This is a genomic window from Paenibacillus sp. FSL K6-1318 (assembly GCF_037976905.1).
Classification (GTDB): domain Bacteria; phylum Bacillota; class Bacilli; order Paenibacillales; family Paenibacillaceae; genus Paenibacillus; species Paenibacillus amylolyticus_A.
On sequence record NZ_CP150270.1, the window covers coordinates 2,160,930 to 2,218,600 of the forward strand.

Sequence of the window (57,671 nt, forward strand, 5' to 3'; positions counted from 1 at the left end):
GGCCAGAAATCCGAGCGAAATTCCTAATTCTTTGGTTAATTTCATCGATTCACCTACTTGGAAATGTGAGATATGGATTTGCAAATATTGGGTACAGGCAGTAAAGTGTGATCAGGAAAATCATCACATTTTATTTCCTTTTTTCATTTTGTGGTTTTAACCAGGTAATTATGCATGATATCTCATATGGGAGGTAAGAGCGAATGAATATGAACGAACGAATTGCAGCGTGGAATGAGGAAGCACAGGAGTGCACTTGCGGTCATCAACACCGAGTGGTGGATATGCTGATTCATCTGGAAGCTGGGGCCATTCAGAGGTTACCAGGTTATTTGTCTGAGAGAGAATACGATCGGGTGACGGTTGTTTATGATCGACATACATTACGGGCCGCTGGATCTGATGTCCTGAGCAGTATACGGGAAGCGGGAATTCATGTAGATGAGATCGCTCTGCCGGAGAATCGTACGGGTGATATCGTTGCTGACGAAGCAGCTATTGTACAGGTCATGTTGGGTGTGAATCTGGAAAGTCAGGCTGTGATCGCCGTGGGTTCAGGTACCATCCATGACTTGGTGCGATTTGTATGTTCCAAAATGAACAAGCCATTTCTGTCCATACCGACAGCGGCTTCAGTGGATGGGTTTACCTCTGCAGGTGCGCCCTTAATTGTAAGCGGAGTCAAACAGACCTTTCAGGCTGTTCCGCCCGAGGCCATCTTTGCCGATATGAATATCCTGGAGCAAGCTCCCCAAGTCATGACGGCTGCCGGATTCGGAGACATGCTTGGCAAATATACTTCCCTTGCAGACTGGATTGTTTCTCGTGATCTGGGCGGGGAGCCGTTCTGTCCGGTCGCTTATCGGATGACAGAAGAAGCGCTGAACAGCTGTATAGACCATGTGCAAGCGATTGCTGAAGGACGAGCTGAGGGAGTAGCTGTATTAATGGATGCACTGATCGTTTCCGGCATCTCCATGCTGATCATTGACCATTCCCGTCCGGCATCCGGAGGTGAGCACCATCTGTCCCACATCTTGGAGATGGATCTGATGCAAGCGGGTGACAGACCGGTTCTGCATGGTGCCAAAGTTGGCGTAGCTTGTGCATTACTTACTGTAAAATATAAAGAACTTGCACAGACATCGGGTGAACCTGTGTTTGGAATATATGACCATTTGCCGGATGCTGCTCAGCTTATCGAATGGTTGGAACAAGTAGGTGGACCTGTGACTATTGAACAATTGGGTGTAACCCCGGAGATGGTGGAGCATGCGTTCACAATAGCGCATACCCTTCGCCCTCGTTATACCGGATTGAAATATATCAATGAAGTGTTGAACACGAGGTAAGGGTGGCTTTTCATGAAGAACGATCTTCTTGCGTTGTATAAGCTTGGCTTGTAGAGGGCTGTAATGGCTCTGGTTGGAAGCAGAAGGCAGAAAAGGGGAGATTATCTGACATTACCGACAGGAGAGCCAGGAGAGTGCTTCAGGTTCGGGAGAGAAGGGATACCGTTTATTTAAAAAGGCTCTGGCCTCCTTAAGGGAGAGCAGAGCCTTTTGGCTGTTCGCTTATTTAGTTGTTGCGACGATCTTTCAAGATGACATCTGCGAACAAAATAGTTTTCGGGATGCGGAAAAATTGCTCCGCTTGTTCCTGAAACGCAGCAGAAGGCAGCGTTCCCTGATGCAGCCATTTGCGGAAAGTGCCGGGATGAACCCCGATCCAGTGGCTGACATCTGTCACCGACAAATCATGGACCATACACAAGCCTGTCAAAATACGGTTACTAACCGGAGAACGGGTCACTGTACGCTTCATGAAGCGAGATGACTCGGGTTGACATATGACAGGGCTATTGCGGACCACTTCTTCATTGAAGAGAATATGACGCGGGTAGCCGAGTAATTGGCAAGTCTTGTCCAAATTGGTACTGCCGGGTATCCGTCCTTCGTACACCCACGCACTGACACTGCGTGAAGAGATGGAGAGGTCTTCAGCGAGCTGGGACAACTTGATATCATTGGCCATCAGCACGGCAAGAAGAACACGATTGCGGATTTGACAGCGTGTCGGTTTGCGGAATCGTTTAACACGGACGCCTTTTCCCAAGTATTTACGGTTGATCAGAGACCACGCCTGGATGGAATGTTGTTCTGGTTGATTAGGCATATTTCCTCCGATTTTTTTTAACCAAATACTACAATAAACAACGGGGTACTTTCAAGTGCCGGGTTTACCGGTTACAAATGCGTCAATGCGTCAATTCACGATAAAGAGGGAACTACGAACTAGACCATGCGCAATTCACATCCTAGTATATTCCTAGATTACAATGTTTCACTAAAAATGAGGGAACAATTTGAACAGGAATAAAAATAATATAGTCCTAATTACTCATTTATAGGTCTAAAGAACTTTTATCTGTTTTTTGTTGATATGATGCGGTTTATTTCCCTGAATTCCCCAAAAACATGTGATTTTCGTTGCCCGGTTGCAAAGAGGATGTGCACAAATCTGAAATGATAAATCCGCAAGTTCAGCATGACATGTGACCTGTCAAATCTCTTACTCTTACATATATTGTAGGGTACTCAAGTGTAAGGGAGAGGTGAGGAACGTGAATCTATCTGTGAATACCTTTGCTGCCATCTCGGGAGCATTTGTTACGTTTGCTTTTGGCGGGTGGGATCAACTGCTGAGCCTGCTCGCGGTCGCGATGGCTGTGGATTATATCACAGGTTTGGCAGCGGCGGTTAGAACGGGGACCGGATTGAATAGCAACATTGGGTTCTGGGGGATTGCTCGCAAAGGGCTCATGCTGACCGTTGTCTTGCTTGCCCACCGAATTGACCTGCTTATGGGAACCGATATTATCAAAGGTGGAGCCATTTATTTCTATCTGGTGAATGAACTGATCTCGATCACCGAGAATTATGCCAAAATCGGACTTCCATTGCCAGGAAAGCTCAGACAGGCCATTGCCGTGTTGAAGAAGCAGGAAGATCAGGAGTATCTGACAAATCGGGAATGGTCCAAACCGCAGCCGACCACGGACAGCATCAAGCCACAGTCTGAAACAGGACAAACTTCGCAGAATGAATCCACAAAACAGACGGAGGAAGGATCTCAAGAGAAATCCGAACCGAAAGGAAACGGTTCGGATTAGTTTTTCATCTCAAGAGAACGTTTCCAAGTATCCTTTCGTAATAGAGAACGTTATGATATATTTTGGATACACGAAAATTCATTCATTTCTACTATTATACTAAACGAGGTGCTTGCTCAGATGATAAAACATATTGTCCTGTTCAAAATGAAAGATCGCTCAGCAGAAAGTATTGAAGCTGCTGCCCAGGTGCTTCGCAATCTGGATGGTAAAATTGATGTTCTGATTTCACTTGAAATCGGGATTGATGTGCTCCGCTCGGAAAGATCATTCGACATTTCACTCACAGCGGAATTTGCGTCACTGGAGGATCTTCAGGCGTATCAGGTGCACCCGCTTCATCAGGAAGTAATCAAGTACATGAACGAAGTCAGAGAACAGTCGATTGCAGTGGACTACGAAATCTAATCTGTCATTCACACTACGTTGAGATAAAGGGGACTCTGCATGAGCGATTTAAGAGACGTTATGGAATTTCTATATATTTTTATTGTGTTTCTGATCGCTTGTCCTGTGATGATATTCTGGCTTAAGCGAAGAGGGAAACGTAACCGATAACTCACTGAACGGGAAGTGAACGAATGTATTATGTGAACAGAGAACAGATTGCCCGCCGGCTTGCTGCTGTACCGGAAGTGGCCGAAGGGCTTCGCCGGGTAGCTCAGGCCTGGGATGGCAGTCTCATGCTGGGGATGGTACAGGAACGTTGTCTTCACCTGGCGATTGAGATTGTTACCGATGTGGGGAGTTATCTGATTGACGGCTTCATCATGAGAGATGCGAGCAGCTATGATGATATTATTCAGATTAATTATGAAGAAAAGGTTTTTGATAATGCGACCTATGAGGTAGTGCGTCAGCTTGTCACGTTACGTAAGCCGCTGGTGCAGGATTATTACAGTTGGGAGCGGTCTGAGCTTCATCCGCTTAGCGTAGAGTTACCGGGTATACTTGAACATTTTACTACTCAGGTTAGCGACTACGTGGAAAAAGAACTTAGTCCTTTCAATGCGGCACAGCCCGAGGGACAGCGTAAGGAATGAGGGAAATCGCATGACAAATGAATCAAAAGAATTCAATGAAGTAAATACTGAAAGCAAAGATGCAAATGAAACACCTTCCGGATTCCATCCGGTATATATGGTTGAACTCTTGTTCCGGGAACGTCCGGAGGTGGATCGCCTGCGATTGCAGGAAGCGATGATTCGTCACACAGGACAAGTCAGACTGGATGTGAAGCAAGGTGGCGCAGAACAGGACCATGAAATGCTGGTTTTCTATCATCTGAACCACAAGGTATCTTTCCAGGAAGGAGATATCCCTGCACAGACCTGTATGCTTCCTGTCAACGAAATTGCAGATCGTGCACGCTTTGGCGGGGCTTTGCAGCAAGCCTGGCATTGGCCGGAGGCAGGACAAGCTGTAGAAGCTGCGCGTTACTCCATTCGGATACATGACATGTTCACAGCAGCCATGCCTCGTAAACAGCGCCTGGAGCTGTTCCAGAAGACTGTACTGGCAATCATGGAGAGCTTGACCTGTGATGCGCTGTATTGGTATGGCAGTGATAAGCTGGTTGAACCGGAAGCATATGCGCAAGCTCAGGAACGAGAGGAACATCTGTATGCGGCCATGAACGTTCGAATGTATCAGGCTGGAGGTACGGAGGAACAGCGTGAGTTGGTCATGGACACAGTAGGACTGTCTGCGCTGGGTGTACCTGATGTACAGTGTCACTTCGTCGGTCTTGATCCGGATACGGTGGCCCAGACATTACTGGGTGCAGCGTATTACATATTTGATCAGGGGGATGTTCTGCAGGATGGACAGACACTGGGTTCTTCCGGCGGACGTCGCTGGCGTTGTGAGCATCAGGCGGCACTGATTGCACCAGGACGCTATGTCGTTGATTTGCACCCTGGGGATGAGCATGCAGCGGCTGATCTGGAGCCGGCTCGCCAGACCTGAGTTTATGCGAAATGCTGAAAAATAAGGGTGCAAAGAGCACGTTCAGATTATTTTTAACATCTGGAGTGTCAAGTCAAGCCTGTGCTGCTTATAATGCATCAACAGAGTAGGCATTCGCCCGGATGGGTGAGCGACAGGCTGTTGCTTCTGATCCGGTACTTAAACGACAGTAAAGGGAGAGATGTGACGTGAAGGATTCTAACAAAAGTTTGTTGTGGGGAGCTCTGATCGGCTCCGTGGTAGGTTCAGTAACGGCATTGTTGCTGGCACCGAAATCAGGACGCGAACTTCGTCAGGATATTACAGAGGGTGCTCGTCAGGTATCGGAGAAGGGTCAGGAACTGGCTGGCAAAGTGGGAGAACAAAGTTCGCAGATCGTATCCAAGGTCAAAGAGACTGCGGATGTTGTGATTCAGGATATTCAATCCTGGCGCAACTGCGCTGAAGGAAAAGAAATTCGCATTTCGGCAGCCATTACAGAACCTAATACGGACAATGCAGCAGATGAGTCCGGAATCGACATTGTAGCGAAGCTTCCTGTGGATGAGTCCAAGGACGACAACTAAGCAAAGCTTGGGATTGCAGGCTTTCCTCGATTTAGAGGAGAGCCTGCTTTGTTGTGTGCCCATGCGGAGATGGCACAGTGCGCGGGATTTTATTTGAACCCTGCGATGAAATCGGGTAAGATGTAGGTACCTTTTTGCCAGAATGTTCATACGGTAGGAAGAAAGCTTTGGAAACAATCGTTTTGAGAACCAATTCAATGAAGAAGGAAGCGGTGTGTTCGTGCAGCAAGCAATCGCTATATTAGACTCCGGTGTGGGGGGATTGACCGTCGCCAAGGAAGTGATGCGTCAGCTCCCGCGGGAAAAGATCATTTATTTTGGGGATACTGCCCGGACACCGTACGGACCCCGTTCGTCCGAACAAGTGAAACAATTTACGGAACAAATCGTTGATTTCTTGATCCAATTCGATCCGAAGGTTATCGTTATCGCCTGTAACACAGCGACAGCAGCCGCGCTGGATTATATCCGTGCCAAGGTGAATGTGCCTGTGATCGGTGTTATACATCCGGGAGCACGGGCTGCTATAACAGCGACACGTACAGGACGCATTGGTGTGATCGGTACCGTAGGTACCATTGGCAGTGGGGCTTATACCTCGGCACTCAAGCAATTGTCCCCCTATATCGATGTGGTCAGTCAGGCTTGTCCGGCGCTGGTGCCGTTGGTGGAGCAAGGTGAATTTCGTTCCGAGCACACGACACATACGGTGGAGCAATCATTGGATGAGATCAAACAACAGCCAATAGATTGTCTTATTCTGGGTTGTACGCACTATCCTTTTCTCATGGACACCATTCAGGATGTTATGGGACAGGAAGTGAAGCTAATCAGTTCGGCAGATGAAACGGCACGGGAAATCAGTACGATTTTATATGATAAACGAAAGCTGGCCAGTGGGGATGAGACCCCGGTGCATCAATTTTTCTGCACTGGCGACCCACGCATGTTCCAGAATATCACCCGTAGATGGTTGGGAGAGCAGATCTCGAAGACCCCTGTGGTTTGGCAGGTTACGCAATTACCATAGTTATACGCAAAAGTACGCATGAATAGGACTTATAATTAATGTACATTGGCTGTACGACATCCCGGAACTGTGACGTTCCGGGATTTTTTGTCATGATTCTGCATCGACAGGCAATGAGCATGATTCATGTCACATGACGGACAACCCGGCCTGCATACATATGTTACAGACACGAAAATGGGGAGAACCGGACAGGAGAACGGTCTTTTCCTGTGGAAAGGAGAACAACATGGAGCAGCAGTGGATTATCGTTCAGCGGGGAGATACGCTGCCGAGAATTGCGTCAGCACATCATATGACGAAAGAGTTACTCGCTGCACTGAACCCGGAAGCGGCCTCTCAGCCTTACCTTCTGGCAGGTCAGATGCTGCGTATTGTCCCCGGGACAGGTCGCAGATATGCTGTACCGTCTGGAGAAAGTGTAGTGGGGACTGCAGCGCGCTTTGGTCTGGACGAAGAGATGTTGCGCCAGGCTAATCCCGAAATCGCCAATATTGCCGACTGGGTTGGGCGCTGTATTCATATTCCGGCTTCGAATGGAAAAACTATTGTAAAGATTCAGGGAGAGTACGGTTATCGAGAATTAATCAGGGATATAGACAAACTTGAGAATCAATATCCTTTTATCGAGACCGGTTCAATCGGAACAAGTGTCATGGGCAAGTCACTGCCTTATTTGCGTATCGGGCAAGGACAGAGACATATTCATGTTAACGCTTCCGTTCATGCTAATGAGTGGCTGACAACGGCAGTTCTGATGAAATTTATTGAAGAATATGCCCAGTCATATAGCACGCATAAGGCATGGCATCAATTCCAGACAGAACGCTGGATGCAAGAAACGACACTCTGGGCAGTGCCGATGGTTAATCCGGACGGGGTCGAACTGGTTCAGGAAGGTGTGGTCAACAAGCATCCACATGCACAGCAATTGTTAGCTTGGAATGCCGGCAGATCACATTTCACACATTGGAAGGCCAACATCAGAGGCGTGGATCTGAATGATCAATTTCCCGCCCATTGGGATGAAGAGGCAGCGAGAAGAGGCGTAACCTCACCTGGCCCCCGGGATTATGCAGGAACAGCTCCATTGACAGAACCGGAGGCACAGGCACTTGCGCAGTGGACGCAGCAGCACACATTCGCCGCGGTTGTCTCTCTGCATAGTCAGGGACAGGAGATTTATTGGAATTACCGTGATCTCGAACCCAGAGAGAGTGCACCGCTGTCGCGCAGACTTTCCAAAGCTTCGGGCTACAAGGCAGTGAAGCTCGGCGGCAGTGATGCCGGATACAAAGACTGGTTTATCCAAGATTTTGGTAAACCGGGCTTCACGGTGGAAGTTGGATTGGGTGTTAATCCGCTTCCCGTAGAACAGTTTGATGATATCTGTATAGAAGTCGGCATGTTGCTGGCTGAACTGTTATCCAATGGGTAATGGAGTTAGGGTTTGGTTATGAAGGTGTGAAACTTAACGGTAGATCATTCGTATAACAGGAACGGACGCTATGAGCGACGTTCCGTTTTTATTTTTTTGAAATCACATACTATGTCATTCGTTCTGAATGGTTTTTGAACGGGTAATGGTGGATGTGCCGTTTCGGCGACATATATTTATTATACGGAGGGATTCAAAATGAAGTGGAGAAGACTGCTATCGTTCAAACGATGGACACAAGTTTTCAAAAGGCTCCCCCGGCTGCTCCGGGCTCCGCAGATTCCTTTGGGAGAAAAGCTGTTGTTTATTATTCCGGCGCTGTTATACTGGGTACTTCCTGACGTCATGCCGTTTATGCCCATTGATGATATCGGGGTCACTTTGATTCTGATGAACTGGTTTGTAAGCCGGGCAGAACGTAAATATCCTGTGCTTCAGGAGGGGGCACCTTCTTAATTTGCGGCCAAATGGATCATTTTAACATTGAAATCACATCAATGTTATTGCGAAGAGCGGTAACTTTCTTTACAATAGATGCTGTAGTTTAAGAATGCTGAAATTGTTGAAACCAGCAATTACAATATAGGAGATGAAGAGAATGAACTGCAAAATTACGCGTAATGCTGCTAAAGTATTGAAGCTTGAATTGGACAAGCCGGAGAACGAAGGAAAAAAACTGCGCGTTGTCATCACCCATGCACATGGTGACCATGCTCACTACGGCCTGGATATCGACACACCAAAAGAAAATGATACGGTTGTATCTACCGATAAAGAGATTGATGTCATTCTTGCGAATGATCAGCCTTTGTTGAACGGTGTTAAAATTGATTACCTCTACTTCCCGGAAGAGGGCTTCGTTATTACGAATCCATCTCAAGGTAATCACGGCGACCACTAAGGGCGCGAAGAAGGGGAAATCATGGCTAACGATATCCGCGTATGCGAAAAGTGTAATCATGTCCGACTGAAATCGATTGTGCCCAAGTTGCAAAAAATGGCTCCAGATACGGAGATCAAGATTGGGTGCAAATCCTATTGCGGCCCTTGCGCGAAACGTGCGTTTGTCTTTATCAACGGTCGGTATATCAGTGCGCCGACAGAAGAAGAAGTGCTCGCCAAAGTCGCAAAGTTCGTGAAGTAATAGGATATAACAAGGTGAGTGAACGAAAAGTTCAAACATCCGCAAGGAGGGGCGATGTGCCTCTCCTTTTTTTGCGCTTGAATAACAGTGAACACAAGCTGCGTTAGAATACAGTGCCCTTAATCATTTCATAAATTTCGAAGATATCTTCTCTAATTTCAATGGCAATGACCGTGGTATCCTTTTTCAGAAAATGTATATGTCCCATTCGTTCTTCCTCCAGTTCGACCCAACCTGTATCCGCTAGCTTCTGAAAATAATCCAATGGCGGGTAGAGTCCTTGCTCCCCTCCAATATGTTTCAATTCATATATCACGCCTTCTTTAATGTTTCGATTGCCTGAATCGGTTATGATTTTAATGAGCTTTGCATTGGTTGGAACCGGGATGTCTGGGTTCATGGATGACGCTGTATATCCTTCTATCACGTATGTTGCAGGACGGCAGCCTTGTAACCAAATGAGGAAGGGCAACATACAGAGAATTATTATTATTTTTTTCAATTGAATTCCTCCTGACCGGGGATGAGTACTTAATAAACGCAGCAAGACAGGTTAAGGTTACGACAAAAACACAAAAGAGGAATAAGGAAGACTTGTGTTATCCATCCTAAAGAGGTAACAGGAACATGATCATCCCAAGGAGGAATACTCATGCCGAAGCGTTATGATTCCAGTTTGCAGGCTGATACCACTGTATCTCAGGCGCAAAATGCGGTGAACAAGCTTCATTATGCTGTATCTCAGGCCATGTCTCATCCGACGGCACAGACCATTGTACAGGCGGAACGACGTCTGGCACATACGGAGCAGGCGATGCGACAAGCAGAGCTTTCACTCGGAGGGCAAGGTGTTGAGCTGGCAGAAGAGATGTTCATCGAGGAGAAGAGACGATTGAATTCCATCCAGAGTCAGCACGGTCAAGGGAATCAATAACGTTCCTGTTCACACCAGAACCCGCAGGGCAGCGATGCTTTGCGGGTTCTTCATGTCTTTTGCAACGACTCTCGATTGATGGGTCTACTCCGACAGTATGTCGAATGGTCGCTTAAAATTCTGTGAGAAGGTTAATAGAACAAGAGCAGGCAAAATTCCATACGGGAGGTACAGAATGACAAAACATATTACAGATTGTACGATTCTGAACAACGGAGTAACGATGCCATGGCTAGGATTTGGAACTTATAAAGCAAAAGGTAAGGAAGTGCAACAGGCGGTCGAGACGGCTTTGGAGGTAGGATATCGCAGTATTGATACCGCGTCCATCTATGGCAATGAGGAAGAAGTGGGACAAGCTATTGCAAGCAGTGGTGTTGCCCGTAACGAACTGTTTGTGACGACCAAGCTTTGGAACGAGGATCAGGGATTTGATTCAACGTTGAGAGCATTTGAAGCCAGTCAGAAAGCACTTGGATTGAATGTGATTGATCTTTACTTAATTCACTGGCCTGGCAGAGACCAGTATAAGGAGACGTGGAGAGCATTCGAACGTCTATATAGCGAAGGAAGCATTCGTGCGATTGGTGTGAGTAACTTTCAAGTACACCATTTGCAAGATATCATAGATGAAGGCGGAACGGTGCCTGCGGTGAATCAGGTAGAGCTGCATCCGGGTCTGATCCAGCAGGAACTTCAGGATTTCTGCGGGGCACAGGGAATTCAGCTGGAGGCATGGAGTCCTATTATGAAGGGCAAGCTGAACCAAGAGTCGACACTTAAGGCGCTGGCCCAGAAATATGGGAAAACACCGGCGCAGATTATTCTGCGTTGGGACATTCAAAATCAGATTGTGACGATTCCGAAGTCGGTTACGCCGGAGCGGATTCGTGAGAACGCAGATATCTTTGACTTTGAATTGTCACCGGATGAGTTGAAGTTGATTGATGCACTGGATTCGGATAAGCGGACTGGACCACATCCGGATCAGCTATTTTGGGATTAAGTGGGTAGTCGCTAAGTGGTGTGTAGCATATAAAAAAAGCAGCAGGATCAGGGGATACTCCCCGATCCTGCTGCTTTTGTGTTATTTATTTGAATCGGATGGTGGAACTGCGCATCCGTCATCTGTGCAGACACCGCTGCCGTCAGCATCTGTTGTACTGGATTCAACCATGGTGAAAGGGGAACGCTCGTCCCATGCTTTCTGAATGGCGTCCAGGAACACCTCGTCCGGCTGAGCGCCCGATACGGCGAACTTGCGGTCGAATACGAAGAACGGTACACCACGGATGCCCAGTTGCGCGCCTTCCGCTTGGTCAGCGCGGACATTTTCGGTGAATTGATCGCTGGACAGTACTGCCGCAGCTGCATCACGATCCAGACCTACTTCTTCTGCCAGCTGAGCCAATACTTCAAGGTCACCGGAGTGTTTACCTTCAATGAATACAGCTTGGAATATGCGCTCGCTTAGTTCAAGCGCTTTGCCTTGAGTATCCGCCCAGTGCGTTAACCGGTGAGCTGAGAAAGAATTGGTAGGAATCATGGCATCGATATTGTATTCCAGTCCTGCCGTGCGAGCATTGGCATTCATCTGAGCATTCATGCCTTGGGCCTGCTCCACGCTAATATTATATTTGGAAGCCAGGTATTCCGTATTGCTTTTGCCTGGGTTCAATTCAGCATTTGGATCAAGCTCGAAGCTTTTGAATTGTAGCTTCACTTCATCACGGTGTGGAAACTGTTGTAATACATTCTCCAGGCGGCGTTTGCCGATATAACAGAAAGGGCATAGAAAATCAGACCATATCTCAATATTCATTATGTTAAACCTCCATCATTCTTTTAGTTGAAACTAATATAGTTACAATTATAAAGCTACTTTCTATAATTCGCAAGGAGTTTGCTATTTATCCCGGTATGCCTTGGACCAATGGTGGGGTTGGATCTCATCCAGTCTTTTGAAAACCAACTGACCATCAGGGTCGTATACGGCAGCTTTCACTTCTTCACCCCAATAAAACAAGCGTTCCTGGCATACGCCGCAAGGTGTAAGGACCTTGAATTCCGAATGCTCGTCATCACGAGCGATACAGAGGGAGTGGGTGACGCGTTCATTCAATTTGTGGGCTTCCAGATAAGCTCCTGTTTCCATACATAGATGCGTGGCATCGTTAATGACCTCTGGAGCTACGCTAATCAGCAGGGAACCAGCTTCGGTATAGACGGCACCCGCACCGCCCCATCCCTGAGGATAACGTTGCTGCACAAAGTTTACGGCTGCATCGAACAATTGTTGTTCAATATTAAATGGTCCTGTGTGTGATGTCATGTAATGAGAGTGCCCCTTTTTTTAATCCAATTCAATTCAATATTTCGTGTATTTGTTTAGCTTGTCATTACGATATTGCTCATTGTGATGTTGCTGCTCCACTGTCTTCCTCTCGAAAGCGCTGAATCAAATCATAGGTAATTACGGTGTCCGAGACGTGCAATCGCTTGGATGCCTCATCATGAGCGGGACGGCATGCATTGATATCCGTTTTGTCGCGTGTGGACAGGTCATAACAAGCACCGTTCTCATAGATATAATCATCCGATGGAATATAGAATACAGAACCATCCGAGAATGCGCCATTACGCAGCACAACCGTACGTGCAGACCCGTCATATACGTCGTTACCCATATGATAATAGGACTGGTCGGATACGCCGAGCAGATGCAGCACGGATGGCGTGATGTCCAGTTGACCCGAAGGTTCGTCGATGGTTCCGACAGCTGCTCCGTCCGGTAAATGCACGAGCAGAGGTACCTCGTTCATGATCTGAGCCATATCGAGTTCGTTCAGTGAACGTCCCAGGAACTGTTCGTATTGGGCTTGTTCCTTAATCGAGTTGTCGTGGTCCCCGTAGAACATAAAGATGGTATTTTCCCATAATCCCCGACTTTTCAGATCCTCCACCATCTTGCCGAGCGCCGAATCCACGTAATGAACCGATTGCAGATAGTCACCGAACATCGTTCCCTGGAACTCGCCTACATCCAACTGCTGCTTCTCTTTAGGTAAGGCGTATGGATGGTGACTGCTGAGTGTAATGAGGAAGGAATAGAATGGTTCGGTAACCTCACTGCTCATTTTCTCAACGGATTGGCGGAAAAAGGATTCGTCAGACAGGGACCAGCCAAGCGGGTCATCCTGTACAAAATCATTTTTGCTATAAAACTTGTCGTACTTCATGTTCTGATACATCGTATACCGATTCCAGAAGCCACTCTCATAAGCGTGAAATACGTTGGTGCTATACCCGTTATCCTTCAGAATGGAAGGGAGGGAATCATACGTATGGTCTGCATAGCGTACAAATGCGGATCCAACCGGAAGCGGATGAAGTGAGATGTTTGCTCCAAAATCGGCATCTGACGTTCTACCCTGACCTGTCTGGTGATAAAAGTGACTATAATACTGACTTTCTTTCATTAGTTCATTAAAATGCGGTGTAATCTCCTGACCGCCAATGCTTTGTCCAATCATGAAGTTCATAAAAGCCTCACCCTGGACAATGATGACGTTGCTGTCCTTATATTTGCCGAACAAGGCATCGTTCTGCGGTTCAGTTCCTTGCCTTTCAGCGAAGAATGCCTTTGCTTGTTCAACATCTGCGGGTTCAGCCTGCGGCCCTGAGCCAATGTGATCTTTGGCATAGTTGTACAGATCATAACCGTGAAAAGCGAGAAGTCCGGTCACATTGTACATGGATACATTCCACCAGTTGTTATCGAACAGGCCCTTGGCCCATGTTTTGCTGTAAAAATAAATCGGGCCGACTGCGAGACCCAGTCCCAGCACAAGGGCAATGCTGCCAGCAGTGAGACGGCGGCGCATCCCCGCCTTGCGATCATTATACGTATAACTTCCATAACCTTGAACAGACGCACTGGAGTACTTCGAACGGTAACGTCTGCTGAACAGTACGATAGCTGCGAATGGAATGACGACAAGCCAATCAGCAAAGAACCAAAGATCGCTTGTGTAGATCAATGTAGCAATACTGTCACCCAATGCGTCAACTTGTCTGGCCTGCAACAATACCGGGATGGTCAAGAAATCCTGGAAATAGCGATAATACACCATATCGGCATAGATTAGTGCGGTAAGCAGCAAGTTAAGCACGACGAGAGACACGATCATGCCTCTACGTGGCAGCCACCAGGTCCAGAAGGAAAGGAGCAGAAGTGATCCAATAGCAATGACTTTATCCAGTAGTCCCATCGTAATGTTATAGGCGTGCAGATTGTGATGGAGCCACATGAGTTTGAGCAACATGAGCACAAGAAAAATAAGATATAACGTTAGTGGATGATTCAGAAGCCCGCGTGGCATGGAGCTGCGCGTAGGCCGAGTGACAACCATATGTATGTCCCCCTTGCTTTCGTTGTATTGTAATCGGAATGTAAAATAGGGCTCCATCCATTATAGCGTGGCCTCATGGGTTTTCAACTATGCCTCAGGGTGAATTGATTTCTATCCAAACGAAGGCCGATGACGGCGAATTCATATGATCGGAAAAGCGCACAAAAAAGTGCCCTAGCCAAGGATGGCAGGAGCACTTTGAATTGGCATTGATTATGAAGATTGTGGTGCTTTATTCCGTGGGGGCAGTGGGCCCAAATACTGATAGTACTGGGTTTCAATTCGTCCGTTGAACAATTTGCGACGCTTGTCTGCCTTATGACCGAAATACTCCTCGAAAGCTTTGGTCGATGTGATTGCGAAAAAGGACCATGTTGGCATGTCAAGGTAACTGCGCCCTAATGAGCGGAGCAACTTCTGAACTTCTTTCTCTTCACTCAAACGTTCACCATATGGAGGGTTGGTAATGATGACACCGTAATCACCCTGTGGTCTAGCGCGATGAGCGGGCAGGACGCTGACTTCAATATCTTTGGCGAAGCCAGCACTCTTGATTGCTGCCATAGCAACTTCAATCGCTTCGGGATCAATATCGCTACCTGAAATCTGTAACGGGATATCGTCACGTACAGCATCGAATGCTTCTTCGCGTGCCTGTTCCCACAATTCTTCAGGAATGACAGCCCAGTCCTCGGAGTTGAAGGTACGACGAAGTCCTGGTGCAATGTTCCAGCCGATCATAGCGGCTTCAATTAGCATTGTGCCTGATCCACAGCATGGATCATAAAAGGGACGGGATACATTCCAGCGACTGAGCTGGATAAGAGCTGCAGCAAGTGTTTCTTTGAGCGGTGCTTCGGTTACGAGCTTACGATAACCCCGTTTGTGCAGACCTGGTCCCGTCGTATCCAAAGTAAGCAGGGCGCGATCGTTCAGCAGAATGACCTCAATCACATAACGAGACCCATCCTCTGGGAACCACTCTGTGTCATAAGTCAGCTTCAGTTTCTCTACGATTGCTTTTTTCACGATCCCTTGTGATGCAGGTACGCTGCTCAACTGAGATTTTTGGGAGCGACCCTCTACAGGAAATTCGCCGTCAGCAGGAATCCACTCTTCCCATGGAAGTGCTTTGGTGCCTTCAAACAATTCGTCGAATGTTGTAGCAGGGAATTCACCCATTTTGACCAATACCCGATCCGAACTTCTCAGCCACAGATTACACCGGCAAATATCAATATAATCCCCAGTGAAGAAAACCCGTCCATTGTCGATCGTAATATCCTCATACCCCAGTTGCTTCAGTTCCCGGGCAACAACAGCCTCGAGTCCCATCGCCGAGGTCGCAATCAATTGCAATTGAGCCATGTGATTCATTTCAACTCCATTTCAAGCTGGAGAAGGAATATCCTTCTCTCTGCTGTATAGTAACGGTGCGGCCTTGCCGCTTTCCGTGAAAAAACTTACAATGAGAAATGCGGTGAACGTATGCATTCCTCTTTCGAGGGAGTGCACCAGTCAACCACCTGTGTTGATAACAAACATTTATTATAGAACATTGGCATCCATATGGAAAGCAGTCCAAGTGTCCAAGGAGGATTTTAGTGGTGAATCTGACCCCTGATGAATATGTAAATCAATTATTTCAAGAGGATGACCTTTTGCTGAAAGTGAAAGAGGCCATCCGTTCGAACGGTATGCCGGAAGTTTCGGTTGCTGCGGCGTATGGACGTTTGCTCACGTTTCTGGCCAAGACATCCAAAGCAGAAGCTGCGCTCGAAATCGGCGTGCTGGGCGGTTACAGTGGGATCTGCATTGCACGCGGATTGCGTGAGAGTGGAACCCTGACTTCGCTGGAACTGAAAGAGGAATATGCGGCAATGGCGCGTGGACATCTGGAAGAAGGCGGATTTGGCGAAAAGGTGGAGTATCGGATTGGCCCGGCGGCAGATAGCCTGGAGCAATTGGAACAGGAAGGACGTACATTCGATTTCTTCTTTATTGACGCAGATAAGGAGAATTATCCGGTATATCTCGACTATGCCATTAAGCTGGCTCGGCCAGGTGCTGTCATTGTGGGTGATAACTGTTTCCTGCGTGGTCGTACGCTGAATCCGGACAAGCAGGGTCCGGCCGTGCTTGCGGTTCGTCGCTTCAATGAACAGATGGCAAGTGACCCGCGTCTCATCACCACCATGTTGCCAGACTACGATGGGCTCGTACTTGCTTGGGTGAAGTGAGAAGAGGTTGAGGTAACAAAAAGAAGAGACGACACACCTTGAATGTCAGGGGAGTGTCGTCTCTTCTTTTTGTCCAGATTTATAAAGGATGAGTGCTTTCTTATACTTCCGGTGTTCCGTACGTTTCGAACCATTTTTTGATGGTGTCAAAATCATCACTGAAGGATAGTCCAAGCATCAATAACACACGAGCTTGTTGTGGACTCAGGTTGTCGCCGGCAATGATACCTTTTCCACCCCCGTATACACTTCCTGAACCCGTCCGAGTGGTGGTCACGAAGATTACACCTTCCTCAATGGCTTTGGTACGAGCTTGTCCCATAGCTCTGGAGATACCGCCAGCTCCTGTGCCGGAGGTTACGATGCCTTGTGCGCCGTTGCTCACGAACCCTTCGATGGCTCCGCCTCCAGCTTCTTGATAGGAGATCGCAATTTCCACCTTGGCGAGATCAGCCTTTGTGATTTTACTCAGATCGAATACAGGCTTCGCTGTGCCTTCAGGTTTCAGCGCGCGTGCAGGAGCACGGTAGATTCGAATATTTTCTTCATCAATATATCCTACGGCGCCGAGCATCGGTGTTTCAAACGTATCTGTCCGATAATCATTTGTTTTGCTTACGCCACGTGCGAGTTGGATGGTGTCATTCAACATGAGTACTGTTCCGAATGAAGTGGTACGACCACTGCCTGCAAGTTTGATGGCGTTGTACAGATTGGCTTGAGCGTCAGAGCCGATGACGGTCCATGGACGCATGGAGCCTGTGATCACGACCGGTTTGTCACTCTGAACCGTCATATCGAGGAAATAGGCGATTTCCTCCATTGTATCTGTACCCGTGGTAACCACAACACTGTCATACAAGGCAAGAGCTTTATCTACCGTCTGCGACAAGTCATAAAGATCAGCCATGCTATAGGAGCCTGAGCCTGAATTTCCGAATTGGAGCGTGCTAACATCAGCAATCTTCTGCTTATCCGGTAATGCGTCTACCATCTCTCCAATGGGAAGTGTACCTGCCTTGTAGTTCTGGAAGCTGGTTGCATCCTCGGATTGACCAGCAATCGTTCCGCCAGTTCCGATCACCAATACATTAGGGAGCGCAGATTGCTTGGAGGAGTCTGGTACAGCAGGGATGGAGGTATTGCGAGCCGGAGTAGTAGGTGCTGTCTGAACAGCGCCTGTTGTACCTTTTACCTCCGTGGCTGCGTGCGCAGCGTAGGTTCCGATCGGGGACAACGAGATCGTTAATGCTGTTAAAGCTGCGGTACTCCATACGGCCCAGGGACGAAGATTGGATGTTTTACTCATGAATAGCACTCTCCTTCAAGTAAGTGTGATGTTAAGTTTGTTAAGAAGAATATGTATACCATTTCAAATCGATTGTATTTCATGTAAAGTAATATGACAATTGTAGATATAGATAGAGTAATCGGTTACATTCATAGATATTAGGAGTATATTTATTATTTATAAGGTAAAACGAAAGAATATTCACTCTGGTAAAGCTAGAATCGAGATGAAATTAGTAGTTTTTAGGAATAATCAGACATTTTGTGTTAGTTAATATTACATATTGAGGCTTTTGTCCTGATAAAACGAAGCTTTTCAAGAGAGGGAATGTTGAATGCGAGTTTATAGCAGAAGTGGACCTTTCTACAATTAATATTTATCACACAGGCTAGCATAACGAGAGGTAATTAGTAACGTGTAGTAGGTAATGGGTCTCAATTACGTTCCAAAGATTGGTTTCGTTATGGAGTTTTGTTTATAATAGGGGGGATCAACATATGTAAATAAATATATAATATTGATTGGAGGAGAAACGATGAAACAGGCACCCAGAAAGTATGCAAATTACATTCCGATTCGTGAATTAGAGAGTTTGGAAGAGCGGCTATCTCCCTTCCAGGTGTACGCAGAGCTTCGTGATAACACTCCAGTCCGATATGATGAGCATCGAGAATGTTGGGATGTTTTCGGTTATGAAGATGTGAAGTATGTGTTGAAAAACCCGAAACTGTTCTCTTCTGCACGTGACCGTGCCAATACGAGCATGCTGACAACAGACCCTCCCAAGCACAAACAGCTGCGCGATCTGGTGAATCAGGCGTTTACACCCAAAGCCATTGAAGCGTTGGCTCCTCGTATTCAGGAAATTACAGATGAGTTAATTGCTCCACACCTGTCAGAAGGACATATGGAGCTTATTGATGACCTTGCGATGCCATTGCCCGTCATTGTGATTGCTGAATTGATCGGAGTCCCTGCGACGGATCGTCAAAAGTTCAAGGACTGGTCTGATGTGTTGGTGAAAGGTGCGCGTGATGACAGTGAAGAGGCTTTTCAGGAGCTGTTGGAGGAGAAAAAAAGAAATACACAGGAACTGCATACCTATTTCACTGGCATTATGGAAGAACGTCGGTTGCAGCCGCAGGATGATCTGATCTCGTTACTGCTTGCTGCGGAGATTGATGGTCAGCAGTTAACCGCCGAGGAAGTGGTCGGTTTCTGTATTCTCTTGCTTGCTGCTGGTAATGAAACAACAACGAACCTGATTACCAATGCGGTTCGTATATTGTCTGAACAACCCGATCTACAGCAGGAGCTGCGCGAACATCCTGAACGGATTACTCCTGCGATTGAAGAGACGTTGCGATATTATCCGCCAATTGTTGCAATTGGGCGGGTGGCCAAGGAAACAGTAGAGCTGAATGGACAGACGATACAGGCTGGAGAACAGGTGATTTCCTGGGTTGGATCCGCCAATCGGGATGGTGCCCAATTCGAACGCCCGGAAGATTTCATCTCTGATCGCAAGCCGAACAGGCACATGGGATTTGGATTTGGCATTCATTTTTGTCTGGGTGCACCGCTCGCTCGTTTGGAGGCAAGGGTAGTTCTGCATACGTTGCTTCAGCGCATGGAGCACATCCAGCTTGTGCCGGGAACGGATCTGCAACCGATACAAAGTGCCTTTGTGTTTGGGGTGAAACATTATCCGATACAATTCAATCTAATAAATAAATAATGAATGGCACATGAATGACAAAAGCCGCTCTCAGGCCAATTAGGCGCTGGAAGCGGCTTTTTCAGATGGAACGGTGAGATGCAATAGTTAACTAATGGATAAGGAATCAGGATTCCCGGATTGAAGCAGGTTTGTTGTACAGTTTGAATCTGACCCAAACCATATTGAGCAGCAGCAGTCCACCAGAGACGATAAACAGACCTTCAATCCCGATGAATCCTGCCATAAAACCTCCAATGATCGCTCCAAGCATGTTGCCCAGCGCCAGGGTGCTCGTATTAAAACTGAATGCCCGGCTAATCATGCTATCTGATGTATAGGAACGGATCAGGGCATTAACGCTCGGAAGCAGGCCACCCATGAACACACCCATCATGAAACGAACAAGAATGAGCTGCCACACGGTCTGAACAAATGCCTGCGGGATAAGCATGAGTCCTGTTCCTATGAGTGAGAACGTAAGCACCTTGTGAGGGCCAATCCGGTCACTCAGCTTCCCAAGAATCGGAGACATGGCCATATTGGATAGTCCCGTAACTGCACCGACAAGTCCTGCCCAGAAGGCCACATTTACATCCGATGCATGCAATTTCTGCACATACAGCGGCAAGAGTGACATGGGGCTAATCATCGCAAACTGCAACAGGAACGTCACAGCAAACAGTGCGGGCAGTTGAGGTGACTTGTTCAATTCCTTCAGACCGGATAATACGGATTGTGCCGGCAGTTTGGCTGCTTCTTGACGGTCGAATTTCTCTCTCACCAGGAACATCGCGAGCATGGAAGCGACGAAGATCAGTCCACCTGTAATGTAGAAAATGGGGCGAAAGCCTACCGCATCAGCTAGCAAGCCACCGATGAGCGGACCCAGGATTGTGCCGGCAACCTGCCCGGACTGACTGATTCCCATGGCGAAACCCATGCGGTCCTTCGGTGTGGTACCCGATATCAGCGCAACAGCTGCAGGGTTGAAACCGGAGATGGTACCGTTAAGCAAACGCAATAAGAGAAGCTGCCAAGGGTTCTGTGCCAGACCCATAAGGGCAATGACGATGGCCATCCCGAATCCTGAACGCAGCAGCATAACCTTTCGACCATACTTGTCCGATAACTTGCCCCAGAGCGGTTGGAACAGAAATGAGGTGAGGAAATTGGCTGCAAATATAAATCCGGCCCAGATGCCAATTTCATGTTCGCCAACAACGCCAAGATCTCTTGCGAGATAAAGGGACAAAAATGGGGTAATCATGGTCATGCCCGAATTGACCAAAAATTGTCCGAACCAAAGCACAATGAGGTTTACTTTCCATGTTTTCAAAGTGCTTTCACTTCCTTTCAAAGATATTTCTGTAATTCTCTAAAAAACACCATTCTTTCATTATAACATAATTGGCATATGGGGGATGGGTGTAAGGAATGTCATAGTATTGTCACGTAGAACGCATCTGCATGTGGTTGTTACGGCAGTTTAAAAAGGGCATAATGGTAATTATGAGTCCAAAAACTATTGGAGGCTTCTTATATGAGCTATAATGATCGACTGATTCGGGCAAGTTTCAAACAACAGGTAGACCGTGTTCCGGTATGGTACATGCGTCAGGCTGGACGTTACGATCCTGAATATCGCAAAATTAAAGAAAAGTACTCCTTGTTAGAGATTTGCCGACAACCCGAGCTGGCGGCTGAAGTTACACTTATGCCGGTACGTAAACTTGGTGTAGATGCGGCTATTTTGTATTCCGATATTATGAATCCGGTTGCCTCACTGGGCATTGATTTTGACATTGTAAAAAATATTGGACCGGTCATCGATAATCCGATTCGATCCGCTGCAGATGTGGATCGTTTGCGTCCTATCGACGTAGAAGGAGATCTGTCACATATTCTCGAGACCATTCGAATTCTGGATAAGGAGCTTGACGTGCCTCTCATTACATTTGCGGGCGCACCTTTCACCATTGCGAGCTATCTGATCGAAGGCCGACCTTCGAAAGGGTATATCCGCACCAAAACGATGATGTACAGCGAACCTGAGGTGTGGCATAAACTGATGCAGAAGCTTGGTGATATGGTTATTACATATGTCCGTGCGCATATTGCGAATGGCGGTAAGGCATTCCAGTTGTTTGACAGCTGGGTTGGAGCACTTTCTCCGAAAGACTTCAGAACATATGTGTTGCCTACGATTACTCGTATCTTTACCGAATTATCGGATTTGAATGTACCGAAGATCTATTTCCCTGGTGTTGCATCGGGTGAATTGTTGCCGGCATTGCATAATCTGCAAGCTGATGTAATTGGATTGGACTGGAGAGTATCGATTTCGGAAGGTCGTGAGCGACTTGGCGGCAAATTTGCCGTGCAGGGTAACCTGGACCCTTATGTGTTGACTGCACCGATGGAACTGATCAAGGAGCAAGCCAAAGTGATTATTGATGAAGGAATTAAGGAGCCGGGGTATATTTTCAACCTGGGACACGGACTATTTCCTGAAGCATCTCTTGAAAAGCTCAGAGAACTAACGGCTTATATTCATGAATATTCTGCCGAAGCATTGAAGACTGGGGTGACTGTAACTAATGACTAATACGATAGGTGTACTGGTGATGTCATATGGCACACCAGAAAATATGGAGAGTGTTGAAGCTTATTACACACATATCCGCAGAGGACGTCCGCCTGAACCTGAGCAATTAAAGGAACTGACGGATCGTTATGAAGCCATTGTTGGCGGTGTATTCCCCCTTCGGGAGAACACGGACAATCAGGTCAAGGCTCTTCAGGAGACGTTGAACCGCGATGAGCGTGGCAATGATGTGGAATTCCGTTGTTATCAGGGACTGAAGCATGCCTATCCGTTTATTGAGGATGGCGTGGAACAGATGGCGAAGGATGGAATTCAGACAGCGATTGGTATTGTACTTGCGCCTCATTTCTCAACGATGAGTGTAGGTAGTTATATCAAACGTGCGCGTGAAAAAGCAGAAGAGCTGGGCGTTCATATGTCCTTTATTGAAAGCTATCATCTGCATCCGAAGTTAATTCAGGCGTTGTCCACGCGTGTCAGTGCCAAGTTGGATGCGTTCGAGGAAGCTGGAGCGAAACGCGGAGATGTGAAGGTGTTGTTCAGTGCCCACAGTTTGCCAGCACGTATTGTGGAGATGGGTGATCCATACCCGCAACAATTGCTGGAGACTTCGGAAGTGATTGCCTCACGTGTAGGCATTACCAATTGGCAATTTACTTGGCAAAGTGCTGGACGAACAGCTGAGCCGTGGCTTGGACCGGATATTTTGGATACGTTACAGGAACTTTCTCGTGAACAGGTAGAGGATGTACTTGTGGCACCAATCGGGTTCGTCTCGGATCATCTGGAAGTGCTCTATGATCTCGATATTGAGGCCAAAGCGATTGCCAAAGAGATCGACATGCGCCTGATGCGGATTGATTCTCTCAATAGTGATCCTCTATACATGGAGACATTAAGCGACGTTATTATAAGCCAATGGCAGCAAGGGTCGGATGAGTAATGGGTGACAAAAAACGCCGTGTTGTTGTCGTCGGCGGTGGCCTCACCGGCCTCAGCGCGGCATTTTATATCCGCAAGCATTACCGGGAAGCGGGCGTTGAACCCGTGATTACTTTGGTCGAGAAAAGTTCGTCCATGGGAGGCATGATTGAGACGCTGCACCGGGATGGATTTGTGATTGAAAAAGGGCCGGATTCTTTCCTGGCTCGCAAAACAGCAATGATTGATCTTGCCAAAGAATTGGAGATCGATCATGAGCTGGTCAGTCAGAATCCGGAGTCGAAGAAAACGTATATCATGCAGCGTGGTAAGCTTCATCCTATGCCAGCAGGACTCGTTCTGGGTATTCCGACAGAACTAAGACCATTCCTGAGAAGTGGGCTGGTCTCTCCGGCAGGCAAGCTGCGGGCGTTGATGGATTTTGTCATCCCGCCGCGTCGTACAACAGAGGATGAATCGCTCGGTTATATGATTGAGCGTCGTCTTGGAACAGAAGTGCTGGAGAACCTGACGGAACCGTTGCTCGCGGGAATCTATGCGGGTGACATGCGGCGATTGAGCCTCCAGGCTACCTTCCCGCAGTTCGGAGAAGTAGAGCGCGATTACGGCAGCTTGATTCGGGGCATGATGACTGGCCGCAAACCGGCTGAGACGCATACCGGAACGAAGCGAAGCGCATTTCTGAACTTTCGTCAGGGACTGCAGAGCCTTGTTCACGCCCTCGTACATGAACTGCAGGATGTGGATCAACGTCTGAACACCGCGGTCAAGTCGCTGCAACGACTTGACGGAGCGGAGACCAGATACCATGTTGAGCTGGAGAATGGTGAACAACTTGAGGCGGATGATGTAGTGGTTACTGTGCCGACGTATGTCGCGTCGGAGCTGCTGAAGCCTCATGTGGACACAGCGGCACTGGATGCGATTAACTATGTGTCTGTAGCCAATGTGGTGCTGGCTTTTGAGAAAAAAGAGGTCGAGCATGTATTCGACGGATCAGGTTTCCTTGTTCCGCGGAAAGAGGGGCGTAATATTACGGCTTGCACGTGGACATCGACGAAATGGCTGCATACCAGTCCCGATGATAAAGTACTGCTTCGCTGTTATGTTGGTCGCTCCGGTGACGAACAGAACGTAGAGCTTCCGGATGAAGCGCTCACGGATCTGGTTCTCAAGGATCTGAGAGAGACCATGGGCATCGAAGCGGTACCGATCTTCTCCGAGATTACACGGCTCCGCAAATCGATGCCACAGTATCCGGTGGGACACCTCCAACATATTGCCACTCTTCGTGAGGAACTTGGCAGCAAATTACCGGGCGTGTACATTGCGGGTGCCGGTTATGAGGGTGTAGGTTTGCCTGATTGCATCAGACAAGCGAAGGAAATGTCTGTCCAGGCTACACAAGAACTAGCGACAGATTAAGCACAGCAAGAGAGCTGTCTCGAACGTAGATTTATCTACAGAAGAGACGGCTTTTTTTACATGAATATCTGGAAGTTAATCGAGTTAATACCCTTCCAATCGATACAGTTCCAAGGAATGATGGAAATCCAGAATATGCCTGATATAATGGTATGTATGGCTGTGAAGAAGAAGAGGAGTTGCTTATGTATCCCCCAAGATCAGAGCGAAGTGTAAAGAAGAAAAAGGGTAGTAAACGCACCCGCAATACAATCACAATCATCTGGACAGTTAATATTGTATTGATCATTGCAATTGGTCTGGTGGGCATTTTTTATGTCATTAATACACGTCAGCAACAGGCAGACCAGCCGGTGAAGCAAGAAATAGTCGATCAGGATCAGCCTTCCATTGGAGACGATGCCAAGGGCGGCGATCAAGTAAGTTCTCCAGACACGGAATCTGATGAGACTTCGGATGAAGGTGCTAAAGCAACGGATGGAGAGACAACAAAGGATGCAGAAAAGACATCCGGCGTAGCGACCCCTGACGCTTCAGGCAACTCCAGTGGCGGGAAGACGGATTCCGGAACGAAAAAACCTGCGGCAACTTCGACACCATCCAGCACCAAGGGAAATACAGGTGCGGATACAGAATCAGAGACGTCGAAACCTTCCAATTCAGCGAAGGATATCACGATTAACTTTGTTGGCGATATCCAGTTCTCAGGTAAAGTTGCTGAACTGCTGGATAAGAACGGTTATGACTATCCCTTTGCCAAGCTCGGCAGATTGTTCAAGGATGATGATCTTACCATCGGTAACCTGGAGACACCCATAACCCTGGGTGGTACCAGTGCAGCTGACAAAACGTATGTCTACAAATCATCGCCCAAAGCATTGGCGGCAATGGCCTCTGCGGGTTTTGATGCTGTGAATTTGGCTAATAATCATATTCTGGATCAGGGCGTAGAAGGCTTGGTGGATACGTTAACCTATCTCAAGGAGTATGGCATAGCTCACACTGGAGCAGGGATGAACAGAGATGAAGCTTATGCACCAGCTTACCTGGAACGCAAAGGCATGAAGATCGCACTGCTTGGCTTCTCCCGAGTGGTACCGGAAACGAGTTGGAAGGCGGAAGGCAATCGGGCTGGTGTGGCTGAAGCCTATGATTCCACAGGAGCAGTCAAAGCGATCCAGGAGGCCCGTCAGAAGGCAGATCTGGTCATTGTGGTTGCACACTGGGGAGAGGAACGGGTAAGTACTCCGAATAGTGACCAGACCCGATTGGCTCATGAGTTTGTAGATGCAGGTGCGGATCTGGTCATAGGTGGTCATCCTCATGTGTTGCAAGGGTTGGAGTACTACAAAGGGAAGTGGATTGCATATAGTACGGGGAATTTTATTTTCTCCAGATCAACAACCGAAGAAACGTGGAAAACGGCTGTGTTTCAGGCACGCTGTAGTAGCGACGCGAATTGCAGTATGAAAGTCATCCCTTATGAAGCAGGGCTTGGTCAGGCCATTCCGATGATTGATGAGGCGAACCGACTTCTGCTGGAGCAGATGGCAAAGCTTTCTCCAGGCATTCGGTATGATGCAAGTGGAGTCGCTTCGCCAAATTGAGAACCTTTTTGAGGAGGGAATCGAATGAACAACCTTTGTGTAGCGCACCGTGGATTTTCTTCCATTGCACCAGAGAATACGATGGCTGCATTCCTGATGGCCATGGAACGGCCAGAAGTTCAGTGGATGGAGCTGGATGTGCAGTTGTCGCGTGATGGTGTGCCCGTGATCATTCATGATTTTACAGTGGATCGTACGACGAATGGCAAGGGCCTGGTTCGGGAAACCGATTGGGCTGATCTGCAACGGCTGGATGCCGGAGCATGGAAAAACAAGACCTACAAAGGTGAACGGATTCCGGCTCTAAGTGAACTGCTTGATCGTTCGTGCGGCAGAGTGCGTTTGAACATCGAACTGAAAACGCAGGGGGATATGTACCCTGGCCTGCCTGCCGCAGTTATATATGAAGTGAGAAAAAGACATATGCAGAATGATGTGGTGATCACTTCATTTGAACCTGCTGCTCTGATTGAAGTGAAGAAACTTGCACCGGAGATCCAGACGGGGCTTATTATCGACGCACGACCAGGTGATCTGTTAACCGCACTGCGGCAAATGAATTGCACATTCCTCTCGATTGGATATACCAATGTAGATAAATCCTTAATGAACGAGATGCGGAGTGCAGGCATTCGTGTGATGGCTTGGACGGTGGATGACAAGACGATTATGAAGAGACTGGCGGCAGTAGATCCAGAGCTTATGTTGTGTACAAACCGACCTGACGTATGGGAACATGCATTTCAGGAGACGAGCAGCCGATTCTTCAGACCGTAATTTACTCCATATACACTAATGAATCCGATAAAGGTGGTTATATACCCATGTTGACTAACATTCGCAATGTATACTGTGTAGGACGCAATTATAAACTTCACGCGGAAGAATTGGGCAACGCAGTTCCGGATGAGCCGATGATCTTTATGAAACCTTCTCACGCAGTCGTATCCCTGAATGGTGAAACCCTTGAGTTGCCTGCTACCCAAGGTGAAGTTCACTATGAAGCTGAACTGGTCGTGCAAATTGGCCGTAGTTATGAGCCAGGTGTGGCGGTAGATGAGCTGGTAGATGCGTATGCGTTTGGTATTGATTTTACGTTACGTGATGTACAGACTGTGATTAAGAAAAAGGGTCACCCTTGGACAGCGGCCAAAGGGTTCAAAAATTCTGCGCCGGTTACTGCATTTCAGGCATTTCCTGGTGCAGCAGCGTTGCTGGAGAAAGACTTTACATTGACCAAAAATGGTGAGGAAGTTCAGCGTGGTAATATTCGTAACATGATCTTCAGTTTACAGGATATTGTGGATTATGTAGGTCACCATTACGGCCTGGGGCCGGGCGATGTCATTTTTACAGGAACACCGGAAGGTGTTGGACCAACACAAGCAGGAGATGTGCTCGAACTGGCATGGGACGGCGAATCCTTGGGTGCCTGCACGATTGGGGTAGCGCAATAAGGATTACACATCATACCTGCTTGAGATGAAGAGGGTACAAGAAAGGGGCGTGCATACGCTCCTTTTTGCTGTGCTATCGTGGTTGTCTTCAAATCTCTATCGTAAGGATACGTCGCTAATTACGCTAAGTTGTATGCTGTATTTGCACTCTGCGTGACCAACTCTTCCAATTCAGCTTGTTGTGCAGCATGGTGCTCCGAGCTGATACTTCCCCTTGCGAGTCGCTCATCCAACTGCTCTCTGAGCTGCCTTACTTGTATAGCAATGACCTCATTCAAGTTCCCGTTGTTTTCTTCCGTAATCGTCCTCAGCGATTTGCCACTATACAGTTCCTGATACAGATCCGCTTCTGAAGGCTGATTCAGAGCGCTGAGCAGCTCGTCACTGTTTCCCTCACGAGTATCCAAATCAACGATGGACCATTTAGCAGTAGGTATGGGAGAGATGGCGGATTGGCCCCATGCAGTTCCGGCGAAGGACATGGTAACAATCATGGTGCCTATAATAATGACTCTTTTCATGTTCATATGGATAATCCTCATTTCTGTAGTTGAGTACGAACTGAATCGTAGCTTTTCATTGATGTTTCGATCTGAGAATAGTGTAAACGGGAAACCTGAAGTGAAACTTAAAACAGGATAAGTAATTTCAAACCGGCGGGGAATGACTGTAAAAGTAGATCTATATTTCAATTCGCACTTGACAGGTTGGGTTAGTTGGTTATATGATGATCTCAATTATTTTAATACTCATTAAATGAACAGTGAAATAATTTGAACTGAAAACTGAAGTGAGCTGATTGGACCACCAAAGGCTCCCGGGACTACTCCTCTAAGGAATGTCCGCGGGGGCCTTTTTTTGTGCGCTGTTGAAGCTTCAGATGAATAAGGAGGATATGGAATGAGCGATAGAGATTGGGAAGCGTTGGAGCGGACGGACTGGTTATTCCGCAAAATGGTCAGACGATTCGTCAAAGAGCGGGATCGCATCTCTGTAGAGGGCATCAGCCTGCCGGGCATGCTTATCCTGCACAAAATCATTCGTGAAGGTGAACAACGGCTTGGGGATTTGGCAGAACAGTTGGACTTTACATCCGGTGCCATTACTGCTCTAACGGATAAGTTGGAGAAAAAAGGACTCACCATCCGCAGACGAAAGGAAGACGATCGCCGGACGGTTTTACTGGACATCACATCCAGCGGGCGGGAGATGTATGCGAGAAACAGCAACATCGGTGCCCGATGTATCACGCTTCTGTTTGAGGGTTTTACAACGGAGGAGCTGGAGCAGCAAAGTCAATTCTATGAGCGGGTGGTAGCGAATCTGGAGGGGTTCTCGGACACGGTGCTGGAATTGGCGGAGAGCAATGGGATACAAGAACACGAGCAGTCTTCCACACGTGACCTTGAGCAGAAGCAGCGAGACAATACCGGGAAGAGTAACTATCTCAGTTATTGAAGTTGTATCAAGTAGTGATATTCGACATTCCATTCTACAAACATTCTAGGGGAGAGATGATCAATGGGACACTCAACAATATATCCAACTGGAGCAACGCTATACAATCCGGATAAGGCTTGGAGCGGTTATACCGTCTATCAGGCAGGTGAGGAAGGCGTAGTGTTGATCGACATGAATGGCAAGGAAGTTCACCTGTGGAAAGGATTGTTAGGATTTCCGGCCAAAATATTGCCTGGCGGCTACGTGCTGGGCAGCACGGGTCGGAGAGATCCAAAGTTCGGTATTCAGGATAATGTCGATCTGGTCCAAGTGGACTGGGACGGCAACATTGTATGGAAATACAATAGCTACGAACACATTGAAGATCCGGGATATGAGCCACTGTGGTATGCCCGCCAGCATCATGATTACCAGCGTGAGGGTAATCCAGTAGGTTACTATGCACCCGGGCTTGCGCCGAAGACAAAGAGTGGTAAAACGCTCATCCTGGCTCACAAAAATGTGAGTAACCCGCAAATTTCAGATAAGCCATTGCTTGATGATGCCATTATCGAAGTCGATTGGGACGGAAAGGTTCTCTGGGAGTGGCTGCCTAACGAGCACTTTGAAGAATTAGGTTTTGATGAAGCTGCTCGAAATGTCCTGTTCCGTGATCCGAATACACGCTCTTTCGGTCATTTGGGTGGTGGTGTGGGTGACTGGTTACATATTAATTCTGCTTCTTACGTTGGGCCCAACCGCTTCTATGAAGACGGAGACGAACGGTTCCACCCCGACAATATTATCTGGGACGCCAGAGAGGCTAACATTATTGCCATTACAGACAGACAGAGCGGAAAAATTGTATGGAGACTTGGTCCCGACTATACTTCACCTGAAGCGAAGCACATCGGCACGATTATCGGGCAGCATCATGCACATATCATTCCCCAGGGTCTGCCTGGTGAAGGGAACCTGCTCGTATTCGACAACGGCGGCTGGGCAGGTTACGGCCTTCCGAATCCGGCTTCCCCATTTGGATTGAAACATGCGATTCGGGATCACTCCCGTGTGCTGGAGATTAACCCGGTCACCCTGGAGATTGTCTGGCAGTATACATCGGCAGAAGCAGGTTACTCGGTACCGACGGATTCCTATAAATTTTATAGCCCATACATCAGTTCCGCCCAGCGTTTACCTAACGGAAACACCCTAATAACCGAAGGCTCCAATGGCAGATTGTTCGAAGTGACAGCGGAGCATGAACTGGTCTGGGAGTATGTCTCCCCTTACACAGATGGGCGGAATACCAATATGGTCTATCGCTCATATCGAGTTCCTTATCAGTGGGTTCCGCAGTTGGAAAAACCGGAGGAGGTTGCCATCGAAGCCATTGATGTCTCCACCTACAGGGTGCCGGGAGCAGCACCCAAAGGTTCTGCATCCATCGTGAGCGTAGAGACAACTCTTCCATTTGTGGAGGGTGCAGCCTGTGTGGCGACGTCGGATGAAGGCAAGTCGGGCGGTTAGGCTTCAAGAATCATGACTAGATCGAATGGGGTGTATATTGTGAGAAAACCATCCATAGTAACTGGCGTATTGATATTATTCCTGGCTACGGTACTCCTATTATCCGGATGCAGTTCAAACGCAGCAGGATCGGGAACCCAAGCCGCAACCGGTAAAAATGCCGATAATGTAAAAATTCGAATCGCAGATACAAGTACCAACCCCACGTTCAGGGTAGCCATTGCCAAAGGTTTCTTTGAAAGCAGGGGCATTGATGCAGAGAGTATTACGTTTGGTTCGCCGGCTGAAGGTGTAAATGCACTATTTATCAAACAGGTAGATATTGCGTATGGGGCAGATTTCCCTGTTTTGAATGCTCTGGCTAAAGGGGAATATTCAGTCATCGCTTCTGCAGGTCAGGCTACGGATGAAGCGGCAGCCGCCTGGAAGCTGTATGCAAGGGAGGATATTCAGAGTGGAGCGGATTTGAAGGGCAAGAAAGTAAGCTTCATTCGAGGCACATTTATTCCATATCTATGGGATGAATATTTGAAGGATCAGGGATTGGCGCTCAGTGATGTGACGCAAATTGGTCAGGGGGCTTTTGATGAGTCCTACATCGCACTGAAACAGGGAGACCTTGATGCCACTTGGGTAATCGGTTCCGCGTTAACTGATAAATTCGATGCACTCGAAGGAGTGCATCAGCTGACGGATATGTCCGAAACGCCTATACGCCTTGGTATGGGACTGATATCGAGTAATGAATTCATCCAGGCAAACCCTGAAACGGTAAGTGATTTTCTTGCGGCGCTTGATGAGGCATCCACGTATGCACAAGCGCATCCTGAAGAGGTTGCAGATCTGATGTATAAAGAGACCAAACAGCCTAAAGATGCCACGTTGAAGGACCTTCCGATCAATCCATGGAAAGTTGGATTTACGCAGGCTGCTTATGACAGTTTGGCAGGTCAGAAAAAATATATGGTGGATACCGGAATCATTGAGCAGGATTTTGATCTCGACACCAAACTGAATCTAACTTCACTCGAACAGGCGCTGCCGGATAAAGTGACATACAGTAAATAATTTATATTCAAATGGGAGGTGTCCGTTATGTCTTTACCTGCAACTCAGCATACCATTCATATTGAACAGCTGCGGAAAACGTATCATGCCCCGACCAATGGGGATGTGCATTATATCATTAAGGATGTCGATCTGGTCATTAAGGGAGGAGAATTCTTTGTCCTGCTTGGTCCCAGCGGGTGCGGGAAGTCAACGTTGCTGAACATGATCGCGGGTTTTATCTCCAAGTCGGGTGGACAACTCAAGGTAGATAACAAGGAGATTGACAGACCGGGCAGGGATCGGGCGATGGTATTTCAGCAGGCCGATTCGTCTCTCTTTCCATGGTTAACCGTGAGGGAGAATGTTGAATTCGGGCTTCGAATGTCCAAGGTGCCTAAGACACAACGGCGTGAGATCTCCGATCGTTACATTCAGCTTGTTGGACTGAGTGCTCATGAGGGCAAATTTCCAAAAGAGCTTTCGGGTGGCATGAAGCAGCGGGTTCAATTGGCCCGTGTACTTGCGAATGACTCGGCAATCTTGCTGATGGATGAGCCATTCGGTGCACTGGACGCGATGACGCGGCGGACCATGCAGAAGGAACTGGTGAATATCTGGAAAGAAACTCATAAAACCGTTATCTTTGTCACCCACGATATTCAGGAAGCGCTATTGCTTGGTGAGCGCATAGGCATTATGTCCGTAGGTCCATCTTCGAATATAACGGATATTTACCACAACAACTTACCTTACCCGAGGAACATCGCCTCGTCTGAGTTCAACACTTTGTATGACCGAATTCAAGGCCACTTTGAAGAATAACTGAGGTGATATACAAGATGAAATGGTTGGAGAAAAAATGGGTCTCTATCCCGCTTCTGTGGGTAACGGTCATCTTAATCTGGCAGCTCGGTGCCCTCATCTATGGGCCTGACGTAATCCCTGGTCCGTGGCACACGATTCTGGGAGCACGTGAACTGATTGCTGATGGTACCCTGATGCAGTATATCGGAATCAGCTTCACTCGTGTACTGGCGGGATGGGTACTGGGAAGCATTATTGCTATTCCGGTAGGATTGATTATTGGCAAGGTGCATATCATCCGGCTGTTCGCCGAACCATTCCTTAACTTTATACGCTTTATCCCGCCAATTGCCTTTATTACCTTATTCTTGGTGTGGTTTGGTATTGGAGAGCAATCCAAGATCGCGCTTATTATGTACGCAACCTTCTTCATTGTTGTGCTGAATACACTGACAGGTGTGCTCTCCGTTGAAGAAGATAAAATCCGGTCAGCCCGCAGCATGGGAGCCAATGAACGGCAGATTCTGCTGCATGTGATTGTTCCGGCAACAACTCCGTATATCTTCACGGGTGTGAGACTGGCGATGGGAACTTCGTATATGGCCATAATCGGTGCTGAGATGATTGCCTCGAATGAAGGAGTCGGTTACTTGATCTGGAATTCAAGACTCTTTTTCCGGACGGATTGGATTTTTGTCGGGCTGATTTCCCTGGGCTTTATGGGATTCCTGACGGATCGATTGTTCAACTGGTTTGGTCGCAGAGTACTCTACCGATATGGGGTCATTGGCGGAGCGAAGCGGGTCTGAATTAGAACCTGGGAACACTGAATTACAGACGTTACGTAAAAGGGAAGTTATCTTGTTTTAACATTTTATCAAAAACCTGTTTTGGCACTTCTAAATGAGGCCAAAACAGGTTTTTTGTGTGCTGGCGTAAGGAGTTTCGGCATTGGCATCAAACCGTGGTATAATTGAATTTCAAAAATACAATAAACGTCATGCGGGTTGTACATACGCTGCATGCAGGAGACATTATGGATTGGATTATTGGCGCCGTATGCGCTTCTATGGTGGCAGGTGCTGCCTATGCGAAAAAGTCGCTAACCCTGTCTGGCTGCCTGGCAGCCATCATGATGGGAACGATATATTACGGAGCGGGTAACCTGTTCTGGTTTGGCACGTTATTGTTGTTTTTCATTACTTCAACGTTGCTCTCCAGATTTCGTAAAGATCGGAAGCAGGAGCTCGAGAAATCCTATGCCAAGTCAGGAAATCGGGATGCCGGACAAGTGATGGCTAATGGTGGGATGGGCATGTTCCTATGTCTGGGATACTGGATCTTTCCACATCCGGCATGGGTATATGCTTTCATTGGAGTAATGGCTACCGTTACATCGGATACATGGGCAACCGAACTTGGGAGTCTCAGTCGCAAGCCGCCGCGCTCTGTTCTCACATGGAAGGTACTTACGCCAGGTGCTTCAGGAGGTGTCTCACTTCTCGGAACCGTGGCTGCAGCCGTAGGCGGGGCACTGATTGGTGCGGGAGCATTCTTGTTTTCCTGGATCGCCGGGATAGAAGGGCTTGGTCTGTTTAGTTGGACTTTTGTCGGCCTTGTAGGTGGGTTGGCAGGTGCTTTTGCCGATTCCTATCTAGGCGCAACGGTGCAGATGATGTATCGTTGTACCGTGTGTGGCCGTGAAGTTGAGGTACATGAACATTGCGGGCATCCGACGGTTCGGGCTCGTGGCTGGGCATGGATGAGTAACGACCTGGTGAACGTGCTTAGCTCGGTGATTGGTGGATGTGTGGCGATTGGTTTAGGTAACATTTTGGCGTTGTAAGGGGGAGTACATTTGAGCACGGTACAGGGAGACAAATCGGAGGCTATTTTGGATGCGGCTTATGGTATTTTTGGCTCGAAAGGTTTTTATGAGACGAAAATGTCTGATATTGCAGACGAAGCCGGCATCGCAAAAGGCACCATTTACTTATATTTCAAAAGCAAGGAACAATTATTTATCGCAGTATCCAAGCGGGACTGTAACAGCTTTATCAGCCGCCTTGAATATGCTTTGAATTCGCATGAGAACACAGGTGATAAACTTGGAGCAATAGCCAAGACCCACCTTACGTATTATTATGAGCGCCGCAATCATACCAAGCTCTTCTTTATGGCACCCAATAATGATCCGGATTTGATGAAATTCATGAAGGCATTTATGAATCAATACATGAGTATGGTGTGTGAGGTACTGGAGAGTGCAAGTGTACCTGAGCCTGTATTGCTCGCTGAAGCCTACATTGGAATTCTGGACCGGCTGAAGATGGATATTATGTTGAATCCAGAGTTTAATGAAGAACATCTGAACAAACGAATTGCTTTTGCAGCAGCATTGTTTCTGGACGGATGCCGTTCTTTTTTACAAGTGTAAAGTGAGTGCACGGATGTACGTGATATTGAATTTTAATTTACAGAGAAGTGGGTACGAGCAATGAACATAATGACGGTAGAGCAAATTGCAAAAAGTTATGGCGAAAAAATATTGTTCAAGGATGCTTCATTTGGCATGGCTGATCAGGACAAGATTGGTGTCGTTGGGGTAAATGGAACCGGTAAATCCACGTTTTTGCGTGTGATTTCTGGTATGGAACCTGCAGATGCGGGACAGATCTCGATCGGTAATGACGTACGTATTCAGTTCCTTGCACAGAATCCGGATTTCAATCCGGATAATACGGTACTGCAACAAGTATTCGAAGGTGACAGCATGGAAATGAAAACTGTGCGTGAATATACGGAAACGATGGAATTATTGGAACTGAATTCGTCCGATCAAGCCTTGCAAGAGCGGTTATTACGCTTGAATCAGCAAATGGAGCAGCTTCAGCTCTGGCAGATGGAGAGTGAAGCGAAGAGCATTTTGTCCAAACTGGGTATTCGTCAATTCGATGCACTGATGGGCACATTGTCTGGTGGACAACGCAAGAGGGTAGCTCTTGCTGCTGCGCTGATTCACCCTTGCGAACTGCTCATTCTGGATGAGCCGACGAACCATATTGATAATGATTCGGTCGTTTGGTTGGAGCAGTACTTGCAGAAGCGCCGCGGCGCACTGCTTATGATTACGCATGATCGGTATTTCCTCGATCGTGTGGCGAATGTCATGTTGGAATTGGATCATGGTCGTTTGTTCCGATATGAAGCCAACTATACACGTTTTCTGGAACTGAAGGCGGAGCGGGAAGAACGGGAAGCCTCTTCCGAACAGAAGCGTAAGAACCTGCTTCGGACAGAGCTTGCGTGGATTCGTCGCGGTGCCAAGGCACGGACGACGAAACAAAAAGCGAGAATTGATCGCTTCGAACAACTTAAAGATCAACAAGGAATCCAGCGCTCGGGTTCATTGGAAGTATCGGTGGGCTCCACTCGTTTGGGTAAAAAGATTCTGGAGATCGAGCATCTTTCCAAATCCGTGGGTGGTCGCAAGCTGATCGAAGATCTGAGTTATATTGCCGTACCTGGAGATCGGGTAGGGATTGTCGGACCGAATGGTAGTGGTAAGTCCACGTTGCTCCAGATGATATCTGGCAAGTTGGAACCTGATGCAGGTGTAGTTGACGTCGGTCCTACGGTCAATCTGGGCTATTTCACTCAGGAACATCAGGAGATGGATGAAACTCTTCGTGTGATTGAGTACATCAAGGAAGTGGCCGAGAATGTGAAAACAGCCGATGGCTCTCTGATTACAGCATCCCAGATGCTGGAGCGGTTCCTGTTTACCCCGGCCTCCCAGTGGACGCCAATCTCCCGTCTGTCCGGTGGAGAGAAGCGTCGTCTGTATCTGCTGCGTGTGCTGATGGCTGCGCCGAATGTATTGCTGCTGGATGAGCCGACGAATGATCTGGACATCCAGACACTCGCTGTACTTGAAGACTACCTGGATGATTTCCCTGGTGTTGTCTTTGTGGTATCCCATGATCGCTATTTCCTGGATCGTACTGTGGATAAAGTGCTGTCTTTTGAGGGCAACGGTGCTGTACGTGTACACGTCGGCGACTATAGTGAGTATGCGGAATGGATGCTGAAAAATGCGCCTGGAGCTACGCAAGAGAGTGAGACAGGAGCAGCGAAGGTGAAGCAGTCATCGGAGAAAACGACGCCTGCTGTGTCAGCGGCTAAACCGAAGTTGAAATTCAGCTTCAAAGAGCAACGTGAATACGATCAGATTGATGAAAATATTGAGAAGGCAGAAGCCAATCTTGTCCGGATTAACAAAGAGATGGAAGAGTCTTTTAGCGATTCTGCACGTCTGCAGGAGTTAATGGCGGAGCAGGTTGAGGCTGAGCGTCATCTGGACGAATTGATGGAACGCTGGACCATTCTGAATGAACTTGCAGAGCAGATTGAACAGAGCAAATCTTGATATTTGATTAACTATCGCCCTTTTTTCCTTCGTGACGTTATTTCGCATAGGAGGAGAGGGCGTTTTTTTTGTCTGCGAATTTGTGATTTAATATGAAACGTTTAGTATATTCATTACGTTGTATAAGTAAAGAATTCCATAGAAGGGAGAGAACACCACACTTATGTATAAGCAAATGAATGAACAGTTGGCAGTGCTCAAGGAAAAGGGGAGAATTTACGAGAAATGGACCAAGCGTCTGGAGAAGCTTCAAACGGAAGAAACCGAATGGGAAGCAAAGGTAAAGCGTCGTCTGGAGCATCTCCAGAAGGAGCAGAAAGACGTTGATCGACTGAACAGTATGACATTGTCAGCATTTTTCTTTCAACTGATTGGTAAGAAGACAGAGCGTCTGGAGAAGGAAGAACTGGAACTGATGGAGAGCAAGGCTGCATACGACACTGCTTGTCGCATGTTACAAGACGTACAGGAGCAACGGATTCATGTGGAGCAGGAGTTGGAGGGCCGGCGGCAGTATCAGTACTGGCAGAGCGATTACAACGCCCTGTGGGGGAAGAAGGAAGGTCATCTGCTGGACCAGGATGCGGAATTGCAACACATGGCTGAGAATCGGGAACATCTTGCGAGTGAGCTACAGGAACTGGATGAAGCTTTCCGGGAGGGAGAATATCTGCTCTACGCTCTTGAACGTGCAGAGAAGGCTTTGGCTTCGGCAGGCAATTGGGGCGTATATGACATGATGGGTGGTGGGGTCATCTCCACACATATCAAGCGAGGACGAATGGATGACGCTCAGGTCGCCATCATGGATGCAGGTAAGCGTCTACGACGTTTTCAGAAGGAACTGGAGGATGTAGAGATGGCAGTACACGCCGATCTGCATCTGGGAGGTCTGCTTTCCTTCGCAGACTATTTCTTCGATAACCTCTTCGTGGACTGGATGGTTCAGGACAAAATTCGCAAAGCCGAACGTCAGGTGAAAGATGGACTGAGCGCGGTTCGGAAGACGATGCATGTACTAAGAAATGAAATGCGTGACCATAAGGCAGAGCTAGAGATATTGGATCGTAAATATCATGCATATGTGGAACAGGCAGATTAAAAGACATGGAAACAAAGGACACTTCCGATTGCACACCGATTGCTGTGCTTGGAAGTGTCCTTTTTGGTTAGACAAGACATATAGATGTCATCCATGATGATTTCGTAGGTAATTGATTCTGTTTTACTTGGTTGTAATGTAGGCAGCGAGCAAACGTGCCGTATTCAGGACAGCATCCTTATGTGTACGCTCCATGGAATGAGACGCGTGAACCCCTGGACCGATCAGTGCTGCTCGAATATTGTTTCCTCCACGTAATGCGGCACTGCCATCTGAGCCATAGTGAGGATAAATGTCCACGACGTAATCCATTCCATCTTGTTTGGCCAGTTCAATGAGACGGCTGGTCATATCGTAGTCATACGGGCCAGAAGAATCTTTGGCACATATGGAAACGTCGGTTTCCTTACAACTGAGGTCATCACCCATGGCTCCCATGTCTACAGCGATCATTTCACTGATTTCCGCAGGGATATATGATGCGCCATGTCCGACTTCTTCGTAGTTCGAGATGAGCAGAGAGACGTTATGTAATGGTTTCCAGCCCTCACGATGTGCAGACTCAAGGATGCCGAATAGCGCAGCTACGCTGGCTTTGTCGTCCAGGTGACGTGACTTGATATAACCACTCGGCGTGATGACTGCACGAGCATCGAAGGAGATAAAGTCACCGACAGCGATCCCGAGTTTCAACACATCTTCCTTGGAGGAGACGACTTCATCGATGCGAACTTCCATATGGCTTTCGGTCCGTTCAAAGGTGCGTGCATCCGGATAGACGTGTACAGACGGGTGAAGGGAAAGAATGGTGCCTGTGTATGTTTTTCCATCCCGAGTATGGATGCTGCAATATTCGTTTTCGATACTTTGCATGGAAAAGCCACCAACAGAGGTCAGTTTTAATGTGCCGTAAGATGTAATGGAGCGCACCATGGCCCCTAGCGTATCCACGTGGGCGCTCAAAGCAATCGTCTTGGACGAATCCTGCCCTGGCAATGTAAGCACTGCACCGCCCTTGTTATTCAGCTCACAGGCGATGCCCAGTGATTCTGCTTCCTTGCGGATCATCTCGATAATATGATGTGTGTACCCACTTGGACTTGGTGTGTCCAGCAATTTTTTCAGAAAAGTCAGAACGTAAGATTCATCAATGGTAAAACTCATTGTATAATTTCCTCCTTGGAACGTGGGTATGGTATGAAACAAAATACAGCCTGTCTGGGGGAGTGAATGTGATACTACCATTCCTGACTCGCCAGCAGGCTGACTCTGTTGGTTACAATGTCCCCGTAGGGTTTCCTTTGTGCTGACTCTGGATCGAATCCTTATCTAATAGGCTGTCTGGTTCACTTTTTGAGTCTAGTGAATCCATTGTTTTGAAAGAATCGAGCGAAGATTTGCTTGCCGTCGAACTTTCCAATTCAGATACACGCAATTTCAGTTGCTTGTTCTCGCGTTGCAGTCGGTATTGGCGATAGATGCCATAGGAACCTACAATAATTCCACCGATCAGGGTACAACCGAGAATGAGCAAGATCAGCGGAATTTGTACCGTGTTAAATAACAGGTTCACTTGTACGGAATCCACATTAATGACCGCAAAGATCCCCGTGAGCAGTGCAAAAACAAGACCTGCTATGAGTGCCCATTGCATTTTCATGGTGTTGCCTCCTTGTTGAACAATTGAGAGCTAGATATGCATTACCCATATTCGGGTATGTTGCATCTTGCAATGATGATAAAATCCCCTGCCCAAACGGGCAAGGGATGCAGGTCACATGGAAAGACAACCTTATTTGGTTAGTTGCTCCATCTGTTCAATCAGTTCCTTGAAGACACTCATAGCTTCACGAATTGGCTGTGGTGTAGACATATCCACACCTGCTTTTTTCAGAATGTTGATGGAGTAATCACTGCCACCGCTCTTCAGGAAGCCAAGATAACGGTCAACGGCCGGTTGGCCCTCTTCCAGGATTTGCTTGGAGAAGCTTGTCGCTGCGGAGAAGCCTGTAGCATATTTGTAAACGTAGAAGCTGTTATAGAAGTGGGGAATACGAGCCCATTCCATTTCAATATCTTTGTCGACAACCATGTCTTTACCGTGATATTTAACGTTCAGATCATAATAGATCTCGGATAACAATTGTGGTGTCAATGCGTCACCTTGTTCCGCACGCTCATGAATGATTTTCTCGAATTCAGCAAACATGGTCTGACGGAATACCGTTGTACGGAATTGATCGGCATAATAGGTCAGCAAATATAATTTTTCCTTCGGATCTGTTGATTTGTTAAGCAGATAATCCATGAGCAATGCTTCGTTGGTTGTAGATGCAACCTCAGCAAGGAAAATGGTATACTGCGCATCGCGATACGGAAGTGTTGTATCCGAGTAATGTGAATGCAGAGCGTGACCCATTTCATGTGCCAATGTGAACATGCTGTTCAGGTTATCTTTGTGATTCAACAAGACATATGGGTGAGTGCCGTAAGCGCCCCAGGCATAAGCGCCTGAACGTTTATTTTCATTCTCATATATATCGATCCAGCGGTTATCATATCCAGTCTGCAATGCGTCTGCATAGTCCTTGCCGAGTGGTGTCAGGCCATCTTTGACAGTTTGTTTCGCTTCCTCATAGGTAATATCCATTTTGTACTCATCTACGAGCGGAGCGAACAGGTCATACATGTGCAATTGATCCACACCAAGCAACTTTTTGCGAAGGTCCATATAACGATGCAATAACGGAAGGCTCTCGTGAATGGTGTCTACCAGATTCGTATACACATCCGTTGGAATGTTATCTCCATAGAGGGACATTTCCATTACGGAAGGGTACTTCCGAACATTGGCATAGAACATATTTTTGGTTACATTCGCATTTAGGGCAGCCGCGATTGTATTCTTCTGTTTGGCATAGGTTTCGTATACCGCTTTGAAGGCACGTTCGCGAACTTCACGATTCGGATTCTCAAGGAACTGAATGTAGCTGCCGTGTGTCAGCTCAACTTCATTACCATGTTCATCCTTGATTCTCGGAAATTTGAGATCGGCGTTATTCAACATGCTGAATATTGTCTGTGGTGCTTGTGAAAGGTTGCCTACTTGAGCAAGCAAAGCCTCTTCGGTTTGGCTAAGAACGTGGGCTTTTTCCCGTTTCATCTCTTCCAACGTAAATGTATATGCTGAGAGTTTTTCGTTCGCAATGAATGCGTCCAACTCATCGTCAGGAAGGGAGAGAATCTCCGGTGTGACAAAAGAAAGTGCTTCACCAACCCGTACGCCTAATTTCTGGGCTTTTTGGGACAGGTTTTGATATGTAGGATTCGCTGTGTCTTCATCTTGATGCATACGTGCATACACAAAGAGGCGTTCTATTTTGAGGCTGATCTCATCTTCGAACTCGAAGCAAGATTTGAGTACGTCAGGTTGATTCAGTTTGCCTTGAAATTCGGAGGCCTTCTTGGTCAAAGACGATACTTCTTCATATTCCTGATCCCAGGCATTCTGATCGGCAAATAAATCTTCCAGTTTCCAGCTATGCTCGGCTGGCACCTCGGAACGTTTCAATAATTGACTCATGGAAATCCTCCTTTGATGATCTGATGAATGGCTGGACGAAGCTGCCTTCGTCACGCTCGCTTGTGCGGAGAGAGACGAAGGAATCAGACTAAGTACCAGTATAACAGATAGCGATTTCTGGTATTTCAACGGCCTTCCTCCTTACGATACGAATAATCTCGTATAGTATGACCTTAGGCACGTTGAAATATTTGAGCAGCAGGGCACCGTGATTAGGTTCCCATGTTATACAAGAAATAAACGATCAGGAAAAAGGCGAAACAAATGAGCAGGGTAGCAATAAGCGCCATTCCCCGTCTTAGTCGATCCGGGATGGAATTGCGTCCCAGAATAAGCACAATACCAAGGGAAAAGGCAAGGATAATAAAGATGACGACATTGCTTGAGTCAAGCGGCATGGGTTAGACCCCTTTGAAGGCAGCCATCAATTGACGCCATTCATCCTCACGGTTCTCAAAATCTGCTTTTGGGAAACGGCGTTCAGCCCAGTGCATTAACGCAGGACGGCTAAGGAAAGTATGGCATTCTTCGCCCCACTCTTCCGAAATTTCTCGCAGTACGAGATATTTGCCCTGAACTTCTACAGTCATCATATTCCACTTGTCTGTTTTGTATATTTCATGTTTTTTTATCATAGGTAGTCTCCAAACTAACGGTTTTGGTAAAATGATACCGTACCCTACGATTCAAAGCAAATTTTTTCGACATTTATGGAAAGATAAATTGCAAAATGGAAGCCCATACAGTATAATAAGGGTATTCGCCATAGATGGCGATATTTTTAGGAGGTTTTTCATTTGAAAGGTACAGTTAAATGGTTTAACGCAGAAAAAGGCTATGGCTTTATTTCAGTTGAAGGCGGCGAGGACGTATTCGTACATTTCTCCGCAATCCAAGGAGACGGCTTCAAAACATTGGAAGAAGGTCAAGCGGTAGAATTCGAAATCACTGATGGAAACCGTGGTCCTCAAGCAGCTAACGTAAACAAACTGTAAGAATTTTTCCGGTCAACGGACTTCTTATACATGATAAATATTAATAGCTGAATATTAAGAACCCAAGCACAGTCCCCTCAAGGAGGCTGTGCTTTTTTTGATTCTATATTTTCGTTCTAATTATCGGGTGCATACGGTGTGGATTTCCTGTGTGTTCAAGACGCACGATGGGTCATGCTGGACCATAACTTTAATCCGAAACCGATCAGGGCAGCCAGGGAAAAAGCCATCGCGGTGAGATAGAAGGTTTGTCTGCCTGCATGTTCCAGGATCAGTCCGCCCAACGTTCCACTTAGCAGTCCCGAGGCACTGGACCACACGATGGTGAACAAAGCCATACCCGTAGCTCTGTAGTTGTCTGGAACAAGGCGAATGATGTAGCGGACCGCCGTAACGTAGAAAATACCGAAGGTAACGCTGTGCATCGTCTGAATCGCAACGACAGCTGCAGGTGTATCGGATATGGACATGAGAAGCAAACGAACCGTATACATCAGTGCAGCAAAAGCAATGAGCGGCAGTTCTTTATACCGGTTTCCATACTTGCTAAGCAGCAGGAATATGGGGATCTCACTTACGGAAGAGATCAGCAAAGACCAACCGATCAGCCCCTCGCTGGCACCCAGCTCTTTTAGCGTGATGGTAAGAAAAGCTTCGTTCATCCGATGTCCCATGGCTAGCAAAAATACACAGCCAAAAAAGGTGAGCACATCTCTGCGTTTCAAAATAGCCCATAGCCCCGAAAGATCCATTTTACTACTACTTCCCGAAGGTTGATCCTTCAATTGAAAACTGATAAGTAATGTTGTCGCAGCGAGACCGACACAAACCCAGATCGTCCATCCTGGACCAAAAGATCCAAGGAAGTACCCGATACTTAATGCGAAGAAGGCATACCCAATCGATCCGAAGACTCGAATGGAAGTGAAATTTCGACCATACTTGCTGGCCGTTGTGATAGCCATCGTATCGGAGAGTGGATAGACCGGATAATAGAAAAAGTAAAACAGGGTCACGAGTACAAATACCTGACCGAAAGTCGTTGCATTGGCGAGCATGATACCTGTAATCAATTGACCACCAAGCAGAATGATCATCACTTTGCGCACCGTTTGGTAGCGGTCGCTGGCCATGCTCCAAAACATATTGGAGAACACAGAGATGAGGGGCCCGATCCCGTAAAGGTAGCCGATCTCCGCCCGGCTAAAGCCCAGATGACTAAAGTAAAGTTGGAAATAGGATACCACCAGAACGGTGGAACCGAAGATGGTGAACATGAGAGCCCGCAGCCAGTTCTGATCCGGGCGGGCGTTGTGACTTAATTTCATGATGAGAGACTCCAATCCTGATAACAGTTCAATTGATTTTATTACCCTTTCAGGGATGATGATTTACTGGTAGACGGCACGGACATTGTAGGTTCTTGCTGCGTGCGCCGGATGACAAGCCAGACAATGATAAGTTCGGCGAGCAGGCCAAGGGATTGGGCAACAGCTCCAATCATGCCGTTCCAGGCAGGAAAAATACTAACAAGAATAAGCAGCACAATTACCGTGCAGATGGCATTCGCCGTTTGCGAACGAAACATCGTTTTCGTCTGACCGCGAAGCAGAATGATGCCATTGCTGAAATCCAGAAAAGGGAAGATCAGCGGAAATAAGACGAACGCACGCAGTGTCCAGAGACTTTGTTCCAACAATTCACCCTGCACGCTCATGACATTTTCGAATACCCATGGTCCCAAGGGGGTATAGGCAATCGACACCGTCATTGCAAACGGAATAAATCCGGTGATAAGCGCGAATTTTCGTACCAGTTTGGCGTCCACAAGGTAGAAATTAAGCACGATCTGATGAATGTATGTAAAAAAGCTTAGCATTAACTGCATCAGACTGCTTGCTATGGCAAAGGAAGAAATGGCTAGTGCGATCCCGGTCGTTTTGCCAAGTACGATGTTAATGACCGGTCCTATAAACAGCGCGACAAAGCTGGATAGCAGCAGCGGCTTATAAAAGCGAAATACGTCTCCCTTGCTCTCGACGGGGTGATCCTCAAGCTTGGCTGGCATCTTGCGCTTGATGCTGTTTCCTTCCAAAAAGCTGACCAGCGCTTCAATCATCATGCCAGCAGCAAAAATGATAGCGCCTACACGTCCGCTGTCAATGCTGTCTGTATATATGAAATACAGGGATAGTCCATACATACCGGCTAAACGGAATACCATGCCGATTGTTAACCACTTGGTTCGGTTATTCGTAATGATGATCCCCTGATAGATGTTGCGGATCACTGAAAAGATACTCACATACATGAGAATTTCATATACGTCGATGACTTTGTTCAGCAGATCTGGACTTACACCAAAAAGGTATTTGAATACCCCGGTACCCACGGGAGAGTATACGATGAGAAAACCAATGAGAAGCACACAGGCAAGAAATATTTTGGTCACAAATGTGAGGGCCTGAAAGGAAAGGCGATCGCGAACCAGTGCGGAACAAGTTTGCCGCAGCAGGGTGGAGGGGCGTTCCGTGAGGGTTAACAAGCTACCGGCGATAGCATAGCTAGCAATAACCGTCTCGGGATGAGCGGAACGTGCTAATGTACTGTTTATAATGACGTGAGAAATAGTGACGAGAGAGGCGGAAATGCCAAGTGGCACAAAAAAAGAAAATAACCGTCTCCACGAAAGTGATTCACTTGACGACATGTCAACGACTCCTTTGATGGATGAAATATGCCTAGTATATCACAAAGCTTTGAACGCCGATGCGATTTTTTGTGCGGAATATGCGGCAGATCATTTGTACAATTAAGGGGATCATATTATAATAGGAATGGTTAAAAATCGCTCTAATACGTATTCAACCAAGTGGAGGCACATTTATTTTGAGCCAATCAAATCGAAAACGTCATCAATATCCGCGTGGACCGCTGGCATTGATGAGAGGGGTGTACAAATACACCATTCCGGAAACACGGAAGGCATTGAATGGATGGCGTGCCCAAGCTGAGGCGATTCCGAATGAGGAATTACGTACGCAGGCACTTGCCAGTCTGAAGGATAAACAGTTTCACTGTGAAGGCGGAACCGTCTACGCTTTAGCTGATTTGCCCAACAGACACATTCTGATTCCGCTGATCGTTTCATATCAAACTATTAGTGATTATTTGGACAATCTGTGCGACCGCAGCACCTCGATGGACCCGGATGACTTTCGTCTTCTCCATCAATCCATGCTTGATGCGGTAGATCCCGAAGCAATTCCCGTCAATTATTATGCCCTCCGTGAGGAGCAGGATGACGGTGGATATCTGCGGAATCTGGTGACCACATGTCAGGAACTGACCCGTCAGTTACCAGGCTATGCGTCCGCCAAGCCCCAAATTCAGGATCTGGCAGGCCTATACACGGACCTGCAGGTATATAAGCATATCAAGCCGGAACTGAGAGAAACGGCATTGCTCGAATGGTGGTCGGAGCACCGTCATCGCACACCTCAGTTTCGTTGGAACGAATTTGCTGCTGCAACTGGCTCTACACTGGGCGTATTCATGCTGTTTCTGGCTGCGAGTGACGATCAGTTGACCGAAGAGCAAGCGGCCTCGATCCACACGGCCTACTTCCCACATGTATGCGCATTGCACATTATGCTCGATTACTTAATTGATCAGGATGAGGACCGCATCGGGGGAGATCTCAACTTCTGCAACTATTATGAGAATGTTGAGACAATGCTGGACCGAATTGCTTTTATTGTGGAGATGGCACGCAGCGATGTGCAGAAGATTCCGGGAAGCTCCTTTCACCGGATGATCATCGAAGGACTAATTGCCATTTACCTGTCTGATCCCAAAGTCAGCGAACAACAGGAAGTTCGCGTCGTGTCCAAACGTCTGATGAAGAATAGTCCAATGACAAGAATATTTTTCTTCATTTTCAGTCGCTGGATACGGAAAAATATGTAAGTCAGGTGTGTTGTTGCGGAGCCTGAAGTGAAACTAGAGGAGGAAGAAACATCATGACAGCAGTAAAGAAAATCGCAGTATTAACGAGCGGTGGTGATTCACAGGGGATGAACGCAGCTGTTCGTGCGGTTGTTCGCAGCGGACTGTTTCACGGTCTCGAAGTGTACGGAGTCCAACGTGGATACCAGGGTCTTTTGAATAATGACATTTTCCCAATGGATTTGCGGAGTGTAGGGGATATCATTCAACGTGGGGGAACGGTTCTTCAATCGGCACGTTGCAAAGAGTTCTACACCGCTGAAGGTCAGCAAAAAGGAGCGGACATTCTGCGTGCGCGCGGCATTGACGGTCTGGTTGTTATCGGTGGAGATGGTTCCTACAACGGAGCGAACAAACTGAGCAAGCTGGGCATTAACACCATGGGTCTGCCAGGAACGATTGATAACGACATTTCATTCACTGACTATACGATCGGATTCGATACAGCTGTAAGCGTAGTGGTTGATGCGGTGAACAAATTGCGTGACACAATGTCTTCACACGAACGTTCTTCCATCGTTGAAGTTATGGGTCGTCACTGTGGTGATATCGCTCTGCATGCCGGACTTGCTTCGGGCGCTGAAACGATTCTTGTTCCAGAAGTTCCGTTTGACATGGACGAAGTGGCAGATCGCATGAAAGCCAACTTTGCACACGGTAAACGTCACAGTATTATCATCGTTGCTGAAGGCGTGGGCAAGGGTGAGGATGTAGCGAAAGAATTGATGGAACGTTGCCCGACGTATGAGCCGCGTGTAACCGTTCTGGGTCACATTCAGCGTGGTGGTACGCCAACACCTTTCGACCGTAACCTGGCAAGCCGTCTGGGAGACTTCGCTGTTCGCAGTCTGATTGCAGGCGAGACAGACAAAGGTTGTGGCATTATCAAGGGTGAGCTTACCCTGACGGATATCGATAAAGTGGTTAACACGAAAAAAGATTTCGATATGGAGACTTACGAGCTTGCACAACGTTTGTCCCAATAATTCGATTCATAAGCAAAGAGCACAATCCCACATTGACGAGGATTGTGCTCTTTTTGTTGTTTTCAGGATTTAGTACATCGATGCTACGCCTTGCGGAGTGCGGCTTGTTTTTGTACCAGGAAGAGTCTCCAGAGAAGCGCTGTTGCTCCTACAGCAAGGCCGGCAATGAGTCCGATCCAATATCCAAAGGCGCCGAGTGGAGTATACGTAGCTGTGAGATAACCTACAGGCAGACCAATGATCCAATACGCAACGAACGTAATAACCAGTGCCGGATTAACATCTTTGTAGCCCCGCAATGCTCCCTGGGTCGGTGTGGCAATTGCATCCGAGATCTGAAAGAAAATGGCGTAGATGAGGAAGTGCTGCGTAAGTGCAATGACCTCTCGATCGTTGGAATATACACCTGCAATCTGTTCGCCAAACACAATCAACACAATAGCTGTCAGTAGTGAAAGGCCGATGGCTCCACCAATTCCAAGCAGGCTGTATTGTTTGGCGTCTCTCAGACGTCCTGCACCTGCTTCAAAGCCCACAAGGATCGTAAGAGCCATACAGATGCTCACAGGCAACATGTAGAGCGTAGAAGCGAAGTTCAGTGCCGCCTGATGGGCAGCGATCGTTGTGGTGTCAAAACGGCTCATCATTAAAGTCACAGCAGCGAAGATGGACGTTTCGAAAAAAGTCGCGAATCCAATCGGCACACCAATCTTGAGTAACTCTTTCCACTTCGCCAAGGATACACGGGTCCATTGACGGAAAATACCGTATTGTGCGAAAGGTTCGACCCGATGGACAAAAAAGAGACTAATGAGAAAGATGAGCCAGTACGTACATGCTGTAGCAACACCAGCACCAACACCGCCCAATTGGGGAAAGCCCCAGCGGCCGAATATCAGCAGATAATTCAAAAAGATGTTAACGGGCAGAGAGACTAATGTAATGAACATCGTAGTCCGCGTCTGGCCGAGTGCATCCATGAAGCTGCGCAGCACGGTATATCCGAAGAGTGGGATAATGCCAAAAGCGAGTGCACACAGAAAATAGAAGGCGACTTGGGCAACCCGAGGTTCCAGAGGCATTCCGTTCAGGATAGGTCCAAGTAACAACGCCCCAGCTCCGATAACGACAATACTGACAGCGATCCCCAGATACAGCGCCTGTATGACGTTATACCCGATCTGATCATTACGTTTGGAACCTAACAGATGTGAAACGACAGGTGTTATACCGATCAGAATCCCGCTTAGTCCAGTTTGAACTGGCATCCACAGACTTGTACCGATTGCGACGCCTGCAAGGTCGGCTGGGGAAAACTTGCCTGACATATTCGTGTCGAAGAACGACATGGCCGAGAGGGCGATTTGAGTGGTGAAGATGGGCAAAAATATAATCAGGAATTGCTTCACTTTTTGGGAAAAGCTTGTTGTGTTCATGTTCACTGGCAGTGCCTCGCTATTCTAAAGAGATGTCATCCGAGTGTCATATATGGACAGCTATTCATTGTAGTGGATTTTGTCCGTTTTGGATAGGGACAGATACGGAGGAGAGGCACAGCGAAAAAATGGAGCACCAAAAAAACCTTGCTCCGCTTCAAGCGGAACAAGGTTGGATGAATGGCGAAATATGAAAGAGTGCGGATTACTTATATTGTACACCTGACGTGTATCGGTTGGAGGCATTCCAGAGCAGATATTCATGCACATCCATGTCTTTCATTGCTCTAATCTGGTCTTCCACTTGTTTCTTGCCATACTTGATATAATGTCCACTGCCCAACCAGCTTGCTGTGAAGTCCTGGATCCACGGACGAATGACGGGTTTGAGTTCCTTCGTAGGGTCCAGTTTCTTGTGTGTGTCTTCCATCGAGCCCTTGATGGTCGTGTAAGGATCTTTGTCAGGGTCCTTGACCCCATACCAGCCAGTTGAATAGTGACTCGGGTATACCATCGGTGAGATGACGTCCACATTTTCGGATATTTTAACAAAATCTTGTCCAATGCCTTCAGCCGCAGGTACAGAAGCTGCATAACCAAAAATATCAACCGAGACACGAACACCTAGCGGTGCCAGTTCCTTACGTGCATATTGCACGAATTCAGCCACAACATCGACGCGTGACTTGTCGGATTTGGTATATTTCAGTACATCGGCACGAGTTTCGAACCCTTCCGGGAAACGAACATAGTCAAACTGAATCTCTTTGAAACCAAGTTTGGCCGCTTCCTTGGCAATCTCAATATTGTAGTCCCATACTTCCTTGCTGTACGGATTCACGAAGCTGTCGCCCTTGCCATTCGCCCAAACAGATCCATCCTTATTGCGGAAGGAAAGCTCTGGATTCTTCTTGGCAAGAATCGTGTCTTTGAATACAACGACACGTGCAATGGGGTAGACCTCGTGTTTTTGTAATCGTTTCATCAAGGCATCGATATCGCGAATAAAGGGTTGCGATTTGCCCATTTTCTGTAGCGCTTTGTTTTCTGTGGGATAAGTTATGTATCCGAGATCGTCTTTGATATCGATGACCATGGCATTCAGCTCTGTACTGTCTGTCAGATCCAGCAATTCTTTCATACGTGCGCCGCCGGCGCTGTAGGCCGTTACATAAATACCTTTGACCACGGGTGCGTCAGGTTGTGGATCGATTTTGGCAGGTGGATTATCGGCATCAATAACGACCTGATCTTTTTGAGATTGGATAATTGCGGTGTTGAAACTGTTGGTTAACGATTGGAACTGGGGATTTCCCTGGTCCGCCACTGCGGGGGCACCACCAAAGCTTCCAAAGGCCATAGCCAGTAAAGCCCAAAACATGTTCATTCATTTCCACTCCCTTATGTGCATTCCATGTATGAATTATACATTAAAGCCTCCGGGCTTTTAACCATATTAATCAAGTAATGAAACACATGGAAAAAATGAAAACCGCTTCCTGCTGAGGAAATCCCCTGCAAGAAGCGGCGCGATCAATCTAAAAAAAATTATTGAATGTAAATCTCATTTTGATGCTCACAAATACTGTACTGAATGATTTCCATTGCGTCTCCCTGTTCCAGGATGCCCAGCCCATCCCGGAGGACAATCAGTGAGTCGAGTTCATTCGGTTTCAAGAAAGGGAGCATTTCCGGGCACCATCTGTTGACAATCTCAAACAGTTTTACCGTTTCCATATCCACATTAATCACCCTTTCCTACTCGAATTCCAAAATGGTAAGTCATTCGGCGCGATTCGGGAAAGCATATGGCCTGTGAAAATTGAAGGGTTGAACCTGCTATACAACATATTTAGGAGCCGTACACCGTTATTATACCACAATGTTGTGAATTGTTAACCGTACATGTGTCTCAACTTCTGCGGAATGAACCCATAACACCAACCGTTTCCACAATGTTAACAAAGGCTTTTGGATCTGTTTCCTTGATAATGCGTTTGATTTCAACCAACTCGTAACGGGTTGTAACGGTCATGAGCATGTCCTTTTCAATATCCGTGTACGCCCCTTGAGTCTTGATTTTGGTAACTCCGCGAGGCCGAACCAGTAATTTACCCAACATGGCTTCGGTTTCGTTCGTAATAATGTACAGTGTTACTTTGACGTGACTGATGTGGATCAGATCCAGCACCTTGCCTGTAATGTAGATGGATACCATGGAGGCCAGAGCTATATTCCAGTTATCACTCAGATATCCTGCGAGCAAAATGATCGCACCGTTCATGCCGGCCATCACTGTACCAATCGGAAAGTCTCGATTACGTGTGAAAATGGAACCGACAATGTCCAGACCGCCTGTGGAGCCGCCGACTCTGAAGGAAACGCCAGTGCCCAGTCCAATAAGCACACCACCAAATACAGAGCTTAACAAAGGGTCTGTAGCGACAGCAAAAACAGGCAGAAGCGCGATGAACCAAGAAGTGGCTGCTACCGAGAGAATACTTAATGTAATGAAACGACGTCCAAGAATAAACCAACCTGCAATGAGCAGGGGAATGTTAAGAACAAAATACATTATACTAAGATTCAACGTTGTAAAATAACCCAGAAGCATTGAAATACCGGACACCCCGCCGCTTAAAAGCTGATGGGGGACCAAAAACCAGTTAAAGCCGCAGGCAATAGCTGCAGCACCCAAAATGATCACTAAAGAGTGCCAAATTATTTTGGGCAATTTAATCACCTCATTTATATTTAAAACCAGATTGCTGGTAATCTTGAATTGTTTTGTGATATAATGATTTGTGGATATTCTTGAGTAGGAAACTTTTCCCAAATGGAACGATTTAATTTGAAATGTTTCAAACACATGTATGTAGTTTTAGTCTTATATTGGGGACCCATTCATGGAATTATAATCGTTCGTGAAAATAATTCGCCCAGTTGGGATACCCTATAAATATTAACGCTACTTAAGAATACAGACAACAAAGTGGATTGTCCACCATGTCCACCATATAAAAGGAGCATGAATAATTTTGACAAATTTAAACTTCACAGATTTCAATCTTGAACCACTGGTGCTGCAAGCCATCACTGAGCTCGGGTTTGAAGAAGCAACACCGATCCAATCCAAAGCGATTCCTTTGGCACTTGAAGGCAGAGACTTGATTGGTCAAGCACAAACGGGTACGGGTAAAACAGCTGCATTCGGTATTCCGTTGATCAGCAAAATCACGAAAAGTGACGAAAAAATCCGCGCCCTCATTATGGCACCTACACGGGAACTTGCAATCCAAGTTGCTGAAGAGATCGAAAAACTTACTCGCTTCAAAGGTCTGCGCTCCCTGCCAATCTACGGCGGACAAGATATCGTTCGTCAGATTCGTGCACTGAAAAGAAAACCACAGATTATCATTGGTACACCTGGACGTCTCCTTGACCACATCAACCGCAAAACAATCAAACTTGATGATGTACAAACTGTTGTATTGGATGAAGCAGATGAAATGCTCGACATGGGTTTCATGGAGGATATTCAATCTATCCTGAAACAAGTACCAGACGAGCGTCAAACAATGCTGTTCTCAGCAACAATGCCTCCTAACATTCAAAAATTGGCTCAACAATTCTTGAACAATCCTGAGCACGTATCTGTAATTCCTAAACAAGTTAGTGCACCGTTGATTGACCAAGCTTACATTGAAGTACCTGAGCGTCAAAAATTCGAAGCACTTAGCCGTTTGCTGGATATGGAATCTCCTGAACTGGCGATCGTATTCGGACGTACTAAACGTCGTGTTGATGAATTGGCTGAAGCTTTGCAAAAACGTGGATATTCTGCTGATGGTCTCCATGGTGACCTTTCCCAGAACCAACGTGATACAGTAATGCGTAAGTTCCGTGACGGCAGCATTGATGTACTCGTTGCAACAGACGTAGCTGCACGTGGTCTCGATGTATCCGGCGTAACTCACGTTGTAAACTTTGACCTTCCGCAAGATCCGGAGAGCTATGTTCACCGTATCGGTCGTACAGGTCGTGCAGGTAAAGAGGGTGCTGCATGGTCCTTCGTTACACCGCGTGAGATTGATCACTTGCACTTCATCGAGCGTGTAACACGTCACCGTATTCCACGTAAACCACTGCCAACAATGGCAGAAGCGGTTGAAGGCAAACAACGTTTGACAGCAGAGCGCTTGCTGGAAATCGTACAATCTGGGGAACTGAACGAATACAAAGGTATCGCGATTCAAATGCTTGAGCAATATGATTCTGTTCAACTGTTGTCGGCTGCTTTGAAGCTCCTGACAGGTGACAAAAAAGACGCTCAAGTTGACCTTACTCCTGAAGATCCGATCCGTGCTAAACGTCGTAAACCGGATGTACGCTCAGGCGGACGTAAACCATCTGGCTACAGCGGTAACCGCAGCAGTGGTAGCGGCGGCAGTGGTGGTGGCTACAACCGTGATCGCAACAGCAGTGGCGGCGGACGTGGTGGCTACAACCGTGATCGTAACAGCGGCAGCAGCACTGGCGGTGGAAGCAGAGAAGGTGGTTACAACCGTGACCGCAAACCGCGTCCAAGCAACAACGAAGGACGTCGTCCAGCGAAAGATTCTTCTTTCGAGTAATATAAACGTATGAACTGGAAAATGGAGCAGGCAACTGCTCCATTTTTTTTATTTTCAAATGGTTGTACCGTCTTTTGCTCACTATCAAAAGCGCTGGTCGAGGGTATAGCTGATCTCTTTTCGGGAAGTACTGGCTTTTCCTATCTATAATAAGGTATATTAATATTAGACTTCAGGTAATACGCAAGGCTGCGGAGGAGGAGAAATGTTTGGAATTTAAAGGAGCTATGGGTGGGATCTACCGGCTTACAGAGTGGATTACGAGACTGGCCGCAACCAATCTGTTGTGGGCTATTTGTTCGTCTCCGTTCTTGTTTTTCTTGATTATGAAACTGCTCGTTATGCAGCAGAACCTCGCCAACGAATCATTGCAAATGAACTGGGCTATAGCCATTGTGGCACCGCTTACACTGTTCCCGGCGACTTCGGCGCTGTTTACGGTTGTTCGTAAATGGAATATGGGCGACACGGATGTGCCGATCTTCCGTACTTTCTTTGTAGGTTACAAGGAAAACTACAAGCAAAGTTTGATTGGGGGCATTTTTTACACACTGCTGTTCGCGATTATGTATCTGGATTATACGGTATACATGACGCAGTTCCGCAACATGCAGCTCGTGGGAATCATTATGCTTGTGCTGCTTCTCTTGTTATTTGTATCACTCTTTAACTTTTTCTCGATGGTTGTACATTACCATATGTCCATCGGGCTCATTATCAAAAATGCGGTATTGCTAACGCTGATCAGACCTTTCCGTGTATTCTCCACATTGCTGGGAAGCGGATTGTTGTTCTACATCGGTTTCCGTTATCCGGTCTTGTTCATCTTCTTCATTATTAGTATCATCGCCTGGTTTGCTTTCTTTAACTTCTACGCAACCTTCAACAAAATGCAGGAGCAGATGGAGAAGATGCAGTTGAAGAAAGAAGAAGAGGAAGCCGCTGCGCTGGCTGAGAAATCAGCAGAGAACGGTGAAGCATCTGAGTCATCAGACGACAAAAACATTACACTGCAAAAATAAAACATGATGGATCGCCATTTACTTTTTACACAGTTAGGGATATAATAATTGTACATCCTGCGATGTACGTTTCGGTTATTCGTTGTTTTGAACCAATGATGATGTCTTCGGGAGATCAACACAGAATGTTGCTGAAAAGCCCTGTCTATACGACATGGGGACTTCAAAAAGCATTTTTGCGGTCACCCACCTGCCAAGCAGGTTCATAAGACAATGTAGCCGGACGGCATAGGCGGGTTCCTAAATTTTCATGTACAGCACCCTGACTTTTCCTCTTTTGAAGGAATTTCAGGGTGTTTTTATGTTGTGATGAATGGTTTTGATTGGTTTTGTGATAAATATGATGCTTACCCTTTTGTTACTACTTGAACAATGTTACACTAAGATACATAAATGGAACGGTTACATTCAAAGGAGGAAGGGTCTTGACCTTAAAGAGAACGCTCGTCGGTATCATCCGCAGCATGGAGGGAACCAGCGATCGAGCCAAGGATCCCAAATTAAAAACACGGTACTATAACTTATCCAAAGACAGAGCCTGGGAAGAGGTTTCTTCGACACTCAAAAAGATTCCAGGTTATAAAGTGCTGCACGAAGTGCCTTCTGTTGGAGAAGTTATACTGGAGAAGCGGACTACCTTTGGACGGACGATGGATATTACAGTTTCCATTATCTCGGTAAGTCCTGTTCGCAGTGCGGTGGATATGTATTCTGCTTCCCGTGGTTCACTTGGAGACTTGGGCTCTAACTATCGGACGATTATGAACTTATTCTCTGTACTGGATAAAAAGCTGAGCAAGTATAAAGCAAATGATTGAAATAGATGATGAATAACAAAAAGCGAGAGAAGGTTAACCTTCCTCGCTTTTGTTCTGAACGTATGATAACTTCTACAGCAAAGCTTTTACAGCAGCAATCGCTTGCTCGAAGTTAGGGGAGTCTGTCATTTCAGGCAGATACTCCACATATGTAATCCGGTCTTCAGCATCCACCACAAAAATGGAGCGCATGTCCAACTGGAATTCTTTGATCAGGACGCCATAGTCTTCACCGAAAGAACGTGTTTTGTAGTCTGACAATGTTACTACGCGGTCAACGCCAGCTGCTCCGCACCAACGGGCTTGAGCGAACGGAAGGTCAACACTTACTGTCAAGACAACAACATTGTCTCCGAGTTCTCCAGCTTCAACATTGAAACGACGAGTTTGCGCATCGCATACGCCAGTATCCAGGGAAGGAACAACGCTGATTAATTTGATTTTGCCTGCGAAGTCTTTCAGGGATGCATCTTCAACCAGGTTCTTGCTCAGTGTGAAATCGGGTGCTTGATCGCCCACTTTCAATTCGGGTCCGATCAATGTAATAGGGTTGCCCTTAAATGTGGCTGCACCTGTACGTTCTTGTGTCATAATAATGTTCCTCCTTATAAATTGGTGATCCGTGCCAAAATCCATTATAATCTTTTATGAAAGGCATTGTCCAATTCGGGCATGTACCATTACGATGGATCAGAGATGTAAGTCCGATCTGAACAGGGTGGAGTGAAAGAAGAAATTTATGATATTTATTCGCTATGAGAACTGGAAAGGTTATCTGAAGTATTTCCCTTTGACGTCGCTTTTTTTAATTGCCAATGTAGTCATGTTTATTGTGTTAACGGTGAACGGTGGATCAACGAACAATATGGTGCTGCTGAAATTCGGGGCACTCACGAATTATGAACTGTTCGCAGATGAGTGGTGGCGTTACATTACATCCATCTTCCTGCATGCGGGCTTCAGTCATTTATTGTTTAACAGTTTTGCGTTAATTGTATTTGCACCACCGATGGAGCGACTGCTTGGGTCGGTAAGGTATGGAGTGTTGTACCTGGGTGGCGGCGTATTGGGCAATATTCTTGCTGTTGCTTGGTACAACTCGATTGGGAGCATCACCATCTCGGTAGGCGCTTCAGGAGCGATCTATGCCGTCTATGGTGCATTCCTGTATGTGGCCCTGTTCCAGCGCACCATGATGGATGAGGCTTCGCGCAAAACGATGTACACCTTGCTTGTGTTCGGGATTATATTCTCCTTCGCCATGTCAGGCATTAACTGGATGGCTCATTTAGGCGGATTGCTGGGTGGATTCTTTATTTATGGACTGTTGATCAGATTGTGGAAACCCCGCAGCTTAAAGCGGTAGTCAGAACGTTCTCAAGATGGAATGCAATCAAGGATAAGTAGGGTATAACAGATTGGAGCGATCAGGCGAGTGGAATTAAGACAGTTGCATTACTTTTTGAAAGTGGCACAGAAGGAACATGTAACACAGGCTGCTGAAGAGTTGCATGTGGCACAGTCGGCGGTGAGTCGTCAGATTCATCAGCTGGAAGAAGAACTGGGCGTGGACCTTTTTATGCAAAAGGGGCGAAACCTGCAGTTAACTGCCGTGGGACAGCTTTTTTGCAAACGAATTGAAGGCATATTGAAAGATCTGGATAAAGCAGTCGGGGAAGTTCATGAGTTTCTGGACCCGGAGCATGGGGAGATTCGGATTGGATTTCCGCATAGCTTGGGGATTCATCTTATTCCTTCCGTTGTGGCTGCTTTCCGTCAGCGTTATCCTAACGTAAAGTTCAGATTCAAGCAAGGGATGTTTCCTACACTCATTCGTGATGTGTTATCAGGAGAGGTAGACTTGGCATTCATATCTCCTTTTC

Annotated in this window: 59 protein-coding genes, 1 other RNA gene and 1 pseudogene (2 of these 61 cut by a window edge); 39 read left to right on the forward strand and 22 right to left on the reverse strand. The window is 47.0% G+C overall.

Features of this window, described 5'->3' with window-relative positions; translation table 11 throughout:
- Nucleotides 1-45, reverse strand: partial view of a hypothetical protein gene (locus tag NYE45_RS09670; RefSeq protein WP_340016511.1) — the start only. Its footprint begins 147 nt before the window's first position; the window shows 45 of its 192 coding nt (coding positions 1-45); it begins with the start codon at nucleotides 43-45; its stop codon lies off the left edge, out of view.
- Nucleotides 46-203: 158 nt separating this feature from the next.
- On the opposite strand from NYE45_RS09670, the gene NYE45_RS09675 reads away from it, so the two are divergent.
- A complete protein-coding gene (locus NYE45_RS09675; protein WP_340016512.1) occupies nucleotides 204-1,352 on the forward strand; it encodes a sn-glycerol-1-phosphate dehydrogenase in 1,149 nt (382 codons plus the stop codon).
- Nucleotides 1,353-1,578: 226 nt separating this feature from the next.
- Here the strand turns inward: NYE45_RS09675 and NYE45_RS09680 are convergent, their stop codons facing one another.
- Nucleotides 1,579-2,175: a helix-turn-helix transcriptional regulator gene (locus NYE45_RS09680; protein ID WP_017689431.1), complete on the reverse strand. Its 597-nt coding sequence runs from the start codon at nucleotides 2,173-2,175 to the stop codon at nucleotides 1,579-1,581.
- 448 nt (nucleotides 2,176-2,623) lie between these two features.
- Here NYE45_RS09680 and NYE45_RS09685 point away from each other — a divergent pair.
- The 10 genes and pseudogenes from NYE45_RS09685 to NYE45_RS09730 form a co-directional block, all read left to right on the forward strand.
- Nucleotides 2,624-3,007, forward strand: a pseudogene (locus tag NYE45_RS09685) (phage holin family protein); the annotation flags it as partial.
- 285 nt (nucleotides 3,008-3,292) lie between these two features.
- On the forward strand, nucleotides 3,293-3,580 hold the full coding sequence (locus NYE45_RS09690; protein ID WP_062833603.1) for a Dabb family protein: 288 nt from the start codon (nucleotides 3,293-3,295) through the stop codon (nucleotides 3,578-3,580).
- A 173-nt stretch (nucleotides 3,581-3,753) separates the two neighbouring features.
- A complete protein-coding gene (locus NYE45_RS09695) occupies nucleotides 3,754-4,215 on the forward strand; it encodes a HepT-like ribonuclease domain-containing protein (RefSeq protein ID WP_340016513.1) in 462 nt (153 codons plus the stop codon).
- 10 nt (nucleotides 4,216-4,225) lie between these two features.
- Complete coding sequence (locus NYE45_RS09700) at nucleotides 4,226-5,140, forward strand: DUF4261 domain-containing protein (protein WP_062833605.1); 915 nt, start codon at nucleotides 4,226-4,228, stop codon at nucleotides 5,138-5,140.
- Nucleotides 5,141-5,328: 188 nt separating this feature from the next.
- On the forward strand, nucleotides 5,329-5,706 hold the full coding sequence (locus NYE45_RS09705; RefSeq protein ID WP_082762714.1) for a YtxH domain-containing protein: 378 nt from the start codon (nucleotides 5,329-5,331) through the stop codon (nucleotides 5,704-5,706).
- A gap of 220 nt (nucleotides 5,707-5,926) precedes the next feature.
- On the forward strand, nucleotides 5,927-6,736 hold the full coding sequence (racE, locus tag NYE45_RS09710) for a glutamate racemase (protein ID WP_062835969.1): 810 nt from the start codon (nucleotides 5,927-5,929) through the stop codon (nucleotides 6,734-6,736).
- Nucleotides 6,737-6,965: 229 nt separating this feature from the next.
- Nucleotides 6,966-8,174 (forward strand): M14 family metallopeptidase, encoded by a 1,209-nt coding sequence (locus tag NYE45_RS09715; protein WP_340016514.1) that lies wholly within the window; start codon nucleotides 6,966-6,968, stop codon nucleotides 8,172-8,174.
- 198 nt (nucleotides 8,175-8,372) lie between these two features.
- Entirely contained in the window at nucleotides 8,373-8,630 is a 258-nt protein-coding gene (locus tag NYE45_RS09720) for a hypothetical protein (RefSeq protein ID WP_017689423.1), read from the forward strand.
- 142 nt (nucleotides 8,631-8,772) lie between these two features.
- Complete coding sequence (locus NYE45_RS09725; protein ID WP_036609727.1) at nucleotides 8,773-9,075, forward strand: heme biosynthesis protein HemY; 303 nt, start codon at nucleotides 8,773-8,775, stop codon at nucleotides 9,073-9,075.
- Nucleotides 9,076-9,096: 21 nt separating this feature from the next.
- Nucleotides 9,097-9,318: a DUF1450 domain-containing protein gene (locus NYE45_RS09730; RefSeq protein WP_017689421.1), complete on the forward strand. Its 222-nt coding sequence runs from the start codon at nucleotides 9,097-9,099 to the stop codon at nucleotides 9,316-9,318.
- Between the two features lie 103 nt (nucleotides 9,319-9,421).
- On the opposite strand, the gene NYE45_RS09735 is transcribed toward NYE45_RS09730, so the two are convergent.
- Nucleotides 9,422-9,820, reverse strand: a complete 399-nt coding sequence (locus NYE45_RS09735; RefSeq protein WP_340016515.1) for a hypothetical protein — start codon at nucleotides 9,818-9,820, stop codon at nucleotides 9,422-9,424.
- 150 nt (nucleotides 9,821-9,970) lie between these two features.
- Here NYE45_RS09735 and NYE45_RS09740 point away from each other — a divergent pair, with 150 nt between their 5' ends.
- Entirely contained in the window at nucleotides 9,971-10,252 is a 282-nt protein-coding gene (locus NYE45_RS09740) for a hypothetical protein (RefSeq protein WP_076330379.1), read from the forward strand.
- Nucleotides 10,253-10,427: 175 nt separating this feature from the next.
- The gene (locus tag NYE45_RS09745; protein WP_062833610.1) at nucleotides 10,428-11,258 is read left to right on the forward strand and encodes an aldo/keto reductase; all 831 of its coding nucleotides are present in this window, start codon (nucleotides 10,428-10,430) and stop codon (nucleotides 11,256-11,258) included.
- 81 nt (nucleotides 11,259-11,339) lie between these two features.
- Here NYE45_RS09745 and NYE45_RS09750 read toward each other — a convergent pair whose 3' ends face one another.
- The 4 genes from NYE45_RS09750 to NYE45_RS09765 form a co-directional block, all read right to left on the reverse strand.
- Nucleotides 11,340-12,074: a DsbA family oxidoreductase gene (locus NYE45_RS09750; protein ID WP_340016516.1), complete on the reverse strand. Its 735-nt coding sequence runs from the start codon at nucleotides 12,072-12,074 to the stop codon at nucleotides 11,340-11,342.
- An 84-nt stretch (nucleotides 12,075-12,158) separates the two neighbouring features.
- Complete coding sequence (locus NYE45_RS09755; protein WP_340016517.1) at nucleotides 12,159-12,584, reverse strand: cytidine deaminase; 426 nt, start codon at nucleotides 12,582-12,584, stop codon at nucleotides 12,159-12,161.
- A gap of 79 nt (nucleotides 12,585-12,663) precedes the next feature.
- On the reverse strand, nucleotides 12,664-14,664 hold the full coding sequence (locus tag NYE45_RS09760; protein WP_340016518.1) for an LTA synthase family protein: 2,001 nt from the start codon (nucleotides 14,662-14,664) through the stop codon (nucleotides 12,664-12,666).
- A gap of 213 nt (nucleotides 14,665-14,877) precedes the next feature.
- On the reverse strand, nucleotides 14,878-16,032 hold the full coding sequence (locus NYE45_RS09765) for a class I SAM-dependent RNA methyltransferase (protein ID WP_340017345.1): 1,155 nt from the start codon (nucleotides 16,030-16,032) through the stop codon (nucleotides 14,878-14,880).
- A 239-nt stretch (nucleotides 16,033-16,271) separates the two neighbouring features.
- Between NYE45_RS09765 and NYE45_RS09770 the strand changes: the two genes are divergently transcribed.
- A complete protein-coding gene (locus tag NYE45_RS09770; protein WP_340016519.1) occupies nucleotides 16,272-16,904 on the forward strand; it encodes an O-methyltransferase in 633 nt (210 codons plus the stop codon).
- A 100-nt stretch (nucleotides 16,905-17,004) separates the two neighbouring features.
- Here NYE45_RS09770 and NYE45_RS09775 read toward each other — a convergent pair whose 3' ends face one another.
- Nucleotides 17,005-18,213: an asparaginase gene (locus tag NYE45_RS09775; protein WP_340016520.1), complete on the reverse strand. Its 1,209-nt coding sequence runs from the start codon at nucleotides 18,211-18,213 to the stop codon at nucleotides 17,005-17,007.
- A 517-nt stretch (nucleotides 18,214-18,730) separates the two neighbouring features.
- Between NYE45_RS09775 and NYE45_RS09780 the strand changes: the two genes are divergently transcribed.
- Nucleotides 18,731-19,933 (forward strand): cytochrome P450, encoded by a 1,203-nt coding sequence (locus NYE45_RS09780; protein WP_340016521.1) that lies wholly within the window; start codon nucleotides 18,731-18,733, stop codon nucleotides 19,931-19,933.
- 106 nt (nucleotides 19,934-20,039) lie between these two features.
- Here NYE45_RS09780 and NYE45_RS09785 read toward each other — a convergent pair whose 3' ends face one another.
- On the reverse strand, nucleotides 20,040-21,251 hold the full coding sequence (locus tag NYE45_RS09785; protein WP_036670103.1) for an MFS transporter: 1,212 nt from the start codon (nucleotides 21,249-21,251) through the stop codon (nucleotides 20,040-20,042).
- Between the two features lie 204 nt (nucleotides 21,252-21,455).
- Between NYE45_RS09785 and hemE the strand changes: the two genes are divergently transcribed.
- The 6 genes from hemE to NYE45_RS09815 all read left to right on the forward strand — a co-directional run bounded on the left by hemE (nucleotide 21,456) and on the right by NYE45_RS09815 (nucleotide 27,951).
- A complete protein-coding gene (gene hemE / locus NYE45_RS09790) occupies nucleotides 21,456-22,520 on the forward strand; it encodes a uroporphyrinogen decarboxylase (protein ID WP_076330387.1) in 1,065 nt (354 codons plus the stop codon).
- Entirely contained in the window at nucleotides 22,513-23,463 is a 951-nt protein-coding gene (gene hemH, locus NYE45_RS09795) for a ferrochelatase (RefSeq protein ID WP_340016522.1), read from the forward strand. The genes hemE and hemH overlap by 8 nt, the downstream gene beginning before the upstream one ends.
- The gene (hemY, locus tag NYE45_RS09800) at nucleotides 23,463-24,887 is read left to right on the forward strand and encodes a protoporphyrinogen oxidase (RefSeq protein WP_340016523.1); all 1,425 of its coding nucleotides are present in this window, start codon (nucleotides 23,463-23,465) and stop codon (nucleotides 24,885-24,887) included. The genes hemH and hemY overlap by 1 nt, the downstream gene beginning before the upstream one ends.
- Before the next feature lie 185 nt (nucleotides 24,888-25,072).
- A complete protein-coding gene (locus tag NYE45_RS09805) occupies nucleotides 25,073-26,494 on the forward strand; it encodes a CapA family protein (RefSeq protein WP_340016524.1) in 1,422 nt (473 codons plus the stop codon).
- 24 nt (nucleotides 26,495-26,518) lie between these two features.
- The gene (locus tag NYE45_RS09810) at nucleotides 26,519-27,271 is read left to right on the forward strand and encodes a glycerophosphodiester phosphodiesterase family protein (RefSeq protein WP_169478634.1); all 753 of its coding nucleotides are present in this window, start codon (nucleotides 26,519-26,521) and stop codon (nucleotides 27,269-27,271) included.
- A gap of 47 nt (nucleotides 27,272-27,318) precedes the next feature.
- Entirely contained in the window at nucleotides 27,319-27,951 is a 633-nt protein-coding gene (locus NYE45_RS09815; RefSeq protein WP_340016525.1) for a fumarylacetoacetate hydrolase family protein, read from the forward strand.
- 119 nt (nucleotides 27,952-28,070) lie between these two features.
- Here NYE45_RS09815 and NYE45_RS09820 read toward each other — a convergent pair whose 3' ends face one another.
- The gene (locus NYE45_RS09820) at nucleotides 28,071-28,478 is read right to left on the reverse strand and encodes a hypothetical protein (RefSeq protein WP_340016526.1); all 408 of its coding nucleotides are present in this window, start codon (nucleotides 28,476-28,478) and stop codon (nucleotides 28,071-28,073) included.
- A 373-nt stretch (nucleotides 28,479-28,851) separates the two neighbouring features.
- Between NYE45_RS09820 and NYE45_RS09825 the strand changes: the two genes are divergently transcribed.
- The 9 genes from NYE45_RS09825 to NYE45_RS09865 all read left to right on the forward strand — a co-directional run bounded on the left by NYE45_RS09825 (nucleotide 28,852) and on the right by NYE45_RS09865 (nucleotide 38,306).
- Entirely contained in the window at nucleotides 28,852-29,409 is a 558-nt protein-coding gene (locus NYE45_RS09825) for a MarR family transcriptional regulator (protein WP_340016527.1), read from the forward strand.
- A gap of 63 nt (nucleotides 29,410-29,472) precedes the next feature.
- Entirely contained in the window at nucleotides 29,473-30,921 is a 1,449-nt protein-coding gene (locus tag NYE45_RS09830) for an aryl-sulfate sulfotransferase (protein ID WP_340016528.1), read from the forward strand.
- A gap of 12 nt (nucleotides 30,922-30,933) precedes the next feature.
- The gene (locus NYE45_RS09835) at nucleotides 30,934-31,989 is read left to right on the forward strand and encodes an ABC transporter substrate-binding protein (RefSeq protein WP_340016529.1); all 1,056 of its coding nucleotides are present in this window, start codon (nucleotides 30,934-30,936) and stop codon (nucleotides 31,987-31,989) included.
- A 27-nt stretch (nucleotides 31,990-32,016) separates the two neighbouring features.
- Nucleotides 32,017-32,793: an ABC transporter ATP-binding protein gene (locus NYE45_RS09840; protein WP_340016530.1), complete on the forward strand. Its 777-nt coding sequence runs from the start codon at nucleotides 32,017-32,019 to the stop codon at nucleotides 32,791-32,793.
- Between the two features lie 17 nt (nucleotides 32,794-32,810).
- The gene (locus tag NYE45_RS09845) at nucleotides 32,811-33,584 is read left to right on the forward strand and encodes an ABC transporter permease (protein ID WP_145319349.1); all 774 of its coding nucleotides are present in this window, start codon (nucleotides 32,811-32,813) and stop codon (nucleotides 33,582-33,584) included.
- A 227-nt stretch (nucleotides 33,585-33,811) separates the two neighbouring features.
- On the forward strand, nucleotides 33,812-34,621 hold the full coding sequence (locus tag NYE45_RS09850) for a DUF92 domain-containing protein (protein ID WP_062833630.1): 810 nt from the start codon (nucleotides 33,812-33,814) through the stop codon (nucleotides 34,619-34,621).
- A 12-nt stretch (nucleotides 34,622-34,633) separates the two neighbouring features.
- Nucleotides 34,634-35,212 carry a TetR/AcrR family transcriptional regulator gene (locus NYE45_RS09855; protein WP_017689402.1) on the forward strand — a complete coding sequence of 193 codons (579 nt, stop codon included), beginning with the start codon at nucleotides 34,634-34,636 and terminating at the stop codon, nucleotides 35,210-35,212.
- A gap of 60 nt (nucleotides 35,213-35,272) precedes the next feature.
- Complete coding sequence (locus tag NYE45_RS09860) at nucleotides 35,273-37,204, forward strand: ABC-F family ATP-binding cassette domain-containing protein (protein WP_340016531.1); 1,932 nt, start codon at nucleotides 35,273-35,275, stop codon at nucleotides 37,202-37,204.
- A gap of 175 nt (nucleotides 37,205-37,379) precedes the next feature.
- The gene (locus NYE45_RS09865) at nucleotides 37,380-38,306 is read left to right on the forward strand and encodes a hypothetical protein (RefSeq protein ID WP_340016532.1); all 927 of its coding nucleotides are present in this window, start codon (nucleotides 37,380-37,382) and stop codon (nucleotides 38,304-38,306) included.
- Nucleotides 38,307-38,429: 123 nt separating this feature from the next.
- On the opposite strand, the gene NYE45_RS09870 is transcribed toward NYE45_RS09865, so the two are convergent.
- The 5 genes from NYE45_RS09870 to NYE45_RS09890 form a co-directional block, all read right to left on the reverse strand.
- Nucleotides 38,430-39,470 (reverse strand): M42 family metallopeptidase, encoded by a 1,041-nt coding sequence (locus tag NYE45_RS09870; RefSeq protein ID WP_340016533.1) that lies wholly within the window; start codon nucleotides 39,468-39,470, stop codon nucleotides 38,430-38,432.
- A gap of 112 nt (nucleotides 39,471-39,582) precedes the next feature.
- Complete coding sequence (locus NYE45_RS09875) at nucleotides 39,583-39,966, reverse strand: lipopolysaccharide assembly protein LapA domain-containing protein (RefSeq protein ID WP_340016534.1); 384 nt, start codon at nucleotides 39,964-39,966, stop codon at nucleotides 39,583-39,585.
- A 132-nt stretch (nucleotides 39,967-40,098) separates the two neighbouring features.
- The gene (gene pepF / locus NYE45_RS09880; RefSeq protein WP_076330403.1) at nucleotides 40,099-41,889 is read right to left on the reverse strand and encodes an oligoendopeptidase F; all 1,791 of its coding nucleotides are present in this window, start codon (nucleotides 41,887-41,889) and stop codon (nucleotides 40,099-40,101) included.
- A 212-nt stretch (nucleotides 41,890-42,101) separates the two neighbouring features.
- A complete protein-coding gene (locus tag NYE45_RS09885) occupies nucleotides 42,102-42,287 on the reverse strand; it encodes a hypothetical protein (protein ID WP_062833637.1) in 186 nt (61 codons plus the stop codon).
- A gap of 3 nt (nucleotides 42,288-42,290) precedes the next feature.
- The gene (locus tag NYE45_RS09890; RefSeq protein ID WP_017689395.1) at nucleotides 42,291-42,524 is read right to left on the reverse strand and encodes a hypothetical protein; all 234 of its coding nucleotides are present in this window, start codon (nucleotides 42,522-42,524) and stop codon (nucleotides 42,291-42,293) included.
- 162 nt (nucleotides 42,525-42,686) lie between these two features.
- Here NYE45_RS09890 and NYE45_RS09895 point away from each other — a divergent pair, with 162 nt between their 5' ends.
- A complete protein-coding gene (locus NYE45_RS09895) occupies nucleotides 42,687-42,884 on the forward strand; it encodes a cold shock domain-containing protein (RefSeq protein WP_017689394.1) in 198 nt (65 codons plus the stop codon).
- A 155-nt stretch (nucleotides 42,885-43,039) separates the two neighbouring features.
- Here the strand turns inward: NYE45_RS09895 and NYE45_RS09900 are convergent, their stop codons facing one another.
- A complete protein-coding gene (locus NYE45_RS09900) occupies nucleotides 43,040-44,212 on the reverse strand; it encodes an MFS transporter (RefSeq protein ID WP_340016535.1) in 1,173 nt (390 codons plus the stop codon).
- Between the two features lie 41 nt (nucleotides 44,213-44,253).
- On the reverse strand, nucleotides 44,254-45,594 hold the full coding sequence (locus NYE45_RS09905; RefSeq protein WP_340016536.1) for a multi antimicrobial extrusion protein MatE: 1,341 nt from the start codon (nucleotides 45,592-45,594) through the stop codon (nucleotides 44,254-44,256).
- Nucleotides 45,595-45,773: 179 nt separating this feature from the next.
- On the opposite strand from NYE45_RS09905, the gene NYE45_RS09910 reads away from it, so the two are divergent.
- Complete coding sequence (locus NYE45_RS09910) at nucleotides 45,774-46,853, forward strand: tetraprenyl-beta-curcumene synthase family protein (RefSeq protein WP_175623655.1); 1,080 nt, start codon at nucleotides 45,774-45,776, stop codon at nucleotides 46,851-46,853.
- A 53-nt stretch (nucleotides 46,854-46,906) separates the two neighbouring features.
- Complete coding sequence (pfkA, locus tag NYE45_RS09915; protein ID WP_062833640.1) at nucleotides 46,907-47,878, forward strand: 6-phosphofructokinase; 972 nt, start codon at nucleotides 46,907-46,909, stop codon at nucleotides 47,876-47,878.
- An 83-nt stretch (nucleotides 47,879-47,961) separates the two neighbouring features.
- Here pfkA and NYE45_RS09920 read toward each other — a convergent pair whose 3' ends face one another.
- The 4 genes from NYE45_RS09920 to NYE45_RS09935 form a co-directional block, all read right to left on the reverse strand.
- Complete coding sequence (locus tag NYE45_RS09920) at nucleotides 47,962-49,314, reverse strand: MATE family efflux transporter (protein ID WP_340017346.1); 1,353 nt, start codon at nucleotides 49,312-49,314, stop codon at nucleotides 47,962-47,964.
- Between the two features lie 205 nt (nucleotides 49,315-49,519).
- Entirely contained in the window at nucleotides 49,520-50,701 is a 1,182-nt protein-coding gene (locus tag NYE45_RS09925) for a putative glycoside hydrolase (RefSeq protein WP_340016537.1), read from the reverse strand.
- Between the two features lie 161 nt (nucleotides 50,702-50,862).
- On the reverse strand, nucleotides 50,863-51,051 hold the full coding sequence (locus NYE45_RS09930; protein WP_029880762.1) for a hypothetical protein: 189 nt from the start codon (nucleotides 51,049-51,051) through the stop codon (nucleotides 50,863-50,865).
- Between the two features lie 175 nt (nucleotides 51,052-51,226).
- Nucleotides 51,227-52,048, reverse strand: a complete 822-nt coding sequence (locus NYE45_RS09935) for a YitT family protein (RefSeq protein WP_062833642.1) — start codon at nucleotides 52,046-52,048, stop codon at nucleotides 51,227-51,229.
- A gap of 304 nt (nucleotides 52,049-52,352) precedes the next feature.
- On the opposite strand from NYE45_RS09935, the gene NYE45_RS09940 reads away from it, so the two are divergent.
- The 4 genes from NYE45_RS09940 (at nucleotide 52,353) to NYE45_RS09955 (ending at nucleotide 55,788) form a co-directional block, all read left to right on the forward strand.
- Complete coding sequence (locus tag NYE45_RS09940; RefSeq protein ID WP_340016538.1) at nucleotides 52,353-53,948, forward strand: DEAD/DEAH box helicase; 1,596 nt, start codon at nucleotides 52,353-52,355, stop codon at nucleotides 53,946-53,948.
- Between the two features lie 209 nt (nucleotides 53,949-54,157).
- A complete protein-coding gene (locus tag NYE45_RS09945) occupies nucleotides 54,158-54,970 on the forward strand; it encodes a DUF624 domain-containing protein (RefSeq protein ID WP_062833644.1) in 813 nt (270 codons plus the stop codon).
- Between the two features lie 51 nt (nucleotides 54,971-55,021).
- A non-coding RNA gene (gene ssrS / locus NYE45_RS09950) (6S RNA) lies at nucleotides 55,022-55,213 on the forward strand.
- Nucleotides 55,214-55,395: 182 nt separating this feature from the next.
- A complete protein-coding gene (locus tag NYE45_RS09955; RefSeq protein WP_017689382.1) occupies nucleotides 55,396-55,788 on the forward strand; it encodes a DUF1499 domain-containing protein in 393 nt (130 codons plus the stop codon).
- 72 nt (nucleotides 55,789-55,860) lie between these two features.
- Here the strand turns inward: NYE45_RS09955 and tpx are convergent, their stop codons facing one another.
- Nucleotides 55,861-56,379, reverse strand: coding sequence for a thiol peroxidase (gene tpx / locus NYE45_RS09960; protein WP_017689381.1), 519 nt, complete (start codon nucleotides 56,377-56,379; stop codon nucleotides 55,861-55,863).
- 148 nt (nucleotides 56,380-56,527) lie between these two features.
- On the opposite strand from tpx, the gene NYE45_RS09965 reads away from it, so the two are divergent.
- Nucleotides 56,528-57,154, forward strand: coding sequence for a rhomboid family intramembrane serine protease (locus NYE45_RS09965; RefSeq protein WP_339169462.1), 627 nt, complete (start codon nucleotides 56,528-56,530; stop codon nucleotides 57,152-57,154).
- Between the two features lie 69 nt (nucleotides 57,155-57,223).
- Nucleotides 57,224-57,671: the 5' end (the start) of a LysR family transcriptional regulator gene (locus NYE45_RS09970; protein WP_062833647.1), read on the forward strand. It continues 464 nt past the right edge of the window; the window shows 448 of its 912 coding nt (coding positions 1-448); it begins with the start codon at nucleotides 57,224-57,226; the stop codon falls past the right edge of the window.

Bases quoted from the DNA above. Each gene is read 5' to 3' on its own strand.
- NYE45_RS09775 (WP_340016520.1), bottom strand. From the start codon at position 18,213: ATGAGTAAAACATCCAATCTTCGTCCCTGGGCCGTATGGAGTACCGCA.
- NYE45_RS09725 (WP_036609727.1), top strand. From the start codon at position 8,773: ATGAACTGCAAAATTACGCGTAATGCTGCTAAAGTATTGAAGCTTGAA.
- NYE45_RS09675 (WP_340016512.1), top strand. From the start codon at position 204: ATGAATATGAACGAACGAATTGCAGCGTGGAATGAGGAAGCACAGGAG.
- NYE45_RS09750 (WP_340016516.1), bottom strand. From the start codon at position 12,074: ATGAATATTGAGATATGGTCTGATTTTCTATGCCCTTTCTGTTATATC.
- NYE45_RS09755 (WP_340016517.1), bottom strand. From the start codon at position 12,584: ATGACATCACACACAGGACCATTTAATATTGAACAACAATTGTTCGAT.
- hemE (WP_076330387.1), top strand. From the start codon at position 21,456: ATGAGCTATAATGATCGACTGATTCGGGCAAGTTTCAAACAACAGGTA.
- NYE45_RS09700 (WP_062833605.1), top strand. From the start codon at position 4,226: ATGACAAATGAATCAAAAGAATTCAATGAAGTAAATACTGAAAGCAAA.
- NYE45_RS09715 (WP_340016514.1), top strand. From the start codon at position 6,966: ATGGAGCAGCAGTGGATTATCGTTCAGCGGGGAGATACGCTGCCGAGA.
- NYE45_RS09825 (WP_340016527.1), top strand. From the start codon at position 28,852: ATGAGCGATAGAGATTGGGAAGCGTTGGAGCGGACGGACTGGTTATTC.
- NYE45_RS09805 (WP_340016524.1), top strand. From the start codon at position 25,073: ATGTATCCCCCAAGATCAGAGCGAAGTGTAAAGAAGAAAAAGGGTAGT.
- NYE45_RS09840 (WP_340016530.1), top strand. From the start codon at position 32,017: ATGTCTTTACCTGCAACTCAGCATACCATTCATATTGAACAGCTGCGG.
- NYE45_RS09780 (WP_340016521.1), top strand. From the start codon at position 18,731: ATGAAACAGGCACCCAGAAAGTATGCAAATTACATTCCGATTCGTGAA.
- hemY (WP_340016523.1), top strand. From the start codon at position 23,463: ATGGGTGACAAAAAACGCCGTGTTGTTGTCGTCGGCGGTGGCCTCACC.
- tpx (WP_017689381.1), bottom strand. From the start codon at position 56,379: ATGACACAAGAACGTACAGGTGCAGCCACATTTAAGGGCAACCCTATT.
- NYE45_RS09925 (WP_340016537.1), bottom strand. From the start codon at position 50,701: ATGAACATGTTTTGGGCTTTACTGGCTATGGCCTTTGGAAGCTTTGGT.
- NYE45_RS09905 (WP_340016536.1), bottom strand. From the start codon at position 45,594: ATGTCGTCAAGTGAATCACTTTCGTGGAGACGGTTATTTTCTTTTTTT.
- NYE45_RS09865 (WP_340016532.1), top strand. From the start codon at position 37,380: ATGAATGAACAGTTGGCAGTGCTCAAGGAAAAGGGGAGAATTTACGAG.
- NYE45_RS09730 (WP_017689421.1), top strand. From the start codon at position 9,097: ATGGCTAACGATATCCGCGTATGCGAAAAGTGTAATCATGTCCGACTG.
- NYE45_RS09680 (WP_017689431.1), bottom strand. From the start codon at position 2,175: ATGCCTAATCAACCAGAACAACATTCCATCCAGGCGTGGTCTCTGATC.
- NYE45_RS09745 (WP_062833610.1), top strand. From the start codon at position 10,428: ATGACAAAACATATTACAGATTGTACGATTCTGAACAACGGAGTAACG.
- NYE45_RS09875 (WP_340016534.1), bottom strand. From the start codon at position 39,966: ATGAAAATGCAATGGGCACTCATAGCAGGTCTTGTTTTTGCACTGCTC.
- pfkA (WP_062833640.1), top strand. From the start codon at position 46,907: ATGACAGCAGTAAAGAAAATCGCAGTATTAACGAGCGGTGGTGATTCA.
- NYE45_RS09900 (WP_340016535.1), bottom strand. From the start codon at position 44,212: ATGAAATTAAGTCACAACGCCCGCCCGGATCAGAACTGGCTGCGGGCT.
- NYE45_RS09835 (WP_340016529.1), top strand. From the start codon at position 30,934: ATGACTAGATCGAATGGGGTGTATATTGTGAGAAAACCATCCATAGTA.
- NYE45_RS09765 (WP_340017345.1), bottom strand. From the start codon at position 16,032: ATGGCTCAATTGCAATTGATTGCGACCTCGGCGATGGGACTCGAGGCT.
- NYE45_RS09860 (WP_340016531.1), top strand. From the start codon at position 35,273: ATGAACATAATGACGGTAGAGCAAATTGCAAAAAGTTATGGCGAAAAA.
- NYE45_RS09810 (WP_169478634.1), top strand. From the start codon at position 26,519: ATGAACAACCTTTGTGTAGCGCACCGTGGATTTTCTTCCATTGCACCA.
- NYE45_RS09690 (WP_062833603.1), top strand. From the start codon at position 3,293: ATGATAAAACATATTGTCCTGTTCAAAATGAAAGATCGCTCAGCAGAA.
- NYE45_RS09760 (WP_340016518.1), bottom strand. From the start codon at position 14,664: ATGGTTGTCACTCGGCCTACGCGCAGCTCCATGCCACGCGGGCTTCTG.
- NYE45_RS09920 (WP_340017346.1), bottom strand. From the start codon at position 49,314: ATGAACACAACAAGCTTTTCCCAAAAAGTGAAGCAATTCCTGATTATA.
- NYE45_RS09845 (WP_145319349.1), top strand. From the start codon at position 32,811: ATGAAATGGTTGGAGAAAAAATGGGTCTCTATCCCGCTTCTGTGGGTA.
- NYE45_RS09830 (WP_340016528.1), top strand. From the start codon at position 29,473: ATGGGACACTCAACAATATATCCAACTGGAGCAACGCTATACAATCCG.
- NYE45_RS09870 (WP_340016533.1), bottom strand. From the start codon at position 39,470: ATGAGTTTTACCATTGATGAATCTTACGTTCTGACTTTTCTGAAAAAA.
- NYE45_RS09885 (WP_062833637.1), bottom strand. From the start codon at position 42,287: ATGCCGCTTGACTCAAGCAATGTCGTCATCTTTATTATCCTTGCCTTT.
- NYE45_RS09930 (WP_029880762.1), bottom strand. From the start codon at position 51,051: ATGGAAACGGTAAAACTGTTTGAGATTGTCAACAGATGGTGCCCGGAA.
- NYE45_RS09695 (WP_340016513.1), top strand. From the start codon at position 3,754: ATGTATTATGTGAACAGAGAACAGATTGCCCGCCGGCTTGCTGCTGTA.
- NYE45_RS09820 (WP_340016526.1), bottom strand. From the start codon at position 28,478: ATGAACATGAAAAGAGTCATTATTATAGGCACCATGATTGTTACCATG.
- NYE45_RS09740 (WP_076330379.1), top strand. From the start codon at position 9,971: ATGCCGAAGCGTTATGATTCCAGTTTGCAGGCTGATACCACTGTATCT.
- NYE45_RS09720 (WP_017689423.1), top strand. From the start codon at position 8,373: ATGAAGTGGAGAAGACTGCTATCGTTCAAACGATGGACACAAGTTTTC.
- NYE45_RS09965 (WP_339169462.1), top strand. From the start codon at position 56,528: ATGATATTTATTCGCTATGAGAACTGGAAAGGTTATCTGAAGTATTTC.
- pepF (WP_076330403.1), bottom strand. From the start codon at position 41,889: ATGAGTCAATTATTGAAACGTTCCGAGGTGCCAGCCGAGCATAGCTGG.
- NYE45_RS09890 (WP_017689395.1), bottom strand. From the start codon at position 42,524: ATGATAAAAAAACATGAAATATACAAAACAGACAAGTGGAATATGATG.
- NYE45_RS09815 (WP_340016525.1), top strand. From the start codon at position 27,319: ATGTTGACTAACATTCGCAATGTATACTGTGTAGGACGCAATTATAAA.
- NYE45_RS09850 (WP_062833630.1), top strand. From the start codon at position 33,812: ATGGATTGGATTATTGGCGCCGTATGCGCTTCTATGGTGGCAGGTGCT.
- hemH (WP_340016522.1), top strand. From the start codon at position 22,513: ATGACTAATACGATAGGTGTACTGGTGATGTCATATGGCACACCAGAA.